General features: G+C 64.2%; 40 protein-coding genes. 24 read left to right on the top strand and 16 right to left on the bottom strand.

The window, feature by feature from the left end; genetic code table 11:
* Positions 1–264: 264 nt before the first annotated feature.
* The 3 genes from xseA (at position 265) to leuA (ending at position 4,572) form a co-directional block, all read left to right on the top strand.
* The gene (gene xseA, locus C6A77_RS16165) at positions 265–1,644 is read left to right on the top strand and encodes an exodeoxyribonuclease VII large subunit (protein WP_114170404.1); all 1,380 of its coding nucleotides are present in this window, start codon (positions 265–267) and stop codon (positions 1,642–1,644) included.
* 3 nt (positions 1,645–1,647) lie between these two features.
* Positions 1,648–2,475, top strand: coding sequence for a M23 family metallopeptidase (locus C6A77_RS16170; protein ID WP_114170369.1), 828 nt, complete (start codon positions 1,648–1,650; stop codon positions 2,473–2,475).
* 423 nt (positions 2,476–2,898) lie between these two features.
* Complete coding sequence (leuA, locus tag C6A77_RS16175) at positions 2,899–4,572, top strand: 2-isopropylmalate synthase (RefSeq protein WP_114170370.1); 1,674 nt, start codon at positions 2,899–2,901, stop codon at positions 4,570–4,572.
* 239 nt (positions 4,573–4,811) lie between these two features.
* On the opposite strand, the gene C6A77_RS16180 is transcribed toward leuA, so the two are convergent.
* Genes C6A77_RS16180 through zwf form a run of 3 tightly spaced genes read right to left on the bottom strand, consistent with a single transcriptional unit; the run spans position 4,812 to position 7,679 of the window.
* Positions 4,812–5,492: a bifunctional 4-hydroxy-2-oxoglutarate aldolase/2-dehydro-3-deoxy-phosphogluconate aldolase gene (locus C6A77_RS16180; protein ID WP_114170371.1), complete on the bottom strand. Its 681-nt coding sequence runs from the start codon at positions 5,490–5,492 to the stop codon at positions 4,812–4,814.
* Between the two features lie 17 nt (positions 5,493–5,509).
* Positions 5,510–6,223 (bottom strand): 6-phosphogluconolactonase, encoded by a 714-nt coding sequence (gene pgl, locus C6A77_RS16185; protein WP_114170372.1) that lies wholly within the window; start codon positions 6,221–6,223, stop codon positions 5,510–5,512.
* Positions 6,210–7,679, bottom strand: coding sequence for a glucose-6-phosphate dehydrogenase (zwf, locus tag C6A77_RS16190; RefSeq protein ID WP_114170373.1), 1,470 nt, complete (start codon positions 7,677–7,679; stop codon positions 6,210–6,212). The genes pgl and zwf overlap by 14 nt, the downstream gene beginning before the upstream one ends.
* A gap of 211 nt (positions 7,680–7,890) precedes the next feature.
* Between zwf and hexR the strand changes: the two genes are divergently transcribed.
* Entirely contained in the window at positions 7,891–8,754 is an 864-nt protein-coding gene (hexR, locus tag C6A77_RS16195; protein WP_172830949.1) for a DNA-binding transcriptional regulator HexR, read from the top strand.
* Here hexR and C6A77_RS16200 read toward each other — a convergent pair.
* The 11 genes from C6A77_RS16200 to edd form a co-directional block, all read right to left on the bottom strand.
* The gene (locus C6A77_RS16200; protein WP_114170374.1) at positions 8,747–9,601 is read right to left on the bottom strand and encodes a D-hexose-6-phosphate mutarotase; all 855 of its coding nucleotides are present in this window, start codon (positions 9,599–9,601) and stop codon (positions 8,747–8,749) included. The genes hexR and C6A77_RS16200 overlap by 8 nt on opposite strands.
* A gap of 128 nt (positions 9,602–9,729) precedes the next feature.
* A complete protein-coding gene (locus C6A77_RS16205) occupies positions 9,730–11,073 on the bottom strand; it encodes a carbohydrate porin (protein ID WP_114170375.1) in 1,344 nt (447 codons plus the stop codon).
* 41 nt (positions 11,074–11,114) lie between these two features.
* Positions 11,115–12,269, bottom strand: a complete 1,155-nt coding sequence (ugpC, locus tag C6A77_RS16210) for a sn-glycerol-3-phosphate ABC transporter ATP-binding protein UgpC (protein WP_114170376.1) — start codon at positions 12,267–12,269, stop codon at positions 11,115–11,117.
* Between the two features lie 3 nt (positions 12,270–12,272).
* Positions 12,273–13,118: a carbohydrate ABC transporter permease gene (locus C6A77_RS16215; protein ID WP_114170377.1), complete on the bottom strand. Its 846-nt coding sequence runs from the start codon at positions 13,116–13,118 to the stop codon at positions 12,273–12,275.
* On the bottom strand, positions 13,111–14,019 hold the full coding sequence (locus C6A77_RS16220) for a sugar ABC transporter permease (protein WP_114170378.1): 909 nt from the start codon (positions 14,017–14,019) through the stop codon (positions 13,111–13,113). The genes C6A77_RS16215 and C6A77_RS16220 overlap by 8 nt, the downstream gene beginning before the upstream one ends.
* Before the next feature lie 196 nt (positions 14,020–14,215).
* Positions 14,216–15,502 carry an ABC transporter substrate-binding protein gene (locus C6A77_RS16225; protein WP_114170379.1) on the bottom strand — a complete coding sequence of 429 codons (1,287 nt, stop codon included), beginning with the start codon at positions 15,500–15,502 and terminating at the stop codon, positions 14,216–14,218.
* Between the two features lie 104 nt (positions 15,503–15,606).
* A complete protein-coding gene (locus C6A77_RS16230) occupies positions 15,607–16,857 on the bottom strand; it encodes an AGE family epimerase/isomerase (RefSeq protein WP_114170380.1) in 1,251 nt (416 codons plus the stop codon).
* A 210-nt stretch (positions 16,858–17,067) separates the two neighbouring features.
* Complete coding sequence (locus C6A77_RS16235; protein ID WP_114170381.1) at positions 17,068–18,522, bottom strand: ATP-binding protein; 1,455 nt, start codon at positions 18,520–18,522, stop codon at positions 17,068–17,070.
* Positions 18,503–19,228 carry a two-component system response regulator GltR gene (gene gltR / locus C6A77_RS16240; protein ID WP_114170382.1) on the bottom strand — a complete coding sequence of 242 codons (726 nt, stop codon included), beginning with the start codon at positions 19,226–19,228 and terminating at the stop codon, positions 18,503–18,505. The genes C6A77_RS16235 and gltR overlap by 20 nt, the downstream gene beginning before the upstream one ends.
* A 180-nt stretch (positions 19,229–19,408) precedes the next feature.
* A complete protein-coding gene (locus C6A77_RS16245) occupies positions 19,409–20,365 on the bottom strand; it encodes a glucokinase (protein ID WP_114170383.1) in 957 nt (318 codons plus the stop codon).
* The gene (gene edd / locus C6A77_RS16250; RefSeq protein ID WP_114170384.1) at positions 20,362–22,188 is read right to left on the bottom strand and encodes a phosphogluconate dehydratase; all 1,827 of its coding nucleotides are present in this window, start codon (positions 22,186–22,188) and stop codon (positions 20,362–20,364) included. Before edd ends, C6A77_RS16245 begins: the two co-directional genes overlap by 4 nt.
* A gap of 264 nt (positions 22,189–22,452) precedes the next feature.
* Here edd and gap point away from each other — a divergent pair, with 264 nt between their 5' ends.
* The 6 genes from gap (at position 22,453) to C6A77_RS16280 (ending at position 29,187) form a co-directional block, all read left to right on the top strand.
* Positions 22,453–23,454 carry a type I glyceraldehyde-3-phosphate dehydrogenase gene (gene gap / locus C6A77_RS16255; protein WP_114170385.1) on the top strand — a complete coding sequence of 334 codons (1,002 nt, stop codon included), beginning with the start codon at positions 22,453–22,455 and terminating at the stop codon, positions 23,452–23,454.
* A 182-nt stretch (positions 23,455–23,636) separates the two neighbouring features.
* Positions 23,637–24,149 (top strand): sigma-70 family RNA polymerase sigma factor, encoded by a 513-nt coding sequence (locus tag C6A77_RS16260; protein WP_114170386.1) that lies wholly within the window; start codon positions 23,637–23,639, stop codon positions 24,147–24,149.
* Between the two features lie 70 nt (positions 24,150–24,219).
* Positions 24,220–25,182, top strand: coding sequence for a FecR domain-containing protein (locus C6A77_RS16265; protein ID WP_114170387.1), 963 nt, complete (start codon positions 24,220–24,222; stop codon positions 25,180–25,182).
* A 201-nt stretch (positions 25,183–25,383) separates the two neighbouring features.
* On the top strand, positions 25,384–27,972 hold the full coding sequence (locus tag C6A77_RS16270; RefSeq protein ID WP_114170388.1) for a TonB-dependent receptor: 2,589 nt from the start codon (positions 25,384–25,386) through the stop codon (positions 27,970–27,972).
* A 140-nt stretch (positions 27,973–28,112) separates the two neighbouring features.
* On the top strand, positions 28,113–28,706 hold the full coding sequence (locus C6A77_RS16275) for a biliverdin-producing heme oxygenase (RefSeq protein ID WP_114170389.1): 594 nt from the start codon (positions 28,113–28,115) through the stop codon (positions 28,704–28,706).
* Between the two features lie 55 nt (positions 28,707–28,761).
* Complete coding sequence (locus C6A77_RS16280; protein ID WP_114170390.1) at positions 28,762–29,187, top strand: YbaN family protein; 426 nt, start codon at positions 28,762–28,764, stop codon at positions 29,185–29,187.
* Here C6A77_RS16280 and arcD (C6A77_RS16285) read toward each other — a convergent pair.
* The gene (gene arcD / locus C6A77_RS16285) at positions 29,154–30,581 is read right to left on the bottom strand and encodes an arginine-ornithine antiporter (RefSeq protein WP_114170391.1); all 1,428 of its coding nucleotides are present in this window, start codon (positions 30,579–30,581) and stop codon (positions 29,154–29,156) included. The two genes, C6A77_RS16280 and arcD (C6A77_RS16285), sit on opposite strands and share 34 nt — an antisense overlap.
* 437 nt (positions 30,582–31,018) lie before the next feature.
* Between arcD (C6A77_RS16285) and arcD (C6A77_RS16290) the strand changes: the two genes are divergently transcribed.
* The 7 genes from arcD (C6A77_RS16290) (at position 31,019) to gltS (ending at position 39,398) form a co-directional block, all read left to right on the top strand.
* Positions 31,019–32,446, top strand: coding sequence for an arginine-ornithine antiporter (gene arcD, locus C6A77_RS16290; protein ID WP_112250826.1), 1,428 nt, complete (start codon positions 31,019–31,021; stop codon positions 32,444–32,446).
* A 33-nt stretch (positions 32,447–32,479) separates the two neighbouring features.
* Entirely contained in the window at positions 32,480–33,733 is a 1,254-nt protein-coding gene (arcA, locus tag C6A77_RS16295; RefSeq protein ID WP_112250824.1) for an arginine deiminase, read from the top strand.
* Positions 33,734–33,802: 69 nt separating this feature from the next.
* On the top strand, positions 33,803–34,813 hold the full coding sequence (locus C6A77_RS16300; protein ID WP_114170392.1) for an ornithine carbamoyltransferase: 1,011 nt from the start codon (positions 33,803–33,805) through the stop codon (positions 34,811–34,813).
* Positions 34,814–34,992: 179 nt separating this feature from the next.
* Positions 34,993–35,922, top strand: coding sequence for a carbamate kinase (gene arcC, locus C6A77_RS16305; RefSeq protein ID WP_114170393.1), 930 nt, complete (start codon positions 34,993–34,995; stop codon positions 35,920–35,922).
* A gap of 54 nt (positions 35,923–35,976) precedes the next feature.
* Entirely contained in the window at positions 35,977–36,345 is a 369-nt protein-coding gene (locus tag C6A77_RS16310; protein WP_114170394.1) for a DUF5064 family protein, read from the top strand.
* 182 nt (positions 36,346–36,527) lie between these two features.
* Positions 36,528–38,036: a sigma-54-dependent transcriptional regulator gene (locus tag C6A77_RS16315; protein ID WP_114170395.1), complete on the top strand. Its 1,509-nt coding sequence runs from the start codon at positions 36,528–36,530 to the stop codon at positions 38,034–38,036.
* 165 nt (positions 38,037–38,201) lie between these two features.
* A complete protein-coding gene (gltS, locus tag C6A77_RS16320) occupies positions 38,202–39,398 on the top strand; it encodes a sodium/glutamate symporter (RefSeq protein ID WP_114170396.1) in 1,197 nt (398 codons plus the stop codon).
* A gap of 16 nt (positions 39,399–39,414) precedes the next feature.
* Here gltS and C6A77_RS16325 read toward each other — a convergent pair whose 3' ends face one another.
* Entirely contained in the window at positions 39,415–40,323 is a 909-nt protein-coding gene (locus C6A77_RS16325) for a LysR family transcriptional regulator (protein WP_241507433.1), read from the bottom strand.
* Positions 40,324–40,494: 171 nt separating this feature from the next.
* On the opposite strand from C6A77_RS16325, the gene C6A77_RS16330 reads away from it, so the two are divergent.
* From C6A77_RS16330 to C6A77_RS16360, 7 genes are all read left to right on the top strand, one after another.
* Positions 40,495–41,526, top strand: a complete 1,032-nt coding sequence (locus tag C6A77_RS16330) for an SDR family oxidoreductase (protein ID WP_114170398.1) — start codon at positions 40,495–40,497, stop codon at positions 41,524–41,526.
* 288 nt (positions 41,527–41,814) lie between these two features.
* Positions 41,815–42,198: a glycine cleavage system protein GcvH gene (gene gcvH / locus C6A77_RS16335; RefSeq protein WP_114170399.1), complete on the top strand. Its 384-nt coding sequence runs from the start codon at positions 41,815–41,817 to the stop codon at positions 42,196–42,198.
* Between the two features lie 11 nt (positions 42,199–42,209).
* On the top strand, positions 42,210–45,065 hold the full coding sequence (gene gcvP, locus C6A77_RS16340; protein WP_114170400.1) for an aminomethyl-transferring glycine dehydrogenase: 2,856 nt from the start codon (positions 42,210–42,212) through the stop codon (positions 45,063–45,065).
* Between the two features lie 152 nt (positions 45,066–45,217).
* A complete protein-coding gene (locus tag C6A77_RS16345) occupies positions 45,218–46,594 on the top strand; it encodes an L-serine ammonia-lyase (RefSeq protein WP_114170401.1) in 1,377 nt (458 codons plus the stop codon).
* A 27-nt stretch (positions 46,595–46,621) separates the two neighbouring features.
* Positions 46,622–47,743, top strand: coding sequence for a glycine cleavage system aminomethyltransferase GcvT (gene gcvT, locus C6A77_RS16350; protein ID WP_114170402.1), 1,122 nt, complete (start codon positions 46,622–46,624; stop codon positions 47,741–47,743).
* A gap of 357 nt (positions 47,744–48,100) precedes the next feature.
* The gene (locus C6A77_RS16355; protein ID WP_012316046.1) at positions 48,101–48,313 is read left to right on the top strand and encodes a cold-shock protein; all 213 of its coding nucleotides are present in this window, start codon (positions 48,101–48,103) and stop codon (positions 48,311–48,313) included.
* An 89-nt stretch (positions 48,314–48,402) separates the two neighbouring features.
* Complete coding sequence (locus C6A77_RS16360) at positions 48,403–48,891, top strand: RDD family protein (protein ID WP_114170403.1); 489 nt, start codon at positions 48,403–48,405, stop codon at positions 48,889–48,891.
* The last annotated feature ends 132 nt before the right edge of the window (positions 48,892–49,023 follow it).

Consider the following 49,023-nt stretch of genomic DNA (forward strand, 5'->3'; position numbering starts at 1 on the left):
GTGGGAGCGGGCAAGCCCGCGAAGCAGGCGACGCGGTGGATGGCACCGGCTGCGCCGGTGTTCGCGGCTAAAGCCGCTCCCACAGGTACCGTTTAAGCCCGAAACCAGCGCAGTACCTGTGGGAGCGGGTTTACCCGCGAAGAATTCAACGCGGTGGCTGGCACCGGCTACGCCGGTGTTCGCGGCTAAAGCCGCTCCCACAGCAGAGAACCGCGACAGAGGCGGGACAGACAACCGGACCCGATGTCCTTTATGATGCGCGGCATGATCAGAGACCCTTTCGAACGACTCGGCCTGGACCGCGAGGTCCTCACCGTCAGCCAGCTCAACGGTCGCGCCCGCGTACTGCTGGAGGATGTGTTCCGCAGCGTGTGGGTGGAAGGCGAGATTTCCAACCTCGCCCGCCCGGCGTCCGGCCACATGTACTTCACCCTCAAGGACAGCGGCGCCCAGGTGCGCTGTGCGCTGTTCCGGCAGAACGCCACCCGGGTACGCCAGGCCCTGCGTGACGGCCTGGCGGTGCGGGTGCGCGGCAAGGTTTCGCTGTTCGAGGGGCGCGGCGACTACCAGCTGATTCTCGACACTGTCGAACCGGCCGGTGATGGCGCCCTGCGCCTGGCCTTCGAGGCGCTGAAGGAAAAACTCGCTGCCGAGGGGCTGTTCAGCGCCGAACGCAAGCAGCCGTTGCCTGCCCACCCGCAGCGCATCGGCATCATCACCTCGCCCACCGGCGCGGTGATCCGCGACATCATCAGTGTGTTCGGCCGCCGCGCTCCGCAGGTGGAACTGAATTTGATCCCCACCGCCGTGCAGGGCCGCGAAGCCATCGCGCAGATCGTGCGCGCCATTCGCCTGGCCGACAGCCTCGGTTTCGATGCGTTGATCCTGGCGCGTGGTGGCGGTTCGCTGGAAGACCTGTGGTGCTTCAACGAAGAGGCCGTGGCGCGGGCCGTGGCGGCCTGCGTCACGCCGATCGTCAGCGCCGTGGGCCATGAAACCGATGTCTCGATCAGCGACTTCGTTGCCGATGTGCGCGCCCCCACGCCGTCTGCCGCCGCCGAGCTGCTGGCCCCCGACAGCAGCGGCCTGCAGCAACGTCTGGATGGCCTGCAACGGCGCCTGCTGCTGCGCATGCAGAACCGCCTGAGCCACGACCGCCTGCGCCTGGAGTCGCTGGCCCGGCGCCTGCGCCACCCGGGCGAGCGCCTGCGCCAGCAGGCTCAGCGCCTGGATGACCTGGACATGCGCCTGCGCCGCGCGTTCATGCTCAACCTCAACCAGCGCCATCAACTGCTGGCCCGCCTGGATACCCGCCTGGCTGCGCAGCACCCGGGGCGCACCCTGAAATTGCTGGGCCAGCGCCTGGACAGCCTGGCCGAACGCCTGCCGCGCGCCATGCGCGAAGTGTTAAAGGACCGCCGCCAGCGCTTCCAGGCGCAGTTGCAGACACTGCAGGTAGTGAGCCCGCTGGCCACCCTAGCCCGCGGCTACAGCATTCTGCTGGACGAACAGGGCCAGGCTATCCGCAGCGCCGAACAGACCCGCAATGGCCAGCGCCTGACCGCCCGCCTGAACCAGGGCGAGCTGCGGGTGCGGGTCGAAGACAACCACCTGACTCCGGTCACCCTTTCACTTCTGGACTGACACATGCCCCGCCTGTTCGCGCCCCTGCTTGCCCTTTCCCTGTTGCTGCTGGCCGGCGGCGCCCAGGCCAGCTACATCACCCGCACGCTGAACAAGCCGGTACCCGGCGGCGTGGCGGTGGTCGACCTCGGCCCCGCCACCACCGCGCCGGGTGCCAGCTTCGACGGCAAGCCGGTGCTGGTGGTAAAAGAGCAGGACAGCTGGCTGGCGATCGTCGGCATCCCGCTGACGCAGAAGCCCGGCACCGCAGTACTGAACCAGGGCGGCCGTAGCCTGCCGTTCACGGTAGGCAGTAAAAAGTACCCCGAGCAGCGCATCACCCTGAAGAACACCCGCCAGGTCAACCCGAACCCGGCGGACCTGAAGCGCATCGACCGCGAACTGGCCGAGCAGATCAAGGCCTACCGCAGCTTCAGCCCGACCTTGCCGAGCAACCTGGTCCTCGACAAGCCGGTCAATGGCCCGCTGTCGAGCAAGTTCGGCGTGCGGCGCTTCTTCAATGGCGAAGAACGCAACCCGCATGCCGGGCTGGACTTCGCCGTACCGGCCGGCACGCCGATCAAGACCCCGGCCAATGGCAAGGTAATTCTGCTGGGTGACTACTTCTTCAACGGCCGCACGGTGTTCGTCGACCATGGCCAGGGCTTTATCAGCATGTTCTGCCATATGTCGAAGATCGATGTGCAGCTGGGGCAGCAGTTGCGCCGGGGTGATGTGGTGGGGCGGGTGGGCTCGACCGGGCGGGCTACCGGGCCGCACATGCACTGGAATGTCAGCCTGAACGATGCGCGGGTGGATCCGGCAATCTTCATTGGGGCGTTTCAGCCCTGAGATTTGCGCTGGCAGTGCTGGCTTCTTCGCGGGTAAACCCGCTCCCACAGCAACAGCGCTGCCCTTGTGGGAGCGGGTTCACCCGCGAAGGAGCCAGCCAGTCGACAGCAGTTCAAGCGTGTTGCGCCTTCTAAAAATACCGCGCAACAATCAGCAACCACCCCGAAAAATCCGGCCATAAAATCTCGCCAAAGCGCTTTTTTTAAGCATTCCTCTCAATTTTTTTCGAATGCTTGCCATCCCCCAACCCACTGGTTAGGGTTGAGGGCATGAAAACCTTCAGCACCCTCATCCTGCTCCGACAACATCGCAGCCTCTGCCTGGTCAGCGCTCGACTACCAGGCTGAATCGCGTCGCCTCGCCTCTTCATCTCGTTATCGCTCGGCAGGCCCGATCTCGGCCGCACACAAAAGGATTGCTTCCATGACCATGCTCAAAGACCCTTCGAAGAAGTACCGCGCCTTCCCGACCATCGACCTGCCAGACCGCACCTGGCCGTCGAAAACCATCACCGCCGCGCCGATCTGGTGCAGCTCCGACCTGCGTGATGGCAACCAGTCGCTGATCGAGCCGATGGATTCGGAGAAGAAGCTGCGTTTCTGGAAGACCCTGGTGCAGGTCGGCGTGAAGGAGATCGAAGCCTCGTTCCCGTCCGCATCGCAGACCGACTTCGACTTCGTGCGCACGCTCATCGAAGACGGCCACATCCCGGACGACACCACCATCCAGGTGCTCACCCAGGCCCGTGAAGACCTGATCGCCCGCACCTTCGAGTCGCTGCGCGGGGCGAAAAAGGCCATCGTCCACCTGTACAACGCTACCAGCCCGTCGTTCCGCCGCATCGTCTTCAACCAGGACAAGCAAGGCGTGAAGGACATCGCGGTGAACGCGGCCAAGCTGTTCGTCAAGTACGCTGCCCAGCAGCCGGAAACCCACTGGACCTTCCAGTACTCGCCGGAAACCTTCAGCGCCACCGAAATGGAATTTGCCAAGGAAGTGTGCGATGCGGTGATCGAGGTGTGGAACCCGACCCCCGAGCACAAGATCATCCTCAACCTGCCGGCCACCGTGGAAGTGTCGACGCCGAACATCTACGCCGACCAGATCGAGTGGTTCTGCCGTAACGTCAGCCGCCGCGACAGCGTGATCATCAGCCTGCACTGCCACAACGACCGTGGCACCGGCATCGCCGCCACCGAGCTGGGCCTGATGGCCGGCGCCGACCGTGCCGAAGGCTGCCTGTTCGGCAACGGTGAGCGTACCGGTAACGTCGACCTGGTGACCCTGGCGCTGAACCTCTACACCCAGGGCATCGACCCGCTGCTGGACTTCTCCGACATCGACGGCGTGCGCAAGGTGGTCGAAGAGTGCAACCAGTTGCCGGTGCACCCGCGCCACCCATATGTGGGCGACCTGGTCCACACCGCGTTCTCTGGTTCGCACCAGGACGCCATCCGCAAGGGCTTCGCCAAGCAGCAGGAAGGCGAACTGTGGGAAGTGCCTTACCTGCCGATCGACCCGGCCGACATCGGCCGCAGCTACGAGGCAGTCATCCGCGTCAACAGCCAGTCGGGCAAAGGGGGTATCACCTACCTGCTCGAACAGGAATACGGCATCAGCCTGCCACGCCGCATGCAGATCGAATTCAGCCAGGTGGTGCAGGGTGAAACCGACCGCCTGGGCCTGGAAATGACCGCCCAGCAGATCTACAGCCTGCTGCACAAGGAATACCTCCAGGCCAACGCCCCTTACGCGCTGGTCAGCCATCGCCTGCAGGAAGAAAACGGCCACAGCGCGGTGGAAGTGGAGGTCGCCGGTGAAGGCGAGACCACCCTGCACTGGCGCGGCAAGGGCAACGGCGCGCTGGAAGCGCTGGTGGCCGGCCTGCCGATTGCCGTGGAGATCATGGACTACAACGAGCATGCGATTGGCGCGGGCACCAATGCCAAGGCTGCGGCCTATATCGAACTGCGTGTGGCCGGTGGCCGCCCGGTGCATGGCGTGGGGATCGATGAAAACATCACCACGGCCAGCTTCAAGGCGCTGTTCAGCGCGCTGAACCGCTCGCTGAGCCAGCAGGAAGCCAAGGCGGCCTGAGCCGTAGCGCTATGAAAGAGGAAGCCCGCATCGGTTGATGCGGGCTTTTTTGTTGGTCTGCGTCGGCCTATTCGCGGGCTTGCCCGCTCCCACAGGGATCATGCAGCACTCAGCAACTATGCAGAACCTGTGGGAGCGGGCGAGCCCGCGAACAGGCCGGCACTGGCGATGCAAAACCTGCAGGCAAAAAAAAGGGGCGCCGACCAAGCGCCCCATAAGCCGTAAAACACACAACGAATTCAGTTGCCCTCCAGCAGCGCCATCGCCTCCGCGCTGCACGCTTCGATCCGCGCCCAGTCGCCGTTCTTGATCCAGCTGCTGTCGAGCATCCAGGTACCCCCCACGCACATCACGTTGGGCAGCGCCATGTAGTTGCGCACATTGGCCGGGTTGACGCCACCGGTCGGGCAGAAACGAATATCGCCGAACGGGCCGCCAAAGGCCTTGATCGCCGCCACGCCGCCGCTGATTTCCGCCGGGAACAGCTTGAAGCGGCGGTAACCCAAGGCATAGCCCATCATGATTTCAGACGGCGTGCTGATACCCGGCAGCAGCGGGATTTCGCTGGCCACGCCGGCTTCGAGGATGTCCTGAGTAATGCCTGGAGTAACGACGAATTGCGCACCCGCGGCTTCAACCGCGGCGAACATGCTGCGATCGAGTACCGTGCCGGCGCCCACGCAAAGCTCCGGGCGCTGCTCGCGCAGCACCTGGATGGCCTTCAGGCCGTGCTGCGAGCGCAAGGTCACTTCCAGGGTACGGATACCGCCGGCGGCAAGGGCATCAGCCAGCGGCAGGATGTCTTCCTCACGGGCGATGGTGATCACCGGCAGAATGCGCGCCTTCTCGCAGATGGCGTCGATCCGCGCGGCTTTGTCGGCCATCGAGAGCATGGACTGTGGGCGTTCGAGGGTGGTCATGATTGTGGATCCTTGGCTCATGGGCACCAGTAGATGTCCAGGGGGTCGTGAAGAAAAGCGCGAATCGGCATTTCAGTAAGGTCGCTGCCCGCCAGCGCGGCGCGCAGGGTAGCGAGTTTGCCCTGCCCTTGCACGGCCAGCGCGGTAAAAGCAGCACTGGCCAGCAGCGAGCGGGTCATCGACAGGCGCTGGCGCGGCACGCTCGGTGCCAGCAAGGGCAGACAGCGGCGCGGGTTGGCCAGGTCGAGGCCGGCTTGCAGGTTGGGGCTGGCGGGGAACAGCGAGGCGGTATGGCCATCGTCGCCCATGCCCAGCACCAGCACGTCGATCGGCGGCAGCTCGGCCAGGGCCTGGTCGGCCTTGTCCGCAGCGGCATCGAGGTTGTCCGCCTGCTGGTACAAGCCAACGAAGCGGGCCTTGGCCGCCGCCCCCTTGAACAAGTGACGGGCCAGCAGGCCGGCGTTGCTGTCGGCGTGCTCGACCGGCACCCAGCGCTCGTCGGCCAGGCTGACGGTGACTTTGCCCCAGTCGAGGTTTTCGCGAGCCAGTTGCTCGAGGAACGGTACCGGGCTGCGACCGCCCGACAGCACCACACAAGCCTGCCCTTTGGCGGCAATGGCCGCCCGCAGACGTTCGGCGACGTCGTGGGCCTGGGTGGCCGCAAGCGCGGCGGCATCCGCCAGTTCGTGAACGTTCACGACCGCTGGCAGTTTCAGTTCAGATATCCCCATACCACGCCCTCCCATCGCGTGTGATCAGTGCAATCGAGCTCATCGGCCCCCACGAACCCGCCGCATAAGGCTTGGGCGCATCGCCCGCGTTACGCCAGCCGGCGATCAGCTGGTCGCACCATGTCCAGGCGTATTCGATTTCGTCCTTGCGCACGAACAGGTTCTGGTTGCCTCGCATCACTTCGAGCAACAGGCGCTCGTAGGCATCCGGGATCCTGGCGCTGCGCCAGGCGTCGGAAAAATTCAGCTGCAACGGGCCGCTGCGCAGCTGCATGCCCTTGTCCAGGCCCTGTTCCTTGGTCATCACCCGTAGAGAAATGCCTTCGTCCGGTTGCAGGCGGATGATCAGCTTGTTACCGATCTGCAAACGCTGTTCCGGGGCGAAGATGTAGTGCGGGGTTTCCTTGAAGTGGATGACGATCTGCGACAGCTTCTGCGGCATGCGCTTGCCGGTACGCAGGTAGAACGGCACGCCGGACCAGCGCCAGTTGCGGATGTCGGCGCGCAGGGCGACGAAGGTTTCGGTGTCGCTCTGGGCGTTGGCGTTGTCTTCTTCCAGATAGCCGGGTACCGGCTTGCCGTCACTGTAGCCGGCAATGTACTGGCCGCGCACCACACGGGTGCTCAGCCCGTCACCGGTGATCGGTGCCAGGGCCTTGAGCACCTTGACCTTCTCGTCGCGGATGGCGTCGGCGGAGAGTTCGCTGGGCGGGTCCATGGCGATCAGGCACAGCAGCTGCAGCAGGTGGTTCTGGATCATGTCGCGCAGCTGGCCGGCCTTGTCGAAGTAGCCCCAACGGCCTTCGATACCGACCTTCTCGGCGACGGTGATCTCCACATGGGAGATGGAATTCTGGTTCCACTGGGTTTCGAACAGGCTGTTGGCGAAGCGCAGGGCGATCAGGTTCTGCACCGTTTCCTTGCCCAGGTAATGGTCGATGCGGTACACCCGGCTCTCGGGGAAGAAGCGCGCCACGGCATCGTTGACCCGCCGCGATGACTCCAGGTCATGGCCAATGGGTTTTTCCAGTACCACCCGGGTGCGTGCGGCCAGGCCGGCCTTGTCGAGGTTCTCGCAGATGGCCCCGTACACCGCCGCAGCGGTGGCGAAGTAGGCGATCAGCGGCAACTCGGCCGGGGTTTGCTCGGCCAGGGCCTGGTAGCCCTCGGGCTGGAGGAAATCCAGGTGCTGGTAGCTCAGCCGGGCGAGGAAACGGCCCAGCGCAGCGGGTTCGATATCGGCCTCGGGCACATGCCGGCGCAGATGCGCTTCGATGCTGTCCAGGTGCTGCTGCGCGCTACCGGCCTCGCGGGCCAGCGCCAGCAGGCGGGTATCCGGGTGCAACAGGTTGGCCCGGTCGAGCTGATAGAGCGCGGGAAACAGCTTGCGCAATGCCAGGTCGCCAAGGGCGCCAAACAGGGCAAAGGTGCAAGGTTCGACACTGATCGCAGCCATGATGTTGGTTCTTTCCTAAAGTTAGTCTAGGAATACCGCTTTCACATACGGTTTTCAAGGGATAATGTAGTAAAAACCACAACATTCCACACAAGCATTACAGACAAGTGGTACGTCAACCGCACCGACAGTACGATAGACGACCGTGCAAAAAGCCTGCTGCTCCCACAGCCGGCTGTCTTCCCGACCCAAGGACACACCCATGGACCGCGTGCGAAACCTCCTGGAACAGATCCAGGGACGCCTCGACGAGCTGAACAAGGCCGAACGCAAAGTCGCCGAAGTCATCCTGCTCAACCCGCAACAAGCCACCCGTTTCAGCATTGCTGCGCTGGCCCAGGCGGCCAAGGTCAGCGAACCGACCGTCAACCGCTTCTGCCGCTCGTTCGGCGTCAGCGGCTACCCCGAGCTGAAGCTGCAGCTGGCGCAGAGCCTGGCCAGCGGCGCGGCCTACGTCAGCCGTGCGGTAGAGGCCGACGATGACCCGGCGGCCTACACCCAAAAGATCTTCGCCAGCGCCATCGCCTCGCTCGACAGCGCCTGCCAGCAACTCGACCCGCAGCAGGTCAGCCGTGCCGTGGACATGATGATCCAGGCCCGGCAGATCCACTTCTTCGGCCTGGGCGCCTCGGCGCCGGTGGCCCTCGATGCCCAGCACAAGTTCTTCCGCTTCAACCTTGCGGTGTCGGCCCACGCCGATGTGCTGATGCAGCGCATGCTGGCCTCGGTGGCGCACACCGGTGACCTGTTCGTGATCATTTCCTACACCGGGCGCACCCGCGAACTGGTCGATGTGGCGCGCCTGGCCCGGGAAAACGGCGCCTCGGTACTGGGCCTGACTGCCGCCGGCTCGCCGCTGGCCAATGCCTGCAGCCTGAGCCTGCACATCCCGTTGCCGGAAGACACCGACATCTACATGCCAATGACCTCGCGGATCATCCAGCTGACTGTGCTCGATGTGCTCGCCACCGGCATGACCCTGCGCCGCGGCGTGGACTTCCAGCCGCACCTGCGCAAGATCAAGGAAAGCCTCAACGCCAGCCGCTACCCGATCGAGGACGACGAACTCAACTGAGCCGGTGCGCCTGCAAGCGCAGGTGCGCGCGCTGCCCGGGCGCCAGGCTCAGGCCCTCGCCGCTGCCGCTGGCGGCCTCGACGCAGACGAAGTGCTGGCATTCGCGGCCGGTCACACCCATCAGCGGGCGACTGCCCGGGTGCCACACCACCGTGTCGTCGCTGTCACCGGTGTCGATGCACAGCTCACGCTGCCAGGCCGGGTCCTGCAGTTGCACGCGCGGCGTGCCGGGGTAGACCTTCTGGCAGCCGCCCTTGAGCTTCAGCGCGCCGTCCTCGCGGCAGGCCTGGCGGTTGAGGCGGTCGTAGCCTTCGATATCCTCGAGCCCGGACAGCGCTATCTCGGAAACGTCACTGATACGCCAGTAGGCCAGCAGGGCATGGCTCAGCTGGCAGGGCTCGCTGTCCTGGTGTTCGGTACTCAGGCTCAGCTCCATGCGGCTGCCCAGCCGCGCCTGCAGGTCGACCTGCCAGTCGCATAGGTCCAGCCGCCACTTCAGGGTCACGCCCTCCTCGTCCTCGCGGCTGACCACCAGCTTCCAGTCCAGTAGGCGCGCCCAGCCATGGGCCGGCCACAAGTCTTCGCTAGGGTGGCGGCCATACCAAGGCCAGCACACCGGCACACCGCCACGAATCGCGCCCACTTGCGGCCACTGCTCGGCGCACCACAGCCAGGGCCGCTCACCCGCCGGTTGAAAGTGCAGCAGTTGCGCGCCCTGGCGGCTGAACACCGCCTGGCAGCGGGGGTGGTCGATGATCAGTACATCGCGCTGCTGGTAACGCTCCCACTCGAAGGTCGGCCGTGGCCGCTGCGAGGTGAAGAAGCGATGGAGCGGATGTTCGGGCATGGTTCAGAGCTCTTGTTGTTTGAGATAGCGCTGTCTCGGTCTATCCCCGACACCCACTGCAGGGCAGTGGGTGCCGATTGACGAGATAGTACCGAAAAGGGATTGGCGTAAATTTACAACAATTGCCCTTAGAATGACGACTGAATCTTCAAGCCTGCGACCAGCGCGTTATCCACCTCATCCACCCCGCCGGGGCTCTTGATGTATTGCAGGTTGGGCCGCACGGTCAGCCAGTTGGTGACATGGAAGCCGTAGTAGAGCTCGGCGTTGTATTCGGTACGTTGCAGCGGCACGAAGCCGGGGTTGTCGTAATCGTTGAGGCCGCTCTGGGCGTTGAGCAGTTCGGCGCGCTTCTTCACATCGTCATTCACATGAATGCGCGCCACGCCGAAGCCGATATCGTCCTTCGGCCGGGCGTCGAAGGCGCCTTTGTAGACCAGGCCAACCTGCTGGTAGTTATCCACCACGTTGGTGGCCTTGTCGTGCACGGTGAAGTTGGCGAACAGGCTCAGGCCGCGGTTGACGTCACCACCGTGGGCGGTCACCTGCTGCTGCGCCACCACCCACCAGCCATGCTTGCTGGAGTGCGACTTGAAGGCTTCGCCGGTCAGCGCCTGCGGGTTGCCATTGATGTCGTCGTAGACATCGTCGGCCTTGGCCGTGCTGTAGTAATAACCCAGGCGGTATTCGCCCGGCAGGCCGTTGACCTTGGGCGACCACACCGCTTCCACCGGCAGGATCGCGCCCTTGGTTCCGCTACCGCTGAGCTTGAAGCCGTTGCCGGTCTCCAGGTTGGACGGGTTCTGTTCGAAGGCACCGACCTGGACGAAGAATTCCGGGTTGATGTTGTATTTCACCCGCAGCGCCCACTGGCTGACCGGCCAGTTGTACCAGATGCCGCCGACCCAGTTGCCTACCTGCGAGCCACAGAACGCCAGGTTCTGGAAGTCGCAGGGGAAGCTGTTGAAGTCCTCGCCTTCGCCGAAGCGGCCGAATTTGACGTCCAGCGCACCGTCGAAGTACTTCTGCTTGACCCACATCTGCGTCAGGCGCCAGGTCTGGCCACGGCCCCACACTTCCTGCACCGAGCTGAACTGCCCGGCGCGCGGGCCGCTGATGCGGTCGTTGGACAGGTTGCGGCCGCTGCGCTCGGTGATCGCCAGCTTGAACTCGGCGTCGTGCCAGCCCAGGATCTTCTGCAGGTCCAGGTGCGCACCAAGGGCGAACTGGTCGCTGTAGCGCGCGGTCTTGTCGTCGTTGTAGCCGCCGTGCAGGTTGCCGGCTACTTCACCGACGTAATCGACGGTGAAGTCATAGCCCTTTTCCAGCAGTTCGGTGCGGGTGCCGCCCCAGTCGCCGGTCATCCATTTCGATTCGCTGGAAAAGGCCTCGGCTGCCTGCACGCCGCTGTTGCCGACGATGGCCAGCAAGGCCAGCGAGCCCAATGTCCTGATGCGTTTGCGTTGTTCCATCCCTATACGTCCTCTTTTTTCTTATTGATGGTGTAGACGGGTTATCGGCCTTTGAAGTGCGCCACGTTGTCCATTACGGTTGCCGCAGTTGTGCCCAGGTGCACGCGCTCGCCGCTGGCGGCGTCGAACAGCAGCACCCGTGCCGGGTCGAATTGCAGGTTCAGGCTGTCACCGACCCGGCACGCCACATCCGGCGCCAGGCGGCAGCACACTTTGGTCTGGTTGAGGGTGACGAACACCAGCAGGTCCGGCCCGGTGGGCTCGGTCACCTCTACTTCGGCGCGGATGCCCGGCAGGCCGTTGCCTTCGGCGGCGCCCAGGGCGATCTGTTCCGGGCGGATACCCAGCACGATCTCGCGGCCCTCCAGTTCGTCGGCAGCCAGCCCCAGAGGCAGCTCGCAGCGCGCCTGGCCGCTGTCGAGCAGCGCCAGCACGCGACCATCCTGTTTGGTCAGGCGCACCGGGATGAAGTTCATCGGCGGTGAGCCGATGAAGCTGGCGACAAACTGGTTGGCCGGGTCGTTGTAGATCTGCTGCGGGGTGCCGAACTGCTGGATGATGCCGTCCTTCATCACGGCCACCTTGTCACCCAGGGTCATGGCCTCGATCTGGTCGTGGGTGACATACACCGTGGTGGTTTTCAGGCGCTGGTGCATCAGTTTCATTTCGGTGCGCATCTCGACGCGCAGCTTGGCATCGAGGTTGGACAGTGGTTCATCGAACAGGTAGATCTTCGGCCGCCGCGCCAGTGCCCGGCCCATCGCCACGCGCTGCTGCTGGCCACCGGACAGCTGCGCCGGCTTGCGCGCCAGCAGGTGCTCGATCTGCAACAGCTTGGCTACCCGCGCCACTTCCTCGTCGATGGCGGCCTGGGGCAGCTTGCGAATCTTCAGGCCGAACTCGATGTTCTCGCGCACGCTCATGGTCGGGTACAGCGCGTAGGACTGGAACACCATGGCGATGTCGCGGTCCTTGGGGCTCATGCCGCTGACATCCTGCTGATCGATGAGGATCGCGCCAGCGCTGATCTGCTCGAGGCCGGCGATGCAGTTCATCAGGGTCGATTTGCCGCAGCCCGACGGGCCGACCAGGATCAGGAATTCGCCATCCTTGATCGACAGCTGGATGTCCTTGAGGGTATCCGGCAGGCCGCTGCCGTAGGTCTTGTTCACATTGCGAAGTTCGAGCGTTGCCATGACTTACCCCTTTACCGCGCCAGCAGTCAGCCCGCGGACGAAATATTTGCCTGCCACCACGTAGACCAGCAGGGTTGGCAGGCCGGCGATCATCGCCGCCGCCATGTCGACGTTGTATTCCTTGGCCCCGGTGCTGGTGTTGACCAGGTTGTTCAGGGCCACGGTAATCGGTTGCGAGTCGCCGCTGGAGAACACCACGCCGAACAGGAAGTCGTTCCAGATCTGGGTGAACTGCCAGATCAGGCAGACCATGATGATCGGCGTCGACATCGGCAGGATGATGCGCTGGAAGATGGTGAAGAACCCGGCCCCGTCCAGGCGCGCGGCCTTGACCAGTGCATCGGGGATGCTCACGTAGAAGTTACGGAAGAACAGCGTGGTGAACGCCAGGCCGTAGACCACATGCACCAGTACCAGGCCGCCGGTGGTACTGGCCAGGCCGAGCTTGCCGAGGGTGAACGAGGCCGGCAGCAGCACGGTCTGGAACGGCAGGAAGCAGCCGAACAGCAGCAGGCCGAAGAACAGTTGCGAACCGCGGAAGCGCCACATCGACAGCACATAGCCGTTCAGCGCGCCGATGGTGGTGGAGATCAGCACCGCCGGCACGGTGATCATGATCGAGTTCCAGAAGTAACCGCTGACCGTGCTCCAGGCCTTGACCCAGCCGATGCCGGTGAATACTGCGGGCCAGCTCAGCAGGTTGCCGGTGCTGATGTCGTCCGGGGTCTTGAAGCTGGTCAGCAGCATCACCACCAGCGGCACCAGGTAAAGCACCACGGCCAGCAACAGCACGGCGTGGATGGCGATGCGGCTCAGGCTCGACGCCGGTTTGTCGACAGGGCTATGCATGGCGTTTGCTCCGCAGCTCCGAATACAGGTAGGGCACGAGGATCGCCAGGATCGCCCCGAGCATGAGAATGGCGCTGGCCGAGCCCATGCCCATCTGGCCGCGGCTGAAGGTGAACGAGTACATGAACATCGCCGGCAGGTCGGAGGAGTAGCCGGGGCCACCGGCCGTCATCGCCGCCACCAGGTCGAAGCTCTTGATGGCGATATGCGCAAGGATCATCAGCGAGCTGAAGAACACCGGGCGCAGGCTGGGCAGCACCACCGTCCAGTAGATGCGCGGCAGGCTGGCACCGTCGATCTGCGCGGCGCGGATGATCGACTGGTCGACCCCGCGCAGGCCGGCGAGGAACATCGCCATGATGAAGCCCGATGCCTGCCACACGGCGGCGATCACCAGGCAGTACACCACCCGGTCAGGGTCGATCAGCCAGTCCAGGCGCAAGCCTTCCCAGCCCCAGTCGCGCAGCAGCTTGTCCAGGCCCATGCCCGGGTTGAGCAGCCACTTCCAGGCGGTGCCGGTGACGATCATCGACAGCGCCATGGGGTACAGGTAGATGGTACGGATGAAGCCTTCGCGGCGGATGCGCTGGTCCAGCAGTACGGCCAGCAGCACACCGACGGCCAGGCTGATGGCGATGAACAGGCCACCGAACAGCAGCAGGTTCTTGCTCGCTACCCACCAGCGGTCGTTGTCGAACAGCCGGGCGTACTGCGCCAGGCCGGCCCATTTGTAAGTGGGCAGGAAGGTCGAGGTGGTGAAGGACAGGACGAAGGTCCAGAGGATATAGCCGTAGAAGCCCACCAGGATGATGAACATGCTGGGCGCCAGCACCAGCTTGGGCAGCCAGCGCTGTAGTGCGTCCAGGGGTGAGGCCCGCAGTTGGGCGGTAGTTGTGATCATGGTTCACCTCAAAGGCACAACGGCTCGCTTTTGTGGGAGCGGCCTTGTGTCGCGAAAGGGCTGCGAAGCAGCCCCGGGGCCTGCGGAACGAAGCTGTTCTGAAAGGACTGCGCCGCCTGAATCAGGGACCGCCTCGCGGTCCTGTCGCGACGCAAGGCCGCTCCCGCATCAGACCGCGCCAGTCTCGAGTCAGCGTTTACTGGGCAGCCTTGATCGCCGCCGCCAGCTTTTTCGCCGCATCGGCCGGGTCGGCCTTGGGGGCGTTGATGTAGTTGGTCACCACATCGAAGAAGGCGCCCTGCACGGCCAGCGTGGTGGCCATGTTGTGCGCCATGCTCGGCTGCAGCCCGCCGCTCTTGGCATCGGCCAGGAAGTCCTTGGCGGAGGTCTGCGCGCAGGCGTCGAAACCGTACTTGCCCATGTCGGCCAGCATGTCGTTGCGCACCGGGATAGAGCCCTTGTTGCTGCTGAAGACTTTCTGGAAGTCCTGGCCCAGCACCTTGCGTGCAATGTCCTGCTGGCCGGCAGCGGTACCTTCGTCGCTCTGCTTGAACACCACCAGCGAGTCGATGTTGTACAGGAAGGCCTTTTCGGTGCCGGGGAATGGCACGCACTGGTAGTCCTTGCCTGCGGTTTTCTTCGCCAGGGTCCATTCGCTCTTGGCCCAGTCACCCATGATCTGCATGCCGGCCTTGCCATTGATGACCTTGGCCGCTTCCAGGTTCCAGTCCTGGCCTTTGCCGTCCGGGTCCATGTAGGTGGCGACCTTTTTCAGCTCGGTCAATGCCTTGACCATCTGCGGGCCGGTCAGGGCTGCGCTGTCGAGGTCGACCAGGGCCTTCTTGTAGCCGTCGACACCCATCACTGCCAGCACCACGCTTTCGAACACGGTGCTGTCCTGCCAGGGCTGACCGCCATGGGCAAGCGGGATGAAGCCGGCGGCCTTGAGCTTGTCGGCGGCGGCGTAGAATTCGTCGAGGGTGGTCGGCGCCTTGTCGATGCCGGCCTTCTTGAACACTTCGGGGTTGATCCACAGCCAGTTGATGCGGTGGATATTCACCGGTACGGCGACATAGTCACCGTCGTACTTCACGGTGTCGGCGACTTTCTTGTCGAGCAGTGTGTCCCACTTCTCTTCCTTGGCCACTTCCTTTAGCACATCGGCATCGAGCAGGCCGGTGGCCGCCCAGTCCTGGATGTCCGGGCCTTTGATCTGCGCGACACCGGGTGGGTTGCCGGCCACGGCGCGGCTCTTGAGCACGGTCATGGCCGTGGCACCACCACCGCCGGCGACAGCGCCGTCCTTCCAGGTGAAACCGTCTTTCTCGACCTGGGCCTTGAGCACATCGACCGCCGCCTTTTCACCACCGGAGGTCCACCAGTGCACCACCTCAACGCTGCCTTTGGAGTCGGCAGCCAGGGCACTCAGCGGGAACAGAGAGGCCAGGGATATTGCGGCAGCGAGACGGAGCGTGGAATTCATCGAAGCACCTTTCTTGTTGTTATGCCGTGCAAGTCGATCGCTTGCGTTGCATGAAGTCTAAACAGCGTGCCCGCCTCGTCAGGTAACGAAGCGATGCGTGAATGTCATCGTTTGGTTACATTGCCGGCCAGGCTGCTGGCCAGGCTCGGTGCCAGCGGCAAGCCTGGCAACAGCAGCGCCTGGTAGGCGTGGTAAAGGTCAGGCTTGCCCGGCCAGATGGTCGCGGCCGGCTGATTGTGCGCATCGAGTTCGTGGTGCCAGCTGCCGCCCACAGTGTCGATGAAACGGGTGGCGATAAAGTCCCAGCAGCGGCGGTACCACTGCTCGTAGTGCGCCTCCCCGGTGCGCTGCAACAGGGCCGCCGCCGCGGCGCAGGCCTCGGCATGCACCCAGTGCAGGCGCGCGGCCACCAACGGGCGATCGGCCCAGTCCAGGGTGTAGACGAAACCGGGCGCACCATCGACGTTCCAGGCCTTCTGGCAGGCAGCCTCGAACAGGCCACGGGCGCTGTCGGCAAGCCAGCCTGGGGCGTGCAGGCCGGCCCGATCCAGGCTGGCCTCCAGGTGCAGCAGCAGCCGCGCCCATTCCAGGGCATGCCCGGGCGTGGTGCCGTAAGGCCGGAAGTGGTCGGCCGGGTGCTCCAGGTTGTACTGCGGCAATGGCTGCCAAAGGGCGTCGAAGTGCTCGATGACCCGATAGCCGTTGGCCGCGGCGTGGGTATGAATGATGCGTTCGGCGATGCGCAGGGCGCGTTGCAGCCAGAGGCGGTTGCCGGTGACGTCCGCCAGGGCCAGGAAGGCCTCGACCGCGTGCATGTTGCTGTTGGCGCCACGGTAGGGCTCGGGCAACTGCCAGGCGCGCGAGAAGGCTTCCCTGAGGGCGCCCTCCTCTTCACTCCAGAAATGCGCCTCGAGCACCTGCACCGCGTCGGCCAGCAAAGCGCTTGCATCGGCCGCGCCGGCGGTCACGGCCGAGCTGGCGGCAAGGGCGACGAAGGCATGCAGGTAAGCCGCCTTGCCGCTGTCGTCGAGGCCATCGGGGTGGCTGAACCAACCGCCATGGATGGCGTCCTGCAGCGCGCCACGCAAGGCGGCCACGCCGTGCTCGGCATAGGCCAGGCAACCCGGCACGCCCTGCAGATGGGCCAGGGCGAAGCAGTGGGTCATGCGGGCGGTGTTGAGGGTATTGGCACGGGCATCGGCGGCAAGCTGGCCTGCCGCGTCCAGGTTACCGAAGCCGCCGGGCAGTTTCGAGGCCTTGGCAAAGGCCAGCAGGCGTTGCCCTTCGGCCATGCGCCAGGCGCTGTGGGCCGGGGCGTCGAGCCAGGAGGTGGAAGGCAGGTTGGGAGTGTTCATGGGCCAGCTTGATCCTTGCCAGTCGTGTGCGAATTCTAGCCAGCGGGGTTGGGCGGGATGTCACGAAGGACGGCGGGATTGTCACCAGGCGGTGACATTTCACTTGCCTGTGCCGGCCTCTTCACGGGTAAACCCGCTCCCAAAGGCGCCCACAAAAACCTGTGGGAGCGGGTTCACCCGCGAAGGGGCCGGCACAGGCAACGCAAAACCTCAGTCCATGCCCCGTGGCAGGTACAAGGTCACCCGCAGTCCACCCTCGCGCAGGTTGAGCAAGCTCACCTCCCCACCGTGGCTATGGGCGATGTTGCGCGCAATGCCCAACCCCAGCCCATAGCCCTGCTGCTGCCCGGCCAACCGGAAATGCGGCTCGAACACCTGCTCCAGCTGCTGCTGCGGCACCCCCGGCCCTTGGTCATCCACTTGCAGGACAAACCCCTCGGCATCGTCGAGGATGCGCAGCCTGGCCCGTTCGCCGTACTTGATGGCGTTGTCGATCAGGTTGCCGATGCAGCGCCGCAACGCCAGCGGCTTGCCCGGGTACGGCGCCAGCGCCCGGCCTTCGAGGGTGATGCGGCCATCGCCGAGGTAAGGTTCGGCAAGGATTTCCAGCACCTGGTTGAGGTCGACCGGCTCGATGTTCTCGTGGATATCGGTGTCCTTCACGCACTGCAACGCGCCTTTGACCAGCAGCTCGAGCTCGTCCAGGTCCTGGCTGAACTTGGCCTGCAGGCGCTCGTCCTCCAGCAGCTCGACGCGCAGGCGCAACCGGGTGATCGGCGTGCGCAAGTCATGGGAGATGGCGCTGAACAGCTGGCTGCGCTCGGTCAGATAGCGGCTGATGCGCTCGCGCATGCTGTTGAACGCACGCCCCACCTCGACCACCTCGCTGCCGCCACCTTCGGCCACCGGCGCCACATCGGCGCCCAGCGACATTTCCCGGGCGGCACGCGCCAGACGCTTGAGCGGCCAGCTCTGCCAGTGCACCAGCAAGCCGATGAACAACAGCAGCAAAGCCGTGGTCAGCACGATGAAGCCGATCTGCTGGCGGGGCAGGCGCTCGGCTTCCAGGCTGGTGTAGGGCTCGGGCAGCAATGAGGCGATGTACAGCCACTCGCCCTCGCCCAGGCGAATCTGCGTGACCAGCACCGGCGGGTTGAGCGGTTCCAGGGTCAGTGAGTAATGCGCCCAGGAGCGTGGCAGTTCGTCGAGCTTGAGGCCGCTGTTGAAGATCCGCAGGTCGTCGGGGCTGACGAACTCCACGGAAATGTCCATCTGCGAGCCCAGGCGCTCGTGCAGCACCTGCTGAAATACCTCGATCACCGCCTGCTTGCGTGGGGTTACGGGCAGCACCGGCATGTCCAGCGGCCTGGCGTTGAGCGACACGAAGAAACGGGTGCCGCCCATGCTGCGCAACTGGTCGAGCACCATCGGCCGATAGCCCACCGGCAACGACCGAAAGTAGCTGACGCTGGCGCTCATCGAATGGGCCAGGCTGCTGGCGCTGGCGCGCAGGCCTTGCAGCTGGCTGGCACGCAGCTGGGCAACCCAGATGATGCTCGACAAGCCCTGGGCCAGCAGCACCACCAGCAGGGTCAGCAGCAGCATGCGCCCCAGCAGCGAGCGCGGCAGCAGCCGCCAGCGCCGCTCAGGGCGCACAGCAGACATGGGCAGCCAACAGATAGCCGCTGCCGCGTACGGTGCGAATCAGCCGGGGCGGCTTTTCGGTATCGCGCAGGCGCTGGCGCAGGCGGCTGACCGCCATGTCGACGATGCGGTCCAGCGGCATCGGCTCGCGGCCGCGGGTGGCGTTGCCGATGGTGTCGCGGTCGAGAATCTGCTGTGGGTGGTCGAGGAACAGCTTGAGCAGGGCGAAGTCGGCGCCCGAGAGAATCACCTCCTCGCCATCGCGATGGAACAGGCGGTGGCTGACCGTGTCCAGGCGCCAGTCGTCGAAGGCCAGCACGGCACTGCCGGGTGTCGCCTGGCCGAACTCGGCGCGGCGCAGCAGGGCCTTGATCCGTGCCTGCAGTTCGCGCGGGCTGAAGGGTTTGCCCAGGTAGTCGTCGGCGCCCAGTTCCAGGCCGATGACCCGGTCGGTTTCGTCCGAGCTGGCGGTCAGCATGATGATCGGTACCCGCGCCTGGCGCGGGTGCTGCCGTACCCAGCGGCACAGGCTGAAGCCGTCTTCGTCGGGCAGCATGACATCAAGGATGACCAGGTCGCAGGCGGTGCTTTCAAGGGCGCGACGAAAGCCTTTGCCGTCGGCCTCGGCATGTACCTGGAAGCCGGAACGGCTCAGGTAGGTTTGCAGCAGTTCGCGGATTTCCTGGTCGTCGTCGACCATCAGGATCGATTTGCCGGCAGTGCTCAAGGTGGTCCTTCCTCTTGTTGATTGCAGGTCTTTTTGCCTGCTGTCCGGTGTTGCCTTCTGGGGCTGCTTCGCTGCCCATCGCCGGCAAGCCAGGCTCCCACAATTAGTGTACGAATCCAGGCTTGACGCGATCGGTGTGGGAGCTGGCTTGCCGGCGATTGGGCCGCGCAGCGGCCCCTTTCAACCCAACGCCTGCTGCAAGGCCACCCCGGCCCCCAGCAATCCGGAAAACTCCGCCGTCACCAGCCACACCGGCACACCGGCGAAGTAGCCACTCATGCAGCCCTTGTCGGCGAAGCTCGCGGCAAACCCGCTGCGCAGAAACAGCTCGGCAAAGCGCGGGATCACGCCGCCGACAATATAAACCCCACCTCGCGCGCCCAGGGTCAGAACATTGTTACCTGCGACACGCCCCAGAAACCGGCAGAACTGCTCGATCACCGCCAGCGCCCGTGGCTCGCCGCCCAGCGCCGCATCGGTGATCTGCGCCGGGGAAGTGTGTCGGGGGGTGTCGCCGTCCAGTGCGCAGATTGCCTGGTACAGGCGCAGCAGGCCACCGCCACTGAGCACGGTCTCGGCACTGACATGGCCGATCTGGCTATGGATCTGTTGGTGAATCGCCGCTTCACGGGCATTGCCCACCGGCAGGTCGACATGCCCGCCCTCGCCCGGCAAGGCGCACCAGCGCTGCTCGCCCAGGCGCAACAGCGAACCGACGCCCAGGCCGGTGCCCGGGCCGATGACCAACGCCGGGCGCGCAAGGTCGGCCTGGCCCGGGCACACCTCACGGAATTCGCCTTCGCGCAGGCGGGTCATGCCCAGCGCCATGGCGGTGAAATCATTGATCAGCAGCAGCTGCTCGAGCTGCAGCCTCTGGCAGAACGCGAGCCGGCTCAGGCGCCAATGGTTGTTGGTGAAGCGGAACTCGTCACCATTGACCGGCCCGGCCACCGCAAGGCAGGCCGCAATCAGCCCACCGCGCGCAATGCCCAGGCCTTCGAGGTACGCCTCGATGGCTTGCTCCGGGCTGGTGTAGTCTTCGGTCGCGAAGACTTTCACCTGGTGCAGCTGGTTGTCACGCCACAACGCAAAACGGGCATTGGTGCCACCGATGTCGCCAACCAGCAGGTCCTTCATTTGAGCTGCTCCAGGGCCGAGGTGAAGGCACTGGCGCCCTGCTCTGCCGGGCTGAACGCCATGCGCATGAAGCCGAACAGCTCGCGCCCGCAACCCAGGTCATTGCCCTGCGGTGCTGGCGGCAGGTCGCGGCTGGCAAGTTCTTCGGCCGAGACCATTACCCGCAGCGTGCCTTCGACGCCATCGACGCGCACCATATCACCATCGCGCACGCGTGCCAGCGGGCCGCCGTCATAAGCTTCGGGGCAGACGTGGATGGCCGCCGGGATCTTGCCCGAGGCGCCGGACATGCGCCCGTCGGTAACCAGCGCCACTTTGTAGCCACGGTCCTGCAGCACGCCGAGGAATGGCGTGAGCTTGTGCAGTTCCGGCATGCCGTTGCAACGCGGCCCCTGGAAGCGCACCACGGCGACGAAGTCGCGCTCCAGCTCGCCGGCCTTGAACGCATCGGCCAGCGACTGCTGGTCGTGGAACACCCGCGCCGGGGCCTCGACCACCTGGTGTTCGGGGGCGACGGCGGACACCTTCATCACGCCCCGGCCGAGGTTGCCTTCCATCACCCGCAGGCCACCTTCGGCCGAGAACGGCCGCGCCACCGGGCGCAGGATGCTTTCGTCCAGGCTCTGCCTTGGCCCTTCGCGCCACACCAGCTTGCCATTGTCGAGGAACGGCTCCTGGGTGTAGCGGCGCAGGCCGTGGCCGGCCACGGTATTGACGTCTTCGTGCAGCAGCCCGGCATCGAGCAGCTCACGGATCAGGAAGGCCATGCCGCCAGCGGCCTGGAAGTGGTTGATGTCGGCCTTGCCGTTGGGGTAGACGTGGGACAGGGTCGGCACCACCTCGGACAAGTCGGCCATGTCCTGCCAGGTCAGCTGGATACCCGCCGCCTGGGCAATCGCCGGGATGTGCAGGGTATGGTTGGTCGAGCCGCCGGTGGCGTGCAGGGCGACGATGGAGTTGACCAGCGCCTTCTCGTCGACGATTTCGCCCAGCGGCATGAAGCTGCCGCTGGCCTTGGTCATGCGCGTGACCTGTTGCGCAGCCTCGGCGGTGAGCGCATCGCGCAGCGGCGTGTACGGGTTGACGAACGAGGCGCCCGGCAGGTGCAGGCCCATCACTTCCATGACCAGCTGGTTGGTGTTGGCCGTGCCGTAGAAGGTGCAGGTGCCCGGGCTGTGGTAGGACTTCATTTCCGACTCCAGCAGCTCTTCGCGGCTGGCCTTGCCTTCGGCGTAGCGCTGGCGCACGTCAGCCTTCTGCTTGTTGGAAATGCCGGAGACCATCGGCCCGCCGGGGACAAAAATGGTCGGCAGGTGGCCGAAGCGCAGCGCGCCCATCATCAGGCCGGGGACGATCTTGTCGCAGATGCCCAGCATCAGCGCGGCGTCGAACATGTTGTGCGACAGGGCCACGGCGGTGGACATGGCAATCACTTCACGGCTGGCGATGGCCAGCTCCATCCCCGGCTCGCCCTGGGTCACGCCGTCGCACATGGCCGGCACGCCACCGGCGAACTGGCCGACCGAGCCGACTTCGCGCAGGGCTTGCTTGATCTGCTCGGGGAAGTGCTGGTACGGCTGGTGCGCCGAGAGCATGTCGTTGTAGGCCGAGACGATGGCCACGTTGGCCGCGTTCATCAGGCGCAGGGTCTGCTTGTCGTCGCTGCCGCAACCGGCCACGCCGTGGGCGAAGTTGGCGCACTGCAGGCTGGCACGCATGGGGCCGTCACTGGCCGCGCCGCGAATCAGCTGCAGGTAGCGTTCGCGGGTGGCACGGCTGCGCTCGACCAGCCGCTGGGTGACCTCAAGGATGCGCGGATGCATGTACTGGACTCCAGGCTAATTGTAAGGGCGGTTTACCGGGCATTTCCCCTCCAAACGATTGCGGCCTAGGCTCAAGACAAGGAGCCCGCTGCATCGGTGGAGGCAGGTCGCCCAACCACTCGTTGTATGTTTAAACAAAATACTGCCATTAAAAAGGCTTGTTTTCTATCCGCCAGTGAATAATCTTGTAATTCCAACAACAAAACCGTTTCAGTGAAGCTCCTTTGTGCCACAGGTTTCACTCGGACTGCCAGAGGTACTGCCATGACTCTACGCATCGCCATCAATGGATTCGGCCGCATCGGCCGCAACGTCCTGCGCGCACTGTATACCCAAGGCTACCGCCAGGACTTGCAGGTCGTCGCCATCAACGACCTGGGCGACAGCGCCATGAATGCCCACCTGCTCAAATATGACAGCGTGCACGGCACCTTCGACGCCAGCGTCGAAGCTGACCACGAAAGCCTGACGGTCAACGGCGACCGTATCGCGGTCAGCGCCATCCGCAACCCGGCCGAGCTGCCGTGGAAGGCCGAGGCGATCGACGTGGTGTTCGAGTGCACCGGGCTGTTCACCGAGCGCGCCAAGGCCGCCGCGCATCTGGCTGCGGGGGCCGGCAAGGTGATTGTCTCGGCACCGGCCAAGGGCGCCGATGCCACCGTGGTGTACGGGGTCAACCATGATGTTTTGCGGGCCTCGCACCAGATCATTTCCAATGCGTCCTGCACCACCAACTGCCTGGCGCCGATCGCCCAGGTGCTGCACCGCGAGTTCGGCATCGAACAGGGCCTGATGACCACCATCCACGCCTACACCAACGACCAGGTGCTGACCGATGTCTACCACAGCGACCCGTACCGTGCACGTTCGGCAACCCAGTCGATGATCCCGAGCAAGACCGGCGCTGCCGAGGCCGTGGGCCTGGTGTTGCCGGAACTGGCCGGCAAGCTCACCGGCATGGCCGTGCGGGTGCCGGTGATCAACGTTTCGCTGGTCGACCTCACCGTCAACCTCAAGCGCGAGGCCACGGCCGAGCAGGTCAACCAGCTGTTCCTCGAGGCCAGCAAGCATTCGCGGGTGCTGGGTTACAACGCCTTGCCGCTGGTTTCCTGCGATTTCAACCACAACCCGCTGTCGTCGATCTTCGATGCCAACCATACCCGGGCCAACGGGCGCATGCTCAAGGTGCTGGCCTGGTACGACAACGAGTGGGGGTTCAGCAACCGCATGCTGGATAACTGCCTGGCGTTGTGCAACGCCCGTTAAGCCTTGGCACGTTCCCATGTGAGCAGGGCCGCTCTGCGGCCCATCGCGACACAAGGCCGCTCCCACACGGGGAGCCAGGGCCGGTGGACTCACAATCTTTACCTTTTCCTAACATTTCCAAACTTGACCTGCGGCATGGATGATAAGCATTATCATTAACCATTCGTCGGCCAGGTCCCCCTGTGAGTCAGTCCCGGTTCAACTCCGTCTTCCTCGTTCAGCGCCTTACTTTGCTGCGTACTCTGCAGCGCATGGTCGGCAACCCCAGCACGGCCGAGGACCTGCTGCAGGAAACCTACCTACGGGTGTCCCGCGCCCTTGCTGAGCGGCCCGTCGAACACATCGAACCGTTCGTGTTCCAGACCGCACGCAACCTGGCCCTCGACCACCTGCGCGCGCGCCGGGTGCAAGCGCGCATGCTGGTCGACGATGTGCCCGACGAGGTCCTGCACAGCGTGGCCGCACCCACCACCAGCAACGAGGATGCAGCCCATGCCGAACAGTTGCTCAAGCACCTGAGCGTCAGCCTCGAGCAGCTGAGCGAACGCCAGCAACGCATCTTCATGCTCAGCCGCCTGCAGGGTGCGACCTATCTGGAAATTGCCGAACAACTGAAGGTTTCGCCCAGCACGGTACAGAAGGAGCTGAAACTGATCATGGCGATCTGCATGGGCGTCGCCGACCGCCTCAAGTGAGGTCGCGCAAAGCCCTTGCCACACCCCGCCTCAGCCTTGATCATTCGCAAAAACCCTTCAAGGACTTACCGTGACCGACAGCCCCGCTCACCGCCCGTCACCCGCCGGGCCCAGCGCTCGTGCCCGTGCCCTGGACGAGGCGCTGGACTGGCTGGTGCGCCTGCAATGTGCCGACGCCGAGGACACCCGGGCCTTCGCCGCCTGGCTGGACGCAGCGCCGGAAAACGCCGCAGCCTATGTCGAGGCGGAGGCCTTGTGGAACGGCGCACCGCTGCAGCAGGCGGCGCTGCAGATGCACCAGCAACAGCGCCGCTCGTGGCGCCGGCGCCTGGGTAGCCACTGGAAACCCCTGGCCACGGCGGCGCTGCTGCTGGTCGGGCTGATCACCTTCGGCAACCTGCCCGTGCGCTTGCAGGCCGACCACCTGACGCTGGTGGGCGAACGCCAGCGCCTGCAGCTCGAGGACGGTGCGAAAGTGCTGCTCAACACCAATTCGGCATTTGCCAGCGACCGCCGTGATGGCCGCGAGGTCGCCCGCTTGCTGCAAGGCGAGGCCTATTTCCAGGTGCCTGGGGGTGCGCAGCTGCCGCTTGAAGTACAAGCCGGGCCACTGCGCGCGCAGGTGCGTGATACCGACTTCGCCGTGCGCTACCTCGACGGCGAGGCGCAGGTGCGGGTGCAGCGCGGCGATGTCGACCTGCAGGGCGCCCGCGAGCAGCGCATCCGCCTGAGTGCCGGCGACAGCATCAGCGTCGGGCCACAAGGTTTTGGTCAGCGCCAGCGCCCCGACATGCACAAGGACCTGGCCTGGGTCGACGGCCGCCTGGTGTTCGAGAATTGCCCGCTGAGCCAGGTGCTGGCCGAAGTGCAGCGCTACTACCCAGGTTGGATCATCAACCGCAACGCGCGGCTGGACGGCATGGCGGTGACCGGCAACTACCGCCTCGACCAGCCTCTGCAAACCCTGCGCGCGCTGGCCCACATCACCTCGGCGCAGCTGCACGAGTATCCGGCGCTGGTCATCCTGAACTGATCTGCCGATCGATCTTCAGCCAAATCTGAAACCCGACACGCTCCCACAGATATCGCGGTACAGATCGACAGACCGGGATCCAAGTTTTTTTACGCGGTCGCGCTACCCCGCCCGTCTCGTTATAGCCAATGCAACTGATTCTTGTTTGAAAACGAGAACAGCCACTACCTATAACAGTCCGCGCATCAGGGAGCGCTTTCGATGCCCACAGGTCTTACCCGCCCCTTTACCCTTCCCCGCCGTACAGGGCAGTTGTCCCTGATCACCCTGGCCTTGTTCGCCAGCGCCGCCGGCAGCCTGCCGGTGCTGGCCGCCGAGCCGGCCCAGGCCAGCAGCCCGCGCATGGGCGACTACCGCTTCAGCATCGGCCAGCAGCCGCTGGTTTCGGCGGTCAATGCCTTCAGCCAGGTCACCGGCTGGCAGGTCGGCTTCAGCGCCGACCTGGCCGATGGCGTGGCCTCGCCGGGGGTGCAGGGTTCGCTACCGGCGGAAGCTGCGCTCAAGCGCCTGCTGCACGGTACCGGCCTGGGCTTTCGCAAGATCGGCAACGGCAATGTGGTGCTGGAACGCCAGGCCAGCGGCGCGGTGGTCGCCCTGCAACAGGTCACGGTCAGCGCCACCCGTAGCGCTCAGGACGTCAGCCAGGTGCCAAGCACCGTCAGCGTGCAGACCCGCGAGCAACTGGACCGGCAGAACGTCAATTCTATCCAGGACCTGGTGCGCTACGAGCCGGGGATGTCGGTTGCCGGCACCGGCCAGCGCAGTGGCCTGAACGGCTACAACATCCGTGGCATCGACGGCGAGCGCATCCTCACCCAGGTCGACGGCGTGTCGATTCCCGACAGCTTCTTCTTCGGCCCGTACGCCCAGACCCAGCGCAACTACGTCGACCCGGAAGTCATCAAACGCGTGGAAATCCTCCGCGGCCCGGCTTCGGTGCTTTACGGCAGCAACGCCATCGGCGGCGCGGTGAGCTACTTTACCCTCGACCCGGACGACATCATCAAGCCCGGCAAAGATGTGGGCGCCCGCCTGAAGACCGGCTACAGCTCGGCCGACGAAAGCTGGCTGACCTCCGCCACCGTCGCCGGCCGCCAGGGTGACTTCGACGGCCTGCTGCACCTGAGCCAGCGCAACGGCCACGAAACCGAGACCCACGGCGGCCACAGCGGCACCGGCCTGTCACGCACCGAAGCCAACCCGATGGACGCGCGCACCACCAACGTGCTGGCCAAGCTGGGCTGGAACTACGCTGATGAGGCGCGTCTGGGCTTCACCTACGAACGCTACAAGGATGACCGCGACCAGAACATCCTCAGTGCGGTGGGCGGGCCGTTCATTCCAGGCTTTGGTGCCTCGGGCTACTACAAGGCGCGTAATGGCAACGACACCATCACCCGCGAACGCTTTGCCATCAACCATGAGTTCGGCCTGGATGCGCTGGTCGCCGACCATGTGAAGTGGAGCCTGAACTACCAGCTCGCCAAGACCGACCAGCACACCGAGGAAGTCTACGCACCACCTGGCCGCCAGGTGCTGCGCACCCGCGACACCACCTACAAGGACCGCCAGTGGGTATTCGACGCCCAGCTGGACAAAGCCTTCAGCCTCGGCGCCACCGATCACCTGCTGACCTACGGCACCACCCTCAAGCATGAGAAGGTCACCGGTTCGCGCAGCGGCACCGGCACCTGCCTGGCCGTTGGCTCAGGTTGTTCCGCCGCGGGCGCCGAGCGCCCGGCAGACGGCCAGGCGCTGGTCAGCGACTTCCCGGACCCGACCGTGAACACCTACAGCCTGTTCGTGCAGGACGAAATCCGCTGGAACGACTGGACCTTCCTGCCTGGCGCGCGTTACGACTACACACGCATGGAGCCCAGGTTCACCAAGGAATTCCTGCGTGGCCTGGAGTCCACCGGTACCGCGCCGACCGCCCAGGACGACGCGGACAAGAAGTGGCACCGCGTCTCGCCCAAGTTCGGCCTGACCTACGCCTTCAACGACAACTACACCTGGTATGGCCAGTACGCCGAAGGTTTCCGCACCCCGACGGCCAAATCCATGTACGGCAAGTTCGAGAACCTCGAGCAGGGCTACCGCGTAGAAGGCAACCCGGGGCTCGAACCGGAAAAGAGCAAAAGTTATGAAACCGGCCTGCGCGGCAACTTCGAGGCTGGTAATTTCGATGTGGCGGTGTTCTACAACAAGTACCGCGACTTCATCGACGAGGACGCCGTGAAAGGCGCCAATCTGGAACAGACGTTCAAGGCCAACAACATCAAGCACGCCACCATCAAGGGTGCCGAGGTAAAAGGCCGCCTGAACCTCGACCACTTCGGTGCGCCGCAGGGCTTGTATACCCAGGGCTCGATCGCCTACGCCTATGGCCGCAATGACGACAGCGGCGAGCCGCTGAACACCGTCAACCCGCTGAAGGGCGTGTTCGGCCTGGGTTACGAGCAACAGCACTACGGCGGCCTGGTGAGCTGGACGCTGGTCAAGCGCAAGACCCGTGTCGATGACAGCACCTTCTACTCGCCCGACGGCTCGACCTCCAAATTCCGCACCCCGGGCTACGGTGTGCTGGACCTGACCGGCTACTACAAGCTCAGCGATGATGTGACCATCAACGCCGGCCTGTACAACCTCGCCGACAAGAAGTACTGGCAGTGGGACTCGGTGCGCAGCTACGACGGCCAGGGCGAAGCGGCCTTTACCCAACCGGCCAACATCGATCGCTTGAGTATGCCGGGGCGCAATTTCGGTATCAATGTGGTCTGGGATATCTGACGCTGTCGCCTGCACCGGCCTGTTAACGGGCGCGCCCACGAACAGGCCGGCGCAAGCGACACCACAACCCGTTTTTTTTACTGTTTCGTCTTCGCTGTTTCGTCTTGTAACTGAACGCCTCTTTTTCCAAGGACTGCCCCATGACCGACCGCCCTGCCCTGCGCTCCCAGCGCCTGAAACAGCTTACCCAGGCCCCGCACACCAGGCTGGATGCCCTGGTCCACTCCCACGCCCCGTTCGACAGCCGCGAAAGCTTCGCCCGCTTCGTCGTCGCCCAGTACCTGTTCCAGTCCGAGTTGCAGCCGCTGTACAACGACCCGCAACTGATTGCCATCGTCCCCGACCTGGCCGAGCGCTGCCGCGCCGAACAGGCTCGCCTGGACCTTGCCGACCTCGATACCGCCGTGCCAGCCGCCGTACCAGGCGCGCTGCACCAGCCGGGCCTCGGCGAGGCGTTGGGCTGGATCTTCGTCTCCGAAGGCTCCAAACTGGGCGCTGCGTTTCTGATCAAGCGTGCCGTGGCCCTGGGGCTGTCCGACAGCTGTGGTGCCCGCCATCTGGGTGAGCCCGCCGGTGGCCGTGCCGAAGGCTGGAAGCAGTTCATTCGTATTCTGGATGGCCTGGCGTTGTCGGCCGAAGACGAGGCCGCTGCCGAACGCGGCGCAGTGGCGGCCTTCGAGCGCTTCACCGAGTTGCTCGCGCACGCCTATGCTGCCGATGCCGCGCTGGCCTGATGTATCGCACCACGGCCACCCTACCGGTGGCCGAAGCGTTTTATGCAGTGAGAACATGACCCGACCCGCCCGCTCGAAACTCGCCCGCCTGCTGTATGCGACCCTGGCTTATGTGAGCCTGGGCGTGGGCCTGGTCGCGATCGTCATTCCCGGCCTGCCGACCACTGAATTCATCCTGCTGGCCGCCTGGGCGGCCACCCGCAGTTCACCGCGCCTGTCTGCCTGGCTGGACAACCACCGGTTGTTCGGGCCGATCCTGTACAACTGGCGCAATGGCAAGGTGATCCAGCGCCGCGCCAAGGTCAGCGCGACCCTCAGCATGCTGCTGTGCGCAGGCCTGATGCTGACGTTTCTGCAACACCACTGGCCGGTGTTCCTGGCCATCGCCGGCATGGCCTTGGGCAACCTGTGGATCTGGTCACGCCCGGAGCATGCCTGCCCTGCCCGTCACAAGCTCAGCAGCCCTGAAAAAAGCGCATAGGCTGCCAGCGCGGCGCCCGCCAGCACGGCGGCGAAAATCAGCTTTTCCCAGCGGGTGAACAGGGTTTGCCCCTGCTCATGCTTGGCCCTGGCGAACAGGATCACGCCCGGCGCATACAGCAGCGCCGACAGCAACAGGTACTTGAGCCCGCCGGCGTACAACAGCCACACGGCATACAGCAGGGCGACCAGTGCCACCAGCAGGTCCTTGCGGCGCAAGGCCGGTTGCCCGGCGTAGGTTTCTGCACGTACCGCCAGCAACACGGCGTAGGCCGCCGACCACAGGTAGGGCACCAGAATCATCGACGAGGCCAGGTAAATCAGGCTGGTGTAGGTACCGGCGGAAAACAGCGTGATCAGCAGGAAGCCCTGGATCATGCAGTTGGTCAGCCACAGGGCGTTGGCCGGCACCTGATTGGTGTTTTCCTTGGCGAGGAAGCGCGGCATGGTCTTGTCCCGCGCCGTGGCGTAGAGAATTTCGGCGCACAGCAGCGCCCACGACAGCAGCGCGCCGAGCAGCGAAACCGCCAGGCCGAGGCTGATCAGCAAGGCGCCCCAGGGCCCGACGATATGCTCCAGCACCGAGGCCAGTGACGGGTTCTGCAGCCCGGCCAGCTCCGGCTGGGTCATCACCCCCAGCGACAGCACGTTGACCAGTACCAGCAACGCCAGCACCCCGAGGAAGCCGATCACCGTGGCCTTGCCGACATCCGAGCGGCGCTGGGCGCGCCCGGAGTACACGCTGGCGCCCTCGATGCCGATGAACACGAACACCGTCACCAGCATCATGTTGCGCACCTGTTCCAGCACGCTGCCGAACTGCGGATTGCTCAGGCCCCAGATGTCCCGGGTGAAGATGTCGGCGCGAAAGGCGAATGCTGCGATCACCACGAAAATCAGCAGCGGCACCACCTTGGCCACGGTGGTCACCTGGTTGATGAAGGCCGCCTCCTTGATACCGCGCAACACCAGAAAGTGCACCGCCCACAACAGCAGCGAGGCGCAGCCGATGGCGATTGGCGTGTTGCCTTCGCCGAACACCGGGAAGTAGAAACCCAAGGTGCTGAACAGCAGCACGAAGTAGCCGACGTTGCCCAGCCAGGCGCTGATCCAGTAGCCCCAGGCCGAGGAGAAGCCCATGTAGTCGCCGAAACCGGCCTTGGCATAGGCGTACACCCCCGAATCCAGCTCCGGCTTGCGGTTGGCCAGGGTCTGGAACACGAACGCCAGGGCCAGCATGCCGATCGCCGTGATACCCCAGCCGATCAGCACCGCGCCGACATCGGCGCGCGCCGCCATGTTCTGCGGCAGCGAGAAGATCCCGCCGCCAATCATCGAGCCGACCACCAGCGCGATCAGCGCGCCCAGGCGCAGCTTCTGTCCCGGTTCGCTCATGAGCCTCCCTTTTTTTCACCCGCCGTCATGCGTTTGAAACAGCCATGCGGGCCATATAAACATGCTGACTTATAAGACTTCTGGCTAATCAAGCTATAGCACTAATAACCGCTTTGTCTATGCCTTGCGTTGGCTAGAAAACTGGCAACTGAAGGGCAACTAGCAAAGAAACTGATAAAACTCGAAATTCTTCTGAAAAATTTGCGAAAGCGGCAAAAGCGGCTAGCTTCAAGCATCGCAGGCTGACAGAGCGATTGCTCTAGAAGGACATGGAGGTGCCAGCGCGCAAGGCCTGCAGCAGAAGCTGTCGGCACTCTCCAGGAGCACCCGTGAAGGAATTTTCCTACTTCACGTGGCCATCAACTGACCTAAGTCAGCGAATGGCAACGGCGTCGGATTTACGCTGTGGTCAACTTTCTCCTGGCAGGAGTTGTTAAATGTCTGATTCATCCGGAAAACTAAAGCTCGGCGCGTTAGTTGCACTTGTCGTCGGTTCGATGATTGGTGGCGGGATCTTCTCGTTGCCGCAAAACATGGCGGCCAGCGCCGGGGTTGGCGCAGTGCTGATCGGCTGGGCCATCACCGCGGTCGGCATGCTGACCCTGGCCTTCGTGTTCCAGACCCTGGCCAACCGCAAACCGGACCTGGACGGCGGGGTGTATGCCTACGCCAAGGCCGGTTTCGGCGACTACATGGGCTTCTCCTCGGCCTGGGGCTACTGGATCAGCGCCTGGCTGGGCAACGTCGGCTACTTCGTGCTGCTGTTCAGCACCCTGGGCTACTTCTTCCCGATCTTCGGCGAAGGCAACACCCCGGCGGCCATCATCGGCGCCTCAGTGCTGCTGTGGGCGGTGCACTTCCTGGTACTGCGCGGCATCAAGGAAGCGGCGTTCATCAACCTGGTCACCACCGTGGCCAAAGTGGTGCCGCTGCTGCTGTTCGCGCTGATCTGCCTGTTCGCCTTCAAGCTCGACATCTTCACCGCCGACATCTGGGCCGTCGGCACGCCAGAGCTTGGCAGCGTGATGAACCAGGTGCGCAACATGATGCTGGTCACCGTCTGGGTGTTCATCGGCATCGAGGGTGCGAGCATCTTCTCGTCGCGGGCGGAAAAACGCTCTGATGTGGGCAAGGCCACGGTGATCGGCTTCGTGACCGTGCTGCTGTTCCTGGTGCTGGTCAACGTGCTGTCGCTGGGCATCATGACCCAACCGGAACTGGCCAAGTTGCAGAACCCGTCGATGGCTGCGGTGCTGGAGCATGTGGTCGGCCACTGGGGCGCGGTGCTGATCAGCGTCGGCCTGATCATCTCGCTGCTCGGGGCCCTGCTGTCGTGGGTGCTGCTGTGCGCCGAGATCATGTTCGCCGCCGCCAAGGACCACACCATGCCGGAGTTCCTGCGCCGCGAGAACGCCAACCAGGTGCCGGCCAACGCCCTGTGGCTGACCAACGCCATGGTGCAGATCTTCCTGGTGATCACGCTGTTCTCCAACAGTACCTACCTGTCGCTGATCTACCTCGCCACCTCGATGATCCTGGTGCCTTACCTGTGGTCGGCGGCCTACGCCTTCCTGCTGGCATGGCGCAGCGAAACCTACGAACAGGCCCTGGCTGAACGCAAGAAGGACCTGATCATCGGCGGCATCGCCCTGTTGTATGCCGTCTGGCTGCTGTACGCCGGCGGTGTGAAATACCTGCTGCTCTCGGCCCTGCTCTACGCACCTGGCGCAATCCTGTTCGCCAAGGCCAAGCGTGAAGTCGGCCAACCTGTCTTCACCAACGTGGAAAAGCTGATCTTCGCAGCCGTGGTCATTGGCGCCCTGGTGGCAGCCTTTGGCCTGTACGACGGCTTCCTGACCCTTTGACCCACGTCATCGTTCAACTGGAGGAATGAAACCATGTCCGCTGAAAAACAGAAGTACGGTGTCCACTCCGAAGCCGGCAAACTGCGCAAGGTGATGGTTTGCGCCCCGGGCCTGGCGCACAAGCGCCTGACGCCGAGCAACTGTGACGAGCTGCTGTTCGACGACGTGATCTGGGTCGATCAGGCCAAGCGTGACCATTTCGACTTCGTCACCAAGATGCGCGAGCGCGGCGTCGATGTGCTGGAAATGCACAACCTGCTGACCGACATCGTGCAGCAACCCGAAGCATTGAAGTGGATCCTCGACCGCAAGATCACCGATGACACCGTCGGTGTCGGCCTGAACAACGAAGTACGCAGCTGGCTCGAAGGCCTCGAGCCGCGCCACCTGGCCGAGTTCCTGATTGGCGGTGTGGCCGGCCAGGACCTGCCACAGAGCGAAGGCGCCGATGTGGTCAAGATGTACAACGACTACCTGGGCCACTCCAGCTTCATCCTGCCGCCGCTGCCCAACACCCAGTTCACCCGCGACACCACCTGCTGGATCTACGGCGGCGTGACGCTGAACCCGATGTACTGGCCGGCGCGCCGCCAGGAAACCCTGCTGACCACCGCCATTTACAAGTTCCACAAGGAGTTCACCAACGCCGACTTCGAAGTCTGGTACGGCGACCCGGACAAGGAACATGGCCAGTCCACCCTCGAAGGCGGTGACGTGATGCCGATCGGCAACGGCATCGTGCTGATCGGCATGGGCGAGCGCACCTCGCGCCAGGCCATCGGCCAGTTGGCGCGCAACCTGTTTGCCAAGGGCGCAGTCAAGGAAGTGATCGTCGCCGGCCTGCCGAAGTCCCGCGCCGCCATGCACCTGGACACCGTGTTCAGCTTCTGCGACCGCGACCTGGTCACGGTCTTCCCGGAAGTGGTGAAAGAGATCATTCCGTTCATCATCCGCCCCGACGAAAGCAAGCCTTACGGCATGGATGTACGCCGCATCAACAAGTCGTTCATCGAGGTGGTGGGCGAGCAACTGGGGGTCAAGCTGCGCGTGGTCGAAACCGGCGGCAACAGCTTCGCCGCCGAACGCGAACAGTGGGATGACGGCAACAACGTGGTGGCCATCGAACCGGGCGTGGTCATTGGCTACGACCGCAACACCTACACCAATACCCTGCTGCGCAAGGCCGGGATCGAGGTCATCACCATCAGCGCCGGCGAACTGGGCCGGGGCCGTGGCGGCGGCCACTGCATGACCTGCCCGATCGTACGCGACCCGATCGACTACTAACGACCATTACCCCCGGCCGCCCTCAAAAAGCGGCGGCCGGTGCGTTCACCAAACTCAAGGAGAAATGTCATGGCGTTCAATATCCACAACCGCAACCTGCTCAGCCTGGAACACCACACCACCCGCGAGCTGCGCTATCTGCTGGACCTGTCGCGCGACCTCAAGCGCGCCAAATACACCGGCACCGAACAACAACACCTGAAGGGCAACAACATCGCCCTGATCTTCGAAAAAACCTCTACCCGTACCCGCTGCGCCTTCGAAGTGGCCGCCTATGACCAGGGCGCCAACGTGACCTACATCGACCCCAACTCTTCGCAGATCGGCCACAAGGAGAGCATGAAGGACACCGCCCGCGTGCTCGGGCGCATGTATGACGCCATCGAGTACCGTGGCTTCAAGCAGGAAATCGTCGAAGAGCTGGCCAAGTTCGCCGGTGTTCCAGTGTTCAACGGCCTGACCGACGAATACCACCCGACGCAGATGATCGCCGATGTGCTGACCATGCGTGAGCACAGCGACAAGCCACTGCACGACATCAGCTACGCCTACCTGGGCGACGCCCGCAACAACATGGGCAACTCGCTGCTGCTGATCGGCGCCAAGCTCGGCATGGACGTGCGCATCGCGGCGCCCAAGGCGCTGTGGCCACACGACGACCTGGTCGAGCGCTGCAGGCAGTACGCCGAAGAAAGCGGCGCGCGCATCACCCTCACCGAAGACCCGGTAGCCGCCGTCAAGGGTGTGGATTTCGTGCACACCGATGTCTGGGTGTCGATGGGTGAGCCAATCGAAGCCTGGGGTGAGCGCATCAAGCTGCTCAAGCCATACCAGGTGAATACGCAACTGATGAAGTCCACCGGCAACCCGCGGACCAAGTTCATGCACTGCCTGCCGGCGTTCCACAACTCGGAAACCAAGGTCGGCAAGCAGATCGCCGAACAGTACCCGGACCTGGCCAACGGCATCGAAGTGACCGACGACGTGTTCGAGTCGCCGGCCTGCATCGCCTTCGAGCAGGCGGAAAACCGCATGCACACGATCAAGGCGATTCTGGTTTCGACGTTGGCTGACCTGTAAGAGCTGACTCGATAGCCCGGGCGACCCGAATCCCTGTGGGAGCGGGTTCACCCGCGAAAGCGTCAGTAGCACCCGCGCGGTTGCCTGGGCTGACGCATTCGCGGGTAAACCCGCTCCCACAGGGGCGGCGAAACCCATTCGAGAACAGCGCTCCCTTCTTTCGTTAAAGGACATTCCCCATGCGTATCGTTGTTGCATTGGGCGGTAACGCCCTGCTGCGTCGCGGCGAGCCCATGACCGCTGACAACCAGCGCGCCAATATCCGTACCGCCACCGAACAGATTGCCAAGATCCACCCGGGCAACGAACTGGTCATCGCCCACGGCAACGGCCCGCAAGTCGGCCTGCTGTCGCTGCAAGGGCTTTCCTACAAGCCCGACGAGGCCTACCCGCTGGATGTGCTGGGGGCCGAGACCGAGGGCATGATCGGCTACATGATCGAACAGGAACTGGGCAACCTGCTGGCCTTCGAAGTGCCGTTCGCCACCCTGCTGACCCAGGTCGAAGTGGACGCCAACGACCCCGCCTTCAAGGACCCGACCAAGTTCATCGGCCCGGTCTACGGCAAGGAAGAGGCCGAGCGCCTGGCCAAGGAGAAAGGCTGGGTGGTCAAGGCCGACGGCGACAAGTACCGCCGCGTGGTCGCCAGCCCGAAACCCAAGCGCATCTTCGAGATCCGCCCGATCAAGTGGCTGCTGGAAAAGAGCAGCATCGTGATCTGCGCCGGCGGCGGCGGCATCCCCACCATGTACGACGAGAACCGCAAGCTCAAGGGCATCGAGGCGGTGATCGACAAGGACCTGTGCTCAGCCCTGCTGGCGGAGCAACTGGACGCCGACCTGCTGATCATCGCCACCGACGTCGATGCGGCCTACATCGACTGGGGCAAGCCGACCCAGAAAGCCATTGCCCAGGCGCACCCCGACGAACTGGAACGCCTCGGCTTCGCTGCCGGCTCCATGGGGCCGAAGGTGCAGGCGGCCTGCGATTTTGCCCGCAATACCGGCAAGGTGGCGGTGATCAGTTCGCTGGAAAACATCGAAGACATCGTCAAAGGCAGCGCCGGTACGCGGGTGTCCACCGCCAAGCCGGGGATCAGCTACCGTTGAATGCAGTGGGCGGGCCGATGGGCCCGCCCTTTTCACCTTGCAGAGGAGCCCGCCATGGCCAAGTACGAGCCCGGTCATGTACACATCGAGCGCACCGCGCTGAACAAGAACGACCACAGCTATGACCTGAACATCGAATACGAGGCCGCGACAGACCCCAAGGAAGGCCGCGGCATCCAGTTCCGCATGCACGGCACCATCGAAGGCAAGACGATCGACGACAAGTTCTTCCTGCCCAAGGATCAGGTGCTGCCGAGCTTCCTCATGGTCGCCTCGCGCAAGGCCCAGTCCTACCTGGCGCCGCATCAGAAGTTCGAGACCCTGGGTTCGCCGCACAAGCTGTACGACGCGATGTTCGAAGACATTCGCCAGAAGCTCGATGTGAAGTCGGGCGACCCGATCAAGCCTGAACATCTGGAGTGATCTTGCAAACCGGGGCTGCTTCGCAGCCCATCGCCGGCAAGCCAGCTCCCACAGGGACAGCACATGACCTGAGGTCGATGCAGTCGGGGTGGGAGCTGGCTTGCCGGCGATGGGCCGCAAAGCGGCCCCGGCGATGTTAGGGCATACTACCGCCCTCCCCCGGCCACCACCTCACCCTCCCCATGCGCATCCACGTCAGCTTCATCGACCGCGTCGGCATCACCCAGGAAGTCCTCGCCCTGCTCGGTGCCCGCAACCTCAACCTGGACGCCGTGGAGATGGTCCCGCCGAACGTCTACATCGACGCCCCCACCCTCAGCCCCGCCGTGCTCGAAGAACTGCACGACGCGCTGTTCGAGGTGCATGGCGTGCGATCGGTGGAGGTGGTCGACATCCTCCCCGGCCAACGCCGGCACCTGCAGCTCGATGCCCTGCTGGCGGCGATGAGCGACCCGGTGCTGGCCGTGGACAGCGCCGGCAAGGTGCTGCTGGCCAACCCGGCCCTGATCGAGCTGTGCGGCCGTGAATCGGCCGGGCGCTCGGTGGGGGAGCTGTTCGGCGACCCGGCGCTGCTGCAGGCGCTGCTGGACAACAACTTCCACCTGCCCATGCGCGAAATGCAGCTGAACGGCCACAGCCTGCTGCTCGACGCAACGCCGATCACCAACGCCGGTGGCCTGCTGACCCTGTACCCGCCGACGCGCATGGGCGAACGCCTGTCGGCCCTGCACCACGACCACGCCGAAGGTTTCGATGCCTTGCTGGGCGAGTCGCCGGCCATCCGTACCCTCAAGGCCCGCGCCCTGCGCGTGGCGGCGCTCGATGCGCCCTTGCTGGTGCATGGCGAAACCGGCACCGGCAAAGAGCTGGTGGCCCGTGCCTGCCACGCCATCAGCAGCCGCCACGCAGCGCCGTTCCTGGCCCTGAACTGCGCGGCGCTGCCCGAGAGCCTGGCCGAGAGCGAACTGTTCGGTTACGCCCCCGGCGCCTTCACCGGCGCGCAACGGGGGGGCAAGCCCGGGCTGATGGAACTGGCCAACCAGGGCACGGTGTTTCTCGACGAAATCGGCGAAATGTCACCGTACCTGCAAGCCAAGCTGCTGCGTTTTCTCAGCGATGGCAGCTTCCGCCGGGTGGGTGGCGACCGCGAAGTGAAGGTCGATGTGCGCATCATCAGCGCCACCCACCGTGACCTGGAACGGATGGTCGCCGAAGGCAGCTTCCGCGAAGACCTGTTCTACCGCCTGAACGTGCTCAACCTGCAGGTGCCGCCGCTGCGCGAGCGTGGCCAGGACATCCTGATGCTGGCGCATTTCTTCATGCAGCAGGCCTGCACGCAGATCCAGCGCCCCGCCTGCCGGCTGACCGCTGCCACCCATTCGGCCCTGCTGGCCAACCCCTGGCCGGGCAACGTGCGCCAGTTGCAGAACGTGATTTTTCGCGCAGCGGCCATCTGCGAGGGCAACCTGGTGGACATCGGCGACCTGGACATCGCCGGCACCTCGGTCGCCGGCGGCCAGGACGGCGAAGTGCTCAGCCTGGAACAGGCCGTGGGCGATTTCGAGCGCGAGCTGCTGCAACGTCTGTACGCCAGCTACCCATCGACACGGCAACTGGCCGGGCGCTTGCAAACTTCACATACCGCCATTGCCCAGCGCCTGCGTAAATATGGAATACCGGGCAAAGCCTGATACTTGTTGAAATAACGCCTTGGCACTTCAGGCTTTTCCTAAGTGTTTGGCAGATACGCTCCGACACAGGCCTCGTAGAATGGCGACAGTGTAATTCTGTCTGTCATCCCGCTTTCCGCCGCCGGGTGGGAAGTGGCTCGCTACTGCATATAACGAGAGTACCTGATGTTTGAACTCGACTTTTACGGGACGCTTGTAGCCGCCTCGCTGGTGCTGTTACTGGGACGCGGCCTTGTCGCGCGCGTGGGTTTTCTGCGTGCCTACAATATCCCCGAACCTGTCGCCGGCGGCCTGGTAGTAGCCGTGGCACTGCTGGCATTGCGCGGTTTCGATGTGCACGTGCAATTCGACACCTCATTGCAAGCCCCTCTGATGCTGGCATTCTTCGCGACCATCGGCTTGAGTGCAGACTTCGCCAGCCTGAAAAAAGGTGGCCGTGTGGTTACCGTGTTCCTGCTGGTGGTAACCGGCCTGCTGCTGGTGCAGAACGCCATGGGCATCGGCCTGGCAACGGCACTGGGGCTTGACCCGTTGATGGGCCTGCTGGCCGGCTCCATCACCTTGTCTGGCGGGCACGGCACAGGCGCTGCCTGGGGGGCGACGTTCAGCGAACAGTTCGGCCTGGCTTCGGCCTCCGAACTGGCAATGGCATCAGCGACCTTCGGCCTGGTGCTGGGTGGTCTGATTGGCGGCCCGGTCGCCCGACAGTTGATCAAGCGGGTCACTACGCCGGGTATCGAAGAAGCGGCGCCACAATTGCCCAAGGGTTTCGAACAACCGGACAAAGAGCGCCTGATTACCTCTTTTTCATTCATTGAAACATTGGCGTTGATCGCGGTCAGCCTGCTCGCCGGCTCGTTACTTGACGGTGTGTTGAAAGGCACTGCATTCGAATTACCCACCTTCGTTTGCGTGTTGTTCGTGGGCGTGGTGTTGCGCAACGGCCTTTCCGTGTTCGGTTTCTATCATGTATTCGAGCGGGAAGTTTCGGTACTGGGCAATGTGAGCCTGTCATTGTTCCTGGCAATTGCCCTGATGTCGCTCAAACTCTGGGACCTTGCCGCATTGGCCTTGCCGTTCTTCGTCCTGCTCGCCGCCCAGACCCTGGTCATGGCACTGTTCGCGGTGTTTGTCACATTCCGCGTCATGGGCCGCAACTACGATGCCGCAGTACTGGCTGCCGGACACTGCGGTTTCGGCCTGGGTGCCACGCCGACAGCCATCGCCAACATGCAGGCAGTGACCCAGCGTTACGGCGCTTCGCACATTGCCTTTCTGGTGGTACCGATGGTGGGGGCGTTCTTCATCGATATCATCAATGTCATCGTCATCAAGCTGTACCTGGCGTTGCCGTTCTTCTGAGCCAGGCGCCGAACGTTCAGCCGCCAGGCTGGCCCGGCGGATGCTGCCCATGGTCTGTGCCCAGGGCGTGCTGCAGCATCGCCTCCAGGCTGGAGAAAAAACCGCGTATGTGCGGCTGCTTCAACGCCTGTGGCCGGGTCACCAGGTAGACCTCCAGGTCCGGGAGCGGAAGGTCGGTGAACAATTCGATCAGATCCTGGGCCAGAACCCGCGGCAGCACCGCCACACCCAGGCCTCGTCGCACCGCTTCGAGCTGTGCGCTGAACGAATTGACGCGGATCGGCGCGCGCCCCAGCCCTGCCGCCTTTGCCGCACGTTGTTGCGCCAATGCGTCCAGCGGCGGCAGCAGGGTGATGTTGACCGCCGTCGCGGGGGTAAGCTGCGGGAACCGCTGCAGGTAACCGGCAGCAGCGAACACGCCGTAGCCAAGCCGGCCGATGGGCCGGTAGATCAGCGAGGGCTCCCCCAGGTGCGCCGTGCGGATGGCAATGTCTGCACCACCCCGGGCAATACTGTGAAATTCACCGGTCACGCTCAGCTCCACCGAGCAGCCGGGGTGCAGTTCAGTGAATTGACTGGCAGCATCGAGCACCGCATTGGCGAACCCTTCCCCGGCACTCACCAGGACACTGCCCGAAAGCGCGGGGGCCGGTTCCGAGGCGCCAGCCCGGGTCTGCCGACGCATACCCGCTTCGGCGGCCAGCGCCACCTCCACCAGGGCCTGGCCCCTTGCGGTCAACCAGCATCCTGCCACCCCTCGCTCGACCAGCGGCTCCCCCAGTGCCGCCTCCAGCTGGCTTAGCCGACGCGACACCGTCGATGGGGCAATACCCAGCAACTCGCCAGCCCGAAGAAAGCTGCCACGCCGCGATACGGCCAACAACAGACGAAGGTCGTCCCAGTTTGCTTGCGCTGCCTTGTGCAATGTCCTCTCCCTGGTTTGCAGATATGCAAAACCATTATGCAGCAGCCGCTGTTTTTCGACAGGGGCCGCGCAGGTATACCGGAGTTCCTCGAAACGAATGGAACCGGATTCATGACTACTGGCCGTAAAGACCCTGCACATCGCGCCTGTGGCGCACTCCACGCACCTGATATGCGCAATGTGTTCGTTACCGGAGCGACCGGCTTGCTGGGCAACAACCTGGTGCGTGAGCTGGTCGCCCGTGGCTACACGGTCAAAGGCCTGGTTCGCTCGAAGGCCAAGGGGCAACTGCAGTTCGCTGACCTGCCGCAAGTGGAACTGGTCGAAGGCGACATGGCCGATGTCGATGCCTTCGCCGCGTCGCTGTGCGGCTGCGATACGCTGTTCCACACGGCAGCGTTCTTTCGTGACAACTACAAAGGTGGCAGCCACTGGCAGGCGCTGGCGCAGATCAATGTGAGCGGTACCCGCCGCCTGCTCGATCAGGCCTACCAGGCCGGCATCCGGCGGTTCGTCCACACTTCGTCGATCGCCGTGCTCGACGGCGCCCCCGGCACTTCCATCGATGAAACATGCCTGCGGGCCGAAGCGGATGCCGATGACTACTACCGCAGCAAGATCCTCGCCGACCGCGTCGTGGAGGCGTTTCTACAAGCGCACCCCGACATGCACGCCTGCATGGTGTTGCCTGGCTGGATGTGGGGCCCTGGCGACATTGGCCCGACCTCTTCCGGGCAACTGGTCAACGATGTCGTGCGCGGCAAACTGCCCGGCCTGATCCCCGGCAGTTTCGCCGTGGTCGATGCCCGCGATGTGGCGTTGACGCAGATTGCCGCAGCCACGCAAGGCCGCAGCGGCGAACGCTACCTGGCCGCTGGGCGGCATATGACCATGGCTGAGCTGGTACCGATGCTTGGCCGTCTGGCGGGGGTACGGACGCCCGCACGGCAGTTGCCGCTGGCGTTGTTGTTCTGCCTGGCCGCCGTGCAGGAAATTTACGCACGGGTCAGCGGCAAACCGATCCTGCTGAGCTTGGCCACGCTGCGCCTGCTGGTACGGGAAAAGGACCGGACGCGTTTCGATCACAGCAAAAGCGAACAAGCGCTTGGTTTGACCTTCCGGGCACTGGAGCTGACCATCGCCGATACCGTGGCGTGGTATCGGGACCATGGCTGGTTTGAAAAAACCGGCTCGGGCCAGTAAACAGCCTTCGTCATAACGAAGACCGATGTATCAGTTTCAATACACTGTAATCAAATCGATACAAAGCCATTCAGCTCACGTTGTGCAAGGGTTTGATCCCCAAACCCTTTTACATCGTCAGCCTGCCGTAGCGTTTTCGTTCCACAAGAATGACGAAACGATGACGAAAAATATATAACCAATTGATTAATAACGAAATTTATCGATTGGCCGCATTTTTGCTAAGGGAATCCTGACCCAAGAGCGCGGATGCACCGCGCCTAACGCCCTGCTTCCCGAGGATTCCCCATGAGCGAGTTGCGTTTCACTGAAGATCACGAATGGCTGCGCGTCGAAGCCGATGGCAGCGTCACCGTGGGCATCACTGCCTACGCGCAGAACGCCCTTGGCGACGTGGTTTTCGTGCAACTGCCAGAGTTGCAGCAGTACGAGAAAGGCAGCGAGGCATCCACCGTCGAGTCGGTCAAGGCCGCCAGCGGTGTGTACATGCCGCTGACCGGCGAAGTGGTGCAGGTCAACGACCAGCTCGAAGACAGCCCGGAACTGGTCAACGAAGACCCGATGGGTGAAGGCTGGTTCTTCCGCTTCATTCCCGCCGATGCCGGCGCCGTGAGCGCCCTGCTCGACCAGGGCGCCTACGACCGCCTGATCAAAGCCAACGACGACGCCTGAGGAACCCCGCCATGACCATCAACCTCGGCACCGCCAACGAATTCATCGCCCGCCACATCGGCCCGCGCACCGCCGACGAACAGGCCATGCTGGCCGCCCTCGGCTTCGACTCGCTGGACGCCATGAGCGCCGCAGTCATCCCCGACAGCATCAAGGGCACCAGCGTGCTCGGCTCGCATGACGGCCAGAGCGAGGCCGACGCACTTGCCGCGCTCAAGGCCATCGCCGGCAAGAACCAGCTGTTCAAGAGCTACATCGGCCAGGGCTACTACAACACCCACACGCCGGCGCCGATCCTGCGCAACCTGCTGGAAAACCCGGCCTGGTACACCGCCTACACCCCGTACCAGCCAGAAATTTCCCAGGGCCGCCTGGAAGCCCTGCTGAACTTCCAGACCCTGATCAGCGACCTCACCGGCCTGCCGATCGCCAACGCCTCGCTGCTCGACGAAGCCACCGCCGCAGCCGAGGCCATGACCTTCTGCAAGCGCCTGTCGAAAAACAAGGCCAGCCATGCCTTCTTCGCCTCCGTGCACTGCCACCCGCAAACCCTCGACGTGCTGCGCACCCGTGCCGAGCCGCTGGGTATCGAGATCGTGGTCGGCGATGAGCGCGAGCTGGGTGATGTCAGTGCCTTCTTCGGCGCCCTGCTGCAATACCCGGCCAGCAACGGTGAAGTGTTCGACTACCGCGAAGTGGTGCAGCGCTTCCACGCTGCCAATGCCCTGGTCGCGGTAGCCGCCGACCTGCTGGCGCTGACCCTGCTGACCCCGCCGGGCGAATTCGACGCCGATGTGGCCATCGGCAGCGCCCAGCGCTTTGGCGTACCACTGGGCTTCGGTGGCCCGCATGCGGCCTACTTCGCCACCCGTGACGCGTTCAAGCGCGACATGCCGGGCCGCCTGGTCGGCGTGTCGATCGACCGCTTCGGCAAGAGCGCCATGCGCCTGGCCATGCAGACCCGCGAGCAGCACATCCGCCGCGAAAAGGCCACCAGCAACATCTGCACCGCCCAGGTGCTGCTGGCCAACATCGCCAGCATGTTCGCCGTGTACCACGGCCCGGCCGGCCTCAAGCGCATCGCCGAACGTACCCACGCGCTGACCGCGATTCTGGCCGCCGGCCTGAAGGCCCTGGGTGTGCAGGTAGTCGGCGCCAGCGCCTTCGATACCCTGACCCTGGCCACCGGCAGCGGCACCGCCGCCCTGCATGACAAGGCACGCGCCCAGGGCATCAACCTGCGCCAGATCGATGCCGCCCACCTGGGCCTGTCGCTGGACGAAACCAGCAGCCAGGCCGATGTCGAGAGCCTGTGGCAGCTGCTCGGTGGCGACCAGGCTCAACCTGATTTCACCGCCCTGGCCGCCAGCACCGGCTCGCTGCTGCCGGCCGCCCTGCTGCGCCAGTCGGCCATCCTCGAACACCCGGTGTTCAACCGCTACCACAGCGAAACCGAGCTGATGCGTTACCTGCGCCGCCTGGCCGACAAGGACCTGGCGCTGGACCGCAGCATGATCCCGCTGGGCTCGTGCACCATGAAGCTGAACGCCGCCAGCGAAATGATCCCGGTCACCTGGGCCGAGTTCGGCAACCTGCACCCGTTTGCCCCGGCCGCACAGAGCCAGGGCTACCTGCAGATGACCAGCGAGCTGGAAGCCATGCTGTGCGCCGCCACCGGCTATGACGCCGTGTCGCTGCAGCCCAACGCCGGTTCCCAGGGCGAGTACGCCGGCCTGCTGGCCATTCGCGCCTACCACCGCAGCCGTGGCGAAGGCCACCGCGACATCTGCCTGATCCCGTCGTCGGCCCACGGCACCAACCCGGCCACCGCACACATGGCCGGCATGCGCGTGGTGGTCACCGCCTGCGACGCGCGCGGCAACGTCGATGTCGAGGACCTGCGCGCCAAGGCCATCGAACACCGCGAGCGCCTGGCCGCGATCATGATCACCTACCCGTCGACTCACGGTGTGTTCGAGGAAGCGATCGGCGAAATCTGCGCGATCATCCACGACAACGGTGGCCAGGTTTACATCGACGGCGCCAACATGAACGCCATGGTCGGCCTGTGCGCCCCGGGCAAGTTCGGCGGCGACGTATCGCACCTGAACCTGCACAAGACCTTCTGCATCCCGCACGGCGGTGGCGGCCCGGGCGTCGGCCCGATCGGTGTCAAGTCGCACCTGGCGCCGTTCCTGCCCGGCCACGCGCAGTTGGAAAACACCGCGGGCGCGGTCTGTGCCGCACCGTTCGGCAGCGCCAGCATCCTGCCGATCACCTGGATGTACATCCGCATGATGGGCGGTGCCGGCCTCAAGCGTGCCTCGCAGATGGCGATCCTCAACGCCAACTACATCGCCCGTCGCCTGGAAGAGCACTATCCTGTTCTGTATACCGGCGGCAATGGCCTGGTCGCCCACGAGTGCATCCTCGACCTGCGCCCGCTGAAGGACAGCAGTGGCATCAGCGTCGATGACGTGGCCAAGCGCCTGATCGACTTCGGCTTCCACGCCCCGACCATGTCGTTCCCGGTGGCGGGCACGCTGATGATCGAACCGACCGAAAGCGAGTCCAAGGAAGAACTGGACCGCTTCTGCGACGCGATGATCCAGATCCGCGAGGAAATCCGCGCGGTCGAGAACGGTAGCCTGGACAAGGACGACAACCCGCTGAAGAACGCCCCGCACACCGCGGCCGAGCTGGTTGGCGAATGGGCCCATGGTTACAGCCGCGAGCAGGCGGTGTACCCGCTGCCGAGCCTGGTGGAAGGCAAGTACTGGCCGCCGGTCGGCCGGGTCGACAACGTCTTCGGCGACCGCAACCTGGTCTGCGCCTGCCCGTCGATCGAGAGCTATCAGGACGCCTGATAGCCCCTCCCCCGCCACCTACCCTTGGGTGGCGGGCTCTGTGGGAGCGGGTTTACCCGCGAATACGAGGGTGGCTTTACCGCCGCATTCGCGGGTAAACCCGCTCCCACAGGGTTCACCGTCCGCCCAGCATTTCTGGCAGGAGGTCTCCCATGTCACTGAGCGTCTTCGACCTGTTCAAGATCGGCATCGGCCCCTCCAGTTCGCACACGGTCGGCCCGATGCGCGCCGCTGCGCGTTTTGCCGAAGGGCTGCGGCGTGACGGCTTGCTGGCCCATACCGCCAGCGTCAAGGCCGAGCTTTACGGCTCGCTCGGCGCCACCGGCAAGGGCCACGGCAGCGACAAGGCGGTGCTGCTGGGCCTTGAAGGCGAACACCCCGATGTAGTCGACACCGACACCATCCCCGCCCGCCTGCAGGCGATCCGCGACAGCGGCCGGCTGAACCTGCTCGGCGAGCACAGCATTGCCTTCAGCGAAAAGCAGCACCTGGCGATGATCCGCAAACCCTTGGACTTTCACCCCAACGGCATGATCTTCCGTGCCTTCGACGAGGCCGGCCTGCAAATCCGCAGCCGCGAGTACTACTCGGTGGGCGGCGGTTTCGTGGTCGACGAGGACGCTGCCGGCCACGACCGCATCGTCGAAGACAGTACGCCGCTGGCCTACCCGTTCAAGACCGCCAAGGATCTGCTCGGCCATTGCACCGCGCACGGCCTGTCGATAAGCCAGGTGATGCTGGCCAACGAGGCGGCCTGGCGCCCCGAAGCGCAAACCCGTGCCGGGCTGCTGCGCATCTGGCAGGTGATGCAGGATTGCGTCGAAGCCGGCTGCCAGCATGAAGGCATCCTGCCTGGCGGGCTGAAGGTCAAGCGCCGCGCACCGGCCTTGTACCGCCAACTGAGCCGCCACCCCGAAGCCAGCCTGCGCGACGCCCTGTCGGTACTCGACTGGGTCAACCTCTACGCCCTGGCGGTGAACGAAGAAAACGCCTACGGCGGGCGGGTGGTCACCGCACCGACCAATGGCGCGGCGGGCATCGTCCCGGCGGTGCTGCACTACTACATGCGCTTCGTGCCGGGCGCCAGCGAGGACGGTGTGGTGCGGTTTCTGCTTACCGCTGCGGCGATTGGCATCCTGTACAAGGAAAACGCCTCGATCTCCGGCGCCGAAGTGGGCTGCCAGGGCGAAGTCGGCGTGGCCTGCTCGATGGCCGCCGGGGCGCTGTGCGAAGTGATGGGCGGCAGCGTGCAACAGGTGGAAAACGCTGCCGAGATCGGCATGGAACACAACCTGGGCCTGACTTGCGACCCGATCGGCGGGCTGGTCCAGGTGCCCTGCATCGAGCGCAACGCCATGGGCTCGGTGAAGGCGATCAATGCGGTGCGCATGGCCTTGCGCGGCGACGGGCAGCACTACGTGTCGCTCGACAAGGTCATCCGCACCATGCGCCAGACCGGCGCCGACATGAAAAGCAAATACAAAGAGACCGCCCGTGGCGGCCTGGCCGTCAACATCATCGAATGTTGACCCGACAACAACAGCAAGGAGTCACCGATGTCCGAAACACTGCTCAAGACCCCACTGCACGCCCTGCACCTGGAGCTGGGTGCGCGCATGGTGCCGTTCGCCGGCTATGACATGCCCGTGCAGTACCCGCTGGGCGTGCTCAAGGAACACCTGCACACCCGCGAGCAGGCCGGCCTGTTCGATGTCTCGCACATGGGCCAGATCATCCTGCGTGGCAGCGATGCCGCCAAAGCCCTGGAAAGCCTGGTGCCGGTGGATATCATCGACCTGCCGGTGGGCATGCAGCGTTATGCCATGTTCACCAACGAGCAAGGCGGCATTCTCGACGACCTGATGGTTGCCAACCTGGGCAACGACACGCTGTTCCTGGTGGTCAACGCCGCCTGCAAGGACCAGGACCTGGCCCACCTGCAAACGCACATTGGCAGCCGCTGCGAGGTACAACCGCTGTTCGAGCAACGCGCCCTGCTCGCCCTGCAAGGGCCGGCGGCGGTCAAAGTGCTGGGGCGCCTGGCGCCGGAAGTGGCCGGCATGACCTTCATGCAGTTCCGCGCGGTGCAGCTGCTGGGCGAAGACTGCTTCGTCAGCCGCTCGGGCTACACCGGTGAAGACGGTTACGAAATCTCGGTGCCGGTTGCCGCTGCCGAGGCCCTGGCCCGCCGCCTGCTGGCCGAGCCCGAAGTGCAGCCGATCGGCCTGGGCGCGCGCGACTCACTGCGCCTGGAAGCTGGCCTGTGCCTGTATGGCCACGACATGAACAGCGAAACCACCCCGGTCGAAGCCAGCCTGCTGTGGGCGATTTCCAAGGTACGCCGTGCCGATGGCGCGCGTGCCGGCGGTTTCCCCGGCGCTGAGGCCATCTTCGCCCATCAGTGCGACGGCGTGGCACGTAAACGTGTCGGCCTGCTGCCGCAGGAACGCACACCGGTACGTGGAGGTGCGGATATTGTCGATGGCAACGATAAACCGGTTGGCAAAGTGTGCAGTGGCGGTTTTGCTCCGACACTCGGCGCACCGATAGCAATGGGTTATATCGATAGTGAAAATGCCACCCTCGACACACCGCTGTTTGCCGTAGTGCGCGGCAAGAAGGTGGCCTTGAAAGTCAGTAAAATGCCTTTCGTGGCACAACGTTACTATCGCGGCTGAAGCCGTTTTGTGAAGGTTGCGGGCAGCGCCGTGATATTCGATTTCGAACCTGTCCCATAACTTTTGAACATGGCGCCAGGCCAGGCGCCATGCCGTTTCCGACAAATCGGTCGGTTATCGGCAAACGGCTGATTTTCCGCATGACCAAGGGCTTGTTTTTCGCTCGGGAGTTGGCGTAGAGTCAGTGCACTGTGTTTGCATGGGTCGCAACAGTTCGTGACCTGGGCCAGTAGCCGCAATCTGCTACAACCCGTTCGACGTCTCTTACTTTCCTGCAACCCAGCCCAGTAATCTTTTGCTGCCATTTATTGCAAAAGAAACTGTCATCAAAATTCAAGCTTCATAGGAAATAAGACAATGGCTGAGCGTCAGAACGGTACCGTCAAGTGGTTCAATGACGAAAAAGGTTACGGTTTCATCACCCCAGAAAGCGGTGCTGATCTGTTCGTGCACTTCCGCGCTATCGAAGGCAACGGCTTCAAGAGCCTGAAAGAAGGCCAGAAGGTCACCTTCGAAGCAGTGCAAGGCCAGAAAGGCCTGCAAGCTGACAAAGTTCAGGTTCTCGGCTAAGCCGAACCCGACTCGAAAAAGCCCCTGCCAAGTGCAGGGGCTTTTTTTTGCCCGTAGAATAGCCGCTTCGTCTTCTGGAGCCGTTCTGCATGTCCAAGCCTCTGCTCTCACCCCAGGGTGATTTTCCACCGGTCGGCCTGGGCCGGCGCCTGGCGGCGATGTTCTATGACTTCCTGTTGTGCACGGCGCTGCTGATCGTGACCGCCGGCGCGTACAAGCTGATCCAGATGGCCATCATCGGTGAAGCACGCATGCGCGAGCTGACCGAGGCCGGCGCCCTGGATGGCGACCCGCTGCTATCGACGGTGTTGCTGTTCGCCTTGTTCGGGTTCTTCGCCAAGTTCTGGACCCATGGCGGGCAGACCCTGGGCATGCAGGTGTGGGGCGTGCGGGTGCAGAACGCCGACGGCACGGCCATCAGCCTGTGGCAGGCGCTGTTGCGCTTTGTGGTGTCGATCGCCTCGTGGCTGTGCCTGGGGCTGGGCTTTTTCTGGGTGTTGATCGACAAGCGCAAGCGGGGCTGGCATGACATCTATTCCGAGAGCCAGCTGGTGCGGGTGCCTAAGCAGAAGAAATGAGCTGAGACCTGTATTGCCTGTACTGGCCTCTTCGCGGGGGGGGGGCCCCCCCCCCCCCCCCCCCCACCCCGGGGGGGGGGGGGGGGGGGGGGGGGGGGGGGGGGGGGAACCCGCGGGGGGGGGGGGGGGCGG

Origin of the sequence: Pseudomonas sp. AFG_SD02_1510_Pfu_092 (assembly GCF_003331055.1) — a bacterium.
Classification (GTDB): domain Bacteria; phylum Pseudomonadota; class Gammaproteobacteria; order Pseudomonadales; family Pseudomonadaceae; genus Aquipseudomonas.

Bases quoted from the DNA above. Each gene is read 5' to 3' on its own strand.
- C6A77_RS16300 (WP_114170392.1), top strand. From the start codon at position 33,803: ATGGCGTTCAATATCCACAACCGCAACCTGCTCAGCCTGGAACACCAC.
- arcD (WP_114170391.1), bottom strand. From the start codon at position 30,581: ATGAGCGAACCGGGACAGAAGCTGCGCCTGGGCGCGCTGATCGCGCTG.
- edd (WP_114170384.1), bottom strand. From the start codon at position 22,188: ATGCATCCGCGCATCCTTGAGGTCACCCAGCGGCTGGTCGAGCGCAGC.
- zwf (WP_114170373.1), bottom strand. From the start codon at position 7,679: ATGGCTGCGATCAGTGTCGAACCTTGCACCTTTGCCCTGTTTGGCGCC.
- C6A77_RS16360 (WP_114170403.1), top strand. From the start codon at position 48,403: ATGTCCAAGCCTCTGCTCTCACCCCAGGGTGATTTTCCACCGGTCGGC.
- C6A77_RS16235 (WP_114170381.1), bottom strand. From the start codon at position 18,522: ATGTCTGCTGTGCGCCCTGAGCGGCGCTGGCGGCTGCTGCCGCGCTCG.
- gltS (WP_114170396.1), top strand. From the start codon at position 38,202: ATGTTTGAACTCGACTTTTACGGGACGCTTGTAGCCGCCTCGCTGGTG.
- leuA (WP_114170370.1), top strand. From the start codon at position 2,899: ATGACCATGCTCAAAGACCCTTCGAAGAAGTACCGCGCCTTCCCGACC.
- C6A77_RS16315 (WP_114170395.1), top strand. From the start codon at position 36,528: ATGCGCATCCACGTCAGCTTCATCGACCGCGTCGGCATCACCCAGGAA.
- C6A77_RS16220 (WP_114170378.1), bottom strand. From the start codon at position 14,019: ATGATCACAACTACCGCCCAACTGCGGGCCTCACCCCTGGACGCACTA.
- C6A77_RS16345 (WP_114170401.1), top strand. From the start codon at position 45,218: ATGTCACTGAGCGTCTTCGACCTGTTCAAGATCGGCATCGGCCCCTCC.
- C6A77_RS16245 (WP_114170383.1), bottom strand. From the start codon at position 20,365: ATGAAGGACCTGCTGGTTGGCGACATCGGTGGCACCAATGCCCGTTTT.
- C6A77_RS16310 (WP_114170394.1), top strand. From the start codon at position 35,977: ATGGCCAAGTACGAGCCCGGTCATGTACACATCGAGCGCACCGCGCTG.
- C6A77_RS16215 (WP_114170377.1), bottom strand. From the start codon at position 13,118: ATGCATAGCCCTGTCGACAAACCGGCGTCGAGCCTGAGCCGCATCGCC.
- arcC (WP_114170393.1), top strand. From the start codon at position 34,993: ATGCGTATCGTTGTTGCATTGGGCGGTAACGCCCTGCTGCGTCGCGGC.
- gcvP (WP_114170400.1), top strand. From the start codon at position 42,210: ATGACCATCAACCTCGGCACCGCCAACGAATTCATCGCCCGCCACATC.
- C6A77_RS16270 (WP_114170388.1), top strand. From the start codon at position 25,384: ATGCCCACAGGTCTTACCCGCCCCTTTACCCTTCCCCGCCGTACAGGG.
- xseA (WP_114170404.1), top strand. From the start codon at position 265: ATGATCAGAGACCCTTTCGAACGACTCGGCCTGGACCGCGAGGTCCTC.
- C6A77_RS16170 (WP_114170369.1), top strand. From the start codon at position 1,648: ATGCCCCGCCTGTTCGCGCCCCTGCTTGCCCTTTCCCTGTTGCTGCTG.
- gap (WP_114170385.1), top strand. From the start codon at position 22,453: ATGACTCTACGCATCGCCATCAATGGATTCGGCCGCATCGGCCGCAAC.
- C6A77_RS16275 (WP_114170389.1), top strand. From the start codon at position 28,113: ATGACCGACCGCCCTGCCCTGCGCTCCCAGCGCCTGAAACAGCTTACC.
- C6A77_RS16280 (WP_114170390.1), top strand. From the start codon at position 28,762: ATGACCCGACCCGCCCGCTCGAAACTCGCCCGCCTGCTGTATGCGACC.
- C6A77_RS16180 (WP_114170371.1), bottom strand. From the start codon at position 5,492: ATGACCACCCTCGAACGCCCACAGTCCATGCTCTCGATGGCCGACAAA.
- ugpC (WP_114170376.1), bottom strand. From the start codon at position 12,269: ATGGCAACGCTCGAACTTCGCAATGTGAACAAGACCTACGGCAGCGGC.
- C6A77_RS16205 (WP_114170375.1), bottom strand. From the start codon at position 11,073: ATGGAACAACGCAAACGCATCAGGACATTGGGCTCGCTGGCCTTGCTG.
- arcA (WP_112250824.1), top strand. From the start codon at position 32,480: ATGTCCGCTGAAAAACAGAAGTACGGTGTCCACTCCGAAGCCGGCAAA.
- C6A77_RS16230 (WP_114170380.1), bottom strand. From the start codon at position 16,857: ATGAACACTCCCAACCTGCCTTCCACCTCCTGGCTCGACGCCCCGGCC.
- C6A77_RS16225 (WP_114170379.1), bottom strand. From the start codon at position 15,502: ATGAATTCCACGCTCCGTCTCGCTGCCGCAATATCCCTGGCCTCTCTG.
- gcvH (WP_114170399.1), top strand. From the start codon at position 41,815: ATGAGCGAGTTGCGTTTCACTGAAGATCACGAATGGCTGCGCGTCGAA.
- C6A77_RS16200 (WP_114170374.1), bottom strand. From the start codon at position 9,601: ATGCCCGAACATCCGCTCCATCGCTTCTTCACCTCGCAGCGGCCACGG.
- arcD (WP_112250826.1), top strand. From the start codon at position 31,019: ATGTCTGATTCATCCGGAAAACTAAAGCTCGGCGCGTTAGTTGCACTT.
- C6A77_RS16355 (WP_012316046.1), top strand. From the start codon at position 48,101: ATGGCTGAGCGTCAGAACGGTACCGTCAAGTGGTTCAATGACGAAAAA.
- gcvT (WP_114170402.1), top strand. From the start codon at position 46,622: ATGTCCGAAACACTGCTCAAGACCCCACTGCACGCCCTGCACCTGGAG.
- pgl (WP_114170372.1), bottom strand. From the start codon at position 6,223: ATGGGGATATCTGAACTGAAACTGCCAGCGGTCGTGAACGTTCACGAA.
- C6A77_RS16330 (WP_114170398.1), top strand. From the start codon at position 40,495: ATGCGCAATGTGTTCGTTACCGGAGCGACCGGCTTGCTGGGCAACAAC.